We start from the raw sequence: 57,671 nt of genomic DNA, 5'->3' as shown, positions 1-57,671 counted from the left end.
CGTGTCTCGCCAATGTTCCAAAATTTGTCCAGCTCGTATACCAACATTTTCACGACAAAGTATTACAATTTTTTCAAATAAATCCAAGCCCGGCTCTTGTAAAACTTTTAGTGGCGATAAATCAGGGACAATTTTAGCTAAATTTGTGTTTTGTAATAAAAGTGCGATTAAAACTCGCATCGGTGTTCTTTTTACTGTTTTCGGAATTTTTTGTTTATATTCAACCTGTTGTTGATTGGATAGTAATCTATCTAACTTGTCCGGATTAAATATGCCTACTTTTTGACCGAACATATCACGTAAAGACAATCGTAACATTTCTCCCGGCACTTTCTGAATTAAAGGAATTGCAAGAGAAGCTAATTTGGCTTTTCCTTCTGTTGAGGAAAAATCAACTTTAGCACTTAAAGTATTAAATAAAAATTCACTTAATGATTGTGCTTGATGAATATAATCCTCAAATCCTTCTTTGCCATATTGTCGAATAAAACTATCAGGATCTTCTTTCTCCGGTAAAAAAATAAATTTTAATTGCCTACCATCTTCCAATAAAGGAAGTGCATTTTCTAAAGCACGCCAAGCCGCATCTCTTCCTGCTCTGTCACCGTCATAACAACAAATAATTTGTTCTGTTGAACGAAAGGCTAATTGTAATTGCTCAGTGGTGGTTGCTGTCCCTAAAGATGCCACAGCATAGTCAACGCCGAATTGTGCTAAAGCTACAACATCCATATAGCCTTCAACGATAACCAACATTTCAGGACTATCATTAATTTGTAACGCTTCAAATAAACCATAAAGTTCATAACCTTTATGATAAGTTACGCTCTCAGGAGAGTTTAAGTATTTCGGTCTGTTATCACTTTGGGTAATAATTCGCCCCCCAAAAGCAATAACTCTCCCTCTTCTATCTCGAATAGGAAAAGTAACTCGCTGACGAAAACGATCAAATAATTCACCGCTCTCTCGTTTATTTACCATTCCCACATCAAATAATTTCTGAATTTCTTCTCTATTTGTGGCAAATTTTTTTATAAAAAAACTAGATTGCTGTGGAGAAAAGCCGATTTGAAAACGTTGAATAATTTCTATTGATAAACCACGCTGTTGTAAATAATTCTGTGCGGGGATATTTTGCGTTAATTGCTCTTGATAGAATTTTGCAATTTCTTGCATTAGTTCGTACAGATTGCGTTTAGTTTTAAAACTAACTCGTGTTTTTTCATCAAGCGTATTCTCTCTCGGGACTTCTAAACCATGCAAAGAAGCCAGTTCTTCGATTGCCTCAACAAATTCTAACTTATCATATTCCATTAAAAATGAGATCGCATTTCCATGTGCGTGGCAACCAAAACAGTGATAAAACTGTTTTTTCGGACTCACCGTAAAAGAAGGTGTTTTTTCATGATGAAAAGGGCAACAGGCTTGATAATCTCGCCCTTGTTTTTTGAGTTTAACCCTAGAATCAATCAGATCTACAATATCTGTTCTAGCTAAAATATCATCAATAAATGAATGCGGTATTTTGCCTGACATAAAAAAGATGAATCCCTAAAATAGCATCAAATAGGAATAAACTAGCCTAATAATACTATAAAAGCAAATATGATAGAGAATTTATAAAAGAAACAAAACCGTGATTCCTATGAGGTTTCACGGTCTGTTTAACTCGAGTTTAATTAAAAAAATTTTTTAATTAGTACAAACGTGTATTACGTGCATTTTCACGAGCCACACGTTTCGCATGACGTTTAGCACGCGTTGCATTTTCACGTTTGCGAATAGTTGTCGGTTTTTCATAAAATTCACGACTGCGGACTTCTGCTAAGATGCCTGCTTTTTCACAAGAGCGTTTGAAACGACGTAATGCAACGTCGAATGATTCGTTTTCACGTACTTTAATTACTGGCATAAGCCATCACCTCAATGATTAATTAATATTTTGCAAAATTTAATATTGTTCAATAAACGAATTATTGACCCTAAAACAAGGGTTGCGATTTTAATCTAAATTTACACTAAAAGCAAAGGGAAGATTGCATTATTGTAATATGACATAAAATCTTTCTCTGTAATAGTACAAAAAGGTTAAAAAATTACTGTCTAATTTTAGCCATCTCAAATTCAATTAACATGATTAGAATATGAATAACTTTAATATGAATTTCTTGAATACGATCTGCAAAACGGAAATGAGGTACACGAATTTCCACATCCGCAAGTCCCGCCATTTTTCCACCATCTTTCCCCGTCAGGGCAATCACTTTCATACCTTTGGCTTTTGCCGCTTCAATAGCATTTAATACATTTTTTGAGTTACCTGAGGTTGATATGCCTAATAATACATCGCCCTTTTGCCCAACAGCCTCTACATAACGAGAAAATACATGTTCATAGCCAAAATCATTGCTTACACAGCTTAAATGGCTAACATCTGAGATTGCTATCGCCGGATACCCCGGACGATTTTCACGATAGCGTCCCGTTAGTTCCTCTGCAAAATGCATTGCATCACAATGTGAACCGCCATTACCACAAGATAATACCTTACCGTGTTGTTTAAAACTATCCGAAATCAGTAATGCGGCTTGTTGAATGAGCTTGATATTTTGTTCGTTACTGATAAATTTATTTAGTACATCTTGTGCTTCCAATAACTCAGTTTTCACTTGTTCCAAGTACATAATTTGTCTCCTTAATGTTTTATTTTATTCGTCTATATAACCTAAACTGCGTAATGCACGCTCATCATCAGCCCAGCCGGATTTAACTTTTACCCATAGTTCAAGATGAACTTTATTATCAAATAAACGTTCCATATCTTGACGAGCTTCAGTACCGATAGTTTTTAATTTTTGTCCTTTCGCCCCGATAACCATTTTTTTCTGCCCTTCACGTTCAACCAAAATTAAGCCATTAATTTCGTAAATACCACGCTCATTAAGTTTAAATTGCTCAATTTCCACCGTTACGGAGTAGGGTAATTCTTCCCCTGTAAAACGCATTAATTTCTCCCGAATAATTTCAGATGCCATAAAGCGTTGTGAGCGATCTGTCACATAATCTTCCGGAAAATGGTGTACTCCTTTACGTAAAGAAGTGCGGACTATTTTTTCTAAATTGTGAATATTATTACCTCGCTGAGCAGAAATTGGGATAATTTCTTTAAACTCCAACTTTTGACTAACGTCTGTAATAAAAGGTAAAAGTTCATCTTTATTTTTAATGTTATCCACTTTATTAATTGCTAACACGACAGGTGCTTTTGCACGACGTAATTTATTCAACACCATCTCATCATCGTCATTCCAGTGTGTGCCATCAACCACAAAAATTATCAGATCAACATCGCCAATTGCACTACTCGCTGCTCTATTCATCAAGCGATTAATCGCACGTTTTTCTTCAATATGTAACCCAGGTGTATCTACGTAAACCGCTTGATAAACACCTTCAGTGTGAATACCGACTATACGATGCCTTGTTGTTTGTGCTTTACGTGAAGTAATGGAAATTTTCTGTCCTAAGATTTTATTTAATAAAGTGGATTTACCCACATTTGGACGTCCAACAATAGCGATAAAACCACAATAAGTTTCTTGTTCTGTCATTTTTTCTCTCATATTATGCAAGGACAAAAAAATATTGTCCCGACGGGTATAGTTATTTAATTTTCAATTTTTCAATAGCTTGTTGAGCAGCATGTTGTTCCGCTTTACGGCGACTAGTCCCTTGTCCAAAAACGACGTCAGTAAGTGTTTCCACTTTACAGCTCACTCTAAAAGACTGATTGTGAGCATCTCCCTTAATTTCTATCACTTCATATTCAGGAAGTTTTAAGCGATGCCCTTGCAAAAACTCTTGCAAGCGTGTTTTGGGATCTTTTTGTGCCTCTCCCGGTTTTATTTGTTCAAGTAATTCCTGATACCACTGATAAACTCGAGCTAAAGCAACATCGATTCCTGCATCTAAATAAATCGCTGCAATTAACGCTTCAACACAATCAGATAGAATAGATTCTCGGCGAAATCCACCGCTCTTTAACTCTCCAGCACCTAGTTTTAAGTAATCACCCAATTCAACTTGGCGAGCCACAACAGCTAAAGTTTGTTCTTTAACCAACGTTGCACGCATCCGGCTTAATTCACCTTCATTAGACTTAGGAAATTTTTCGTAAAGTGCTTTGCCAATAGCAAAATTTAGAATGGAATCACCTAGAAATTCCAAACGTTCATTATTAAATGCAGCAGCACTTCGATGCGTTAATGCTTGTTTAAGATAATCAAGATTAGTAAATTGGTGACCTAATTTTTTTTGTAATTTTTCCAGTTGCATAATTTTTTTCAAGAATATCAATAAGAAACGTAAATTTGATGTTCCACATCAAAAATAATGGAACATAATACCCCTATTTAATCTATTTGAAAATAAAAGAAAGGCATATTATTTTTTTGCGACTAAACTACCGCACTTTTACCGGATTTTTCATAACACAGAAACGCCCTTTAATTTAAAGGGCGTTTTATTAAGTCAATAATTTGTCATTTAATTGAGGTAAACATTCTTGAAAAACGAATGCCTTTTGGAAATTCATCTTGTTTTTTATCAAGACTCAACCAAATAAATTCAGCTTTACCTACAATATTTTTTTCCGGAACGAAACCCCAAAAACGACCATCTGCACTCTGATCTCGGTTGTCACCCAACACAAAATATTGCCCCTCCGGTACAATCCATTCGGTTACGTAATCTTTTTGCTGACGGTAACCACTGTACATATAAGTGCGGTTAAAAATGCGTGGATCCCAATGAATTTGATGTTCCACATCGCCTTTCTCAGTTAAGACCAAAGGATTTTCATCGCCATAGATAGCTTTTCCTTGTGCATCCTTACCAACGATCATAGTAAATTCAGGATTACGCTGTGGCTCGCTGTAACTAAATTCCTTTATTTGACAATCATAAACACATTCTTTGCCGTCTTTATTATAAATAATTGTCACATGACGCGTTTTTTCATCATAAAAAACACGATCTCCGGATATTCCAACTATTCTCTTAATATAATCAATATTTGGTTCTAAAGGTGCTTTAAAGACAATTATATCACCACGTTGCGGCTTTCCCGTTTCAATAAGTGTGTTTTGAAAAATCGGATCTTTAATGCCATAGGCATATTTTTTGACCAATAAAAAATCCCCGACACGCAAGGTTGGCTCCATAGAAACAGATGGGATTTGAAACGGTTCAAAAAGAAAAGAACGTAAAATAAGTACGAAAGTCAATACAGGAAATAGGGAAGCTAACAATTCACTCCCCTCAGAAATCGGCTCAATTTTACTTTTTTCTTCATCCGTTAATATTTTACCGCTACGCTGTTCTGCACGAGCAATTTGTCTGCTCCGCTTGGGCAAGATAACAAAACGGTTATAGCACCATAAAACACCACAAAGTGCGGTCAATAAAATTAATAAAATATTGAATGTATTCGGTAGTGCCAAATGATCAAGCAATTTCCAAATGGCATATCCCGCTGCAATTAATATAACGAAAAATAAATTTGATTTAGACATTGGTGTTTCCTTACTTATCTTTACCAACATGTAAAATAGCTAAAAACGCCTCTTGCGGTACTTCTACATTACCTAAAGATTTCATCCGTTTTTTACCTTCTTTTTGTTTTTGTAACAATTTTTTCTTACGACTTACATCTCCCCCATAACATTTTGCCAATACGTTTTTACGCAATTGTTTTACAGTAGAACGAGCGATAATGTGGTTGCCGATCGCCGCCTGAATAGCAATATCAAATTGTTGACGAGGGATAAGTTCTCGCATTTTTTCCACCAATTCACGTCCACGATATTGTGCATTGTCTTTATGTACAATTAAAGCTAACGCATCAACTCGTTCACCGTTGATCATAATATCCACACGCACCATGTCGGCTGCTTGAAAACGTTTGAAACCATAATCCAACGAGGCGTAACCACGAGAAGTTGATTTAAGGCGATCAAAGAAATCCAACACGACCTCACCCATTGGAATTTCATAAGTCAGTGCCACTTGGTTACCGTGATATACCATGTTCGTTTGCACTCCACGTTTTTCTACACAAAGTGTTATAACATTACCTAAGTAAGATTGTGGCAAAAGCATATTACATTCTGCGATCGGCTCACGAATTTCAGCAATATTGTTTAGTGGGGGTAATTTTGCCGGACTATCTACATAAATCACTTCGCCATTGGTTTGTTCCACTTCATAAACCACAGTTGGTGCAGTGGTGATTAAATCAAGATCATATTCACGTTCTAAACGCTCTTGAATGATCTCCATGTGTAAAAGTCCTAAAAAACCGCAACGAAAACCGAAGCCAAGTGCGGTAGAATTTTCAGGCTCATAAAATAAAGACGCATCATTTAGACTTAGTTTACCTAAGGCATCACGAAATGATTCATAATCATCAGAGCTAATTGGGAAAAGCCCTGCATAAACTTGAGGTTTAACTTTTTTAAATCCCGGAAGCACAGAGGTTGCCGGATTATGATGTGAAGTTAATGTATCTCCCACCGGTGCACCTAAAATGTCTTTAATCGCACAAACAAGCCAACCTACCTCACCTGTTTTCAGCTCTGTTGTATCTACTTGTTTTGGTGTAAAAATACCAAGACGATCAACATTATAAGATTGACCCGTTGACATAACTTTAATTTTATCGCCTTTGCGTAAAATACCGTTTTTAACACGCACTAAAGATACAACACCCAAATAATTATCAAACCAAGAATCAATGATCAATGCCTGTAACGGGGCATTCGGATCACCTTCAGGGGCAGGGATCTTACGTACAATTTCTTCTAATACATCTTCAATACCCACACCGGTTTTCGCCGAGCAACGCACTGCATCAATGGCATCAATGCCAACAATATCTTCAATTTCTTCAGCGACTCGCTCAGGTTCTGCCGCCGGCAAATCAATTTTGTTTAAAATAGGTACAACTTCCAAATCCATTTCAATGGCTGTATAACAGTTTGCCAAGGTTTGTGCTTCTACGCCTTGCCCAGCATCAACTACTAATAAAGCCCCTTCACAAGCCGCTAAAGAACGAGATACCTCATAGGAAAAATCCACGTGTCCCGGTGTATCGATAAAGTTAAGTTGATAAGTTTCACCATCTTTAGCTCTGTAATTTAAAGTAACGCTCTGTGCTTTAATAGTAATTCCTCGCTCACGCTCCAAATCCATTGAATCCAGTACTTGAGCTTCCATTTCACGATCAGAAAGACCGCCACAACTCTGAATTAAGCGATCGGAAAGAGTCGATTTACCATGGTCAATGTGTGCAATAATAGAAAAGTTACGAATATTTTTCATAAAAATAAAATCTAAAAGTTTTTCATTAATATAAGATAAAATTTAATCGGCTGATTGTACCTGAAAGCAAAAAAAACTGCTAGAACTGTTAATAATTCAATAGACAGGAAATGCAGTAGTTTTAATTTTCATAAAAAACTGACCGCACTTTTTAATCGAAAATAAATTAAAAACTCAATACTACCCCAATAACCGCTGTACTAAACCAATATAAATATTTACCCCAGTCAGCAATTGATTTTCATCAAAATCGAAGTTTGCCTCATGATGCCCAGCTGTACGATCAGCACCAATAATAAAATAAATCGCTTTACCACCATGATCTTGCACACGACGCCCTAAAATCGTTGCATCTTCGCTGGCATTAAACGCATAATCAGCAGTAGAGTCATTGATTCCAGGTTGTTGAATGGCAATTTCCTCGATCAATTTAACTAACTCAAGATCATTATTCATATCCACTGCTTCACCCATAATTTCAGTTTCATAACTTACATCGAAACTAATCGCAATGCCTTTGGCAATTTGCATAACTTGATCCACCATATATTGATTAATCTCTTTATTTTCACCACGTACTTCAAGTTGAATTTCCGCACTGCTCGGAATCACATTACGCCCTTCACCTGCTTTTAATACACCTACATTAATTCGAGACATCCCCTCACCATGACGAGCAATGCTATGGAATTGTGTTACGGCATTAGCCGCTGCTAATAATGCATTTCGACCTAAATGTGGAGCAGCACCAGCATGTGCAGGTCGTCCTTTATAACGAATATCAATTTTGGTTGTGGAAAGGAAATTACGAGGATTTGCTAAGACAGTACCTGTGTTGGCACAAAAGCTAATATGGGAAGAGGCAAAATAATCCGCATCATCAATCACTCCACTTGCAGCAATAGCTGCTGCGCCTCTCACTCCCTCTTCAGCAGGCTGAAAGACAATTTTGACTTTACCGTTAAATTTATCCTTATTTTGTGAAAGCCATGACGCAATACCTAGACCAATTGTGATGTGTCCATCATGACCACAAGCATGCATAAACCCTAGATTTAATGAGGCAAATTTTAATTTATTGGGTAAATGATTAGGATCATTGGTTTCAGTCACATTAACACAATCTATATCAAAGCGTAATGCCAAGGTTTTTCCCTGTTTACCAGAATCAAATACAGCAACACAACCTGTATAGCCATTCATTCTCTCTAGCCATTTGGTTTTTGCACCATAAGAAATAGCACTTTCAATGCCTTTCTCAACTAATTTCGTATCACGACCACGCACAAAATCATGATGAATAATTTGATTGCCGAGTAAAATCTCAGCCCCCATTTCTTCTAAATAATCAGCGATGCGACTGGTTGTCCAAAACTCTGTCCAACCAGTTTCAGGAAAACGGTGAAATTCTCTTCGCCATTCAATTAACCTAGCTAAATTCGTCATATATCCCCCATTAAACTCTCCAAACTTTAACCGCACCTTATCAAATGAATTATCAAAGTGCGGTCAGTATTACTTATATTTATAACATAAATAACGTTAAAAATAAGGTTGCCAAAATCATACCCAGTGCAGTACGTTTCACTATTTCTACAGGACTTACCATTGCTAAACCGGCACAAACAATGGTTACTCCTGCAATTGGAGAAGCGGTACGTCCAATCGCTCCGGCAATAGCCGCCGCCATTCCTAAATTGACATGGGTATAACCCAATTCCACTGCATGTGGTGTTACAGCGGTATTAAATGCGATTGCCGCAGCATCACCTGAACCTGTTACCAAACCCATTAAGAATGGTCCGATAGTCGCTCCCCAACGGACAAATTCGTTAGAATGTTTCAAAAATTCAATAGCGGAATCTACCGCTCCTGTCGCTTTTAATCCTGCAACAAACACACTTGCGGCAATGATGATCCCTAATACATTGGCATAAGAATTACCCATTCCATTAAAAAATTCTTCGGTAATTTTAACCGGAGAAATTCGGGTAACTAAAATGGCATAAATCGCACCAATTAACATTGCTTGTGGCACGCCCATTTTTGTCCACGCTAATCCTGGGTTTTCAGCTAAAGAGGTTCCGCCGAGAACCAATATAATCAACGGAACGAGAGGTGCTAAAGCATAGAATATATTCACCTTACTGAAAGTACTTTCCGTTTGTTGATTTTCTTGTAAATAGGCTTTCCGATGTTCCTCACCGTAATCTTTAAATACAATCGCTAACAAAGTTAAAACTACTGTGCCGATTGCACCTGCAATCATAGTGTAAGGTGCATGAGACAAATTCACTTCGGTAATGGTCAATTTCGACATTTCGCTAATCATTGCACTATGAGAAGATCCGGGACTCATCATTGAACCAAAAGTCCCTGCCAAAATCGCCGCACCTGCCGTTGCCGGACGTACACCCGCACTTTTCAATACTGGAATTAAAGTGGCACCAACAGCCGCTGCACAACCTGCTGCTGACGGAATAGCAATATTAATAAAGAACGTAATAACTGTTGCAATCGGAATTAAAAAGAATTTTAAACCACTTAACGGACGAGTCATTAAATGTACCAAATGTGTATCGCATTGAGTGTATTTCATCACATAAGCAAACCCCATACTGGAGCAAATAGCCATGATTAAACCGCTACTGGTCATGGATTTAGCAAAAGCATCAAACGCCTCCATTGGTTTGAAAGTCAACATTGCCATCAACAAACCAACACTGATTAATACTGTACGAGTTTCATATTTTTTAATGAGAAGATAAACCGTGGCGATAATGCCAAGAATAGCCACAATAGAATTAAACTGTATCATAGTTATATCCTTAATAATTAAATGTCGAATGAGGTGCTAAGGTACTCAGTTGCATATTTTCGCTAAAACGTAACACCTTTTGTTCACCAAGAACTGTTGCTTTTTCTCCTTGAACATGCAACGCAGTACCTTCAGGCAACGCATATACAAGTGCGGTCGGATTGATGATTAAAAATTCTTTTAATCGATCCTCACGACTTTCTCCATTATGCCCTTGAATTTTGCTTGAAATAAAATGAGGATTGATTTGATGTGGAAATAGATTTAACGCAGTAAAAGATGGTGGATAAATAATCGGCATATCATTAGTTGTCATAATTGAACTACCTGCTACGTTTGCCCCTGCACTCCAACCAAAATAAGGTGTCCCGTTATTTACTTTCTCCCGAATAATATTCATGACATTATATTCATACATCCGTTGTAATAAGCAAAACGTATTACCCCCACCAATACCGATCACATCGGCTTGCTCAATAATATCCGCATGTTTTTTGCCGTGATGAACGGAGATAATTTCCATGCCTAAACAAGATAAAGCTTGTTGCACCGCTATTTCGTATTCATCAAAAGAACGAGTAACGCCGGCATAAGGGATAAAGGCGAGCTTTTTACCTTTATATGCCATCAAAAATTGATCCAACCAAGGTAGTGTATGAATTAAGTAACCGGTATCTTTGTATTTAGAACTGCTCATCAGTAACATATTTTTCATTATTTTTTCCTTCCATCTATGAGATTTTTACTATTATGCAATGAAAACAAAGAAATTAAAATTTTCAGTATAAATGTATTTTTATTTCTTTGTTAGAGTTAGACAAAAAAGATTTATTTTTTATACAACCAGACGGTTTGAAGAATGACGCAAGAAATTCATAATCTATGATGACAGCACAGCACGATTGTATTCGTTTTTAACTAACGAATACACCTCTTTTTTATCCATTTCTTCGATAAGGCTTAGTTCTTGGCATATGAGAACTAGGTCTTATTTTTTATCTTTCACACAAGGAATCCCACTATGAATACCATCTTTAAAATCAAATGGAACGTTGCTACTCGACCGGTAAAATGCAATTAAATAGCACCGAAGCACCTAATGCATCGACTATTTTATTAGTCGCTTCCGATTCTAAATTAGATGCCTCGGCAGACACTGCCAGTGCGGACATAAGTCGGGAAACAGTGCCGTTGTGTTTGGCGTTACAGATTTGGTGTATAAAAATGCAATGGCACAGTAGGCTTTACATATTCTTGGGAATAAAATAATAATAGAAATTATTATCATTAATTGACATGCGCGGGATATTTTTATATAATTGCCCTACTTTTTTTACCAATCTTTTTAACCATACATAAGTAGGAAAATTATGTCTAATAAATTTAAACTCACTGCGGTAGCGTTTTCCGTATTAAGCACTTGTGTTTATGCGGAAGAAATGCTCGATCAAATTAATGTAGAATATAAACTGCCACCTAAACAGGAAGTCTTTAAAAAAGCGGGGGCAACCAGTGTAAGAGAAAATATTTCCACGTCAACGCAATCTATTGATGACATCATCAGAACGGTACCGGGTGCGTTTACCAACCTTGATAAAAGTTCGGGGACAGTGTCGGTGAACGTTCGTGGTCAAACGGGATTTGGACGGGTGAATACAATGGTGGACGGTATTTCCCAAACCTTTTTTGCCACATCGGGAGATAACAGCGAAAAATCCGGTGGAACCTCTCAATTCGGTGCAACCATTGACCCTGCGTTTATTACCAGTGTAGATATTCAACGAGGTGGTATTAGTGGAAAAGGTGGTGTAAATGGGTTAATTGGTTCTGCTAACTTTAGAACAATTGGTGTTGATGATGTGATAAGTGAAGGTAATAGAGCGGGTATTTTATTGAATGCGGGGGGGGTACAAACGCTATAGGGCCTAATTATATGGGTGCGGTTGCTTTTCGCTATCCTTTTTCCGATACAAGAACATTAGGTTTTATGTATGCGTATAGTTGGCGTAAAAGCTCGCAAAATTTTAAAGTAGGTGGTGGAACGAATATTGTAGATGTAGATAGAGAAGATAATTTACCGAGACTGGCACGAGAAAGTTGTAAAGGGGGATTTTGGATAGATAGTTGTACTCTAGAAGCAATAGAAAAGTACAATCGTCAACCCTATGATCCGAATAAATTACTCCATTATCCCAAAAGCCATTTAGCCAAAATTGAATATAATGATAAATATAATAAAGCCATTCTTTCATACCGCACTTTATCGACCGCACTTTCCGGCAGAAATTTAGAGAATAAAAACTACCAGTTAAACTACCAATTAAACCCGAAAGAGAATTTACAATTTGAATTAATCTTGGCAGATAATACCTCTACGCAAACCTATCACAAGGGAAGCGTATTTAATGGCAAAAAGCTGAAAGATATGTTGGAAAGCAAAAATAGTGCAAAAACCATGGATATAAATATGCATTTTTCTATTCCGATAACAGAAAAATTCTCTTATGAAGCAACATTAGGTGCCAATATCCTCAAAAATAAATACAGTAAAAATCGCCATCCAAGTGAACTAGCCTATAATTTTGAGGATGGTGAGCCAACTTTTGCTCCGAATTTATATTATTGCCCTAATAGAGGTGAACCGGGTTATCTTCCTTGTTTTTATCACAGCACAAAATCCAATACTTTCCAACCCGATGGCGAACAACGTTTTAAAACCCTCTATTTTGACCAAACCTTTAAATACGATATTTATACCTTAAAATTAAATGCCAATCGCCAAATTTATAAATACAATGGGCAGGTTTTTCGGCGGAGTAGTGTTGGTAGAAACGAAAGGTATGTTCCAACAAATTTGAAATATCAAGATCTTCCTGTATGGCTGTTTAATGCTTCAAAAGATTTTGTTAAACAATATGGTGTAGATGAAGCACTAAGACGAGGATGTAGTAAATATGTAGCTAGTGGAGAATATGTTGATATTTCCTGCTATCTTAACGAATATACCCTAGAAAAAGGCGGTTCAAGATCACATGATAATTATTCAGCTTCATTCTCTGCGGATTTTCACCCGCTCTTTTCGCCATTTGTCAGTTATGCCAAAACCCATCGTGTACCGAATATTAAAGAAATGTATTTCTCTGAAATCGGCGATTTAGCGGTGAGAACCGATTTAAAATCGGAAAAAGCCAAAACGATTCAATTCGGGATTAACGGTTATAAAAATGGCGTATTTTCGGATTTCGACGTACTGGGCTTTAAAATCTTGGCGTATCAAACGAAAATCAGAGATTATATTTTAAATGTCAAACAGGAATGTAGCTCGAATAGCTATAGAGGAAAAGATAAACCTGTATCCGTTGATGACTGCGTTGCACATATTACCCATATTAACTACGAAGGGGGTAAAACAATCTATAAAAAAGCGGAAAATAAACTTAGTTCTACAGCACAGTCACAAACTGGCGGTATTTTTAAGCCACAAGAGTTTACCGGCGGTACGGAAGCGGAGATCATTCCTGTTGCTTCATCGCCTATTGTTAAAATGCAAGGAATAGAATTTGAATTAAATTATGATATCGGTTGGTTCTATGCCAATTTATCCTATGCCAGACAAAAAACCAATCAGCCAAGTTCATATTCCGATTCCAGTAGTGCTGTAAATGACGGTAGTAGCAGTGGAAAATATTTACAAGGGTTCGGATTAAGTAAAATATCGTCTCTACCGAAAGATTACGGTTCCCTTGACTTAGGAACACGTTTATTTGACGGAAAATTAACATTAGGCGGCATTGCCAAATACTACGGTAAAAGTAAACGAGCTAAAGTTGATAAAGTAGATGGCGATGTTATCTTACCGGGGACGTTCAAATCTAAAGATGGCAAAGTATACCTTACTTATGTGCGGATTGCCGGTACAGAAGAAATCAAAGCACAACCGGTGATTTTTGATCTTTATGCCATCTATCAACCGACAGAAAATTTAACCATTAAAGGCGAAATTCAAAATGTCTTTGATAAAAGATATATTAGCCCATTAGATGCGAATAATGATTCTGCAAGCCAAATGACCTTTATTTTTGGTGTGGGCGATGGGTACCAGAAAACCTTAAATAACTATTCAAGAGGACGCACATTTGTTTTAAATGTAAATTATAAATTCTAATTTCTGTCAAGTAAGGCTCAAAACCGATATACATGTTAATCTGCACCTCAAAAGTTGAACTAGATAATCAACTGATTAAGGTGCAGATTTTTATGACACAAAACAGTGTCTTTTCAAATGGTTATTCTTCAGAAAATTCACGCATAAATTCTTCGGCTTTTCTGACCATTTCTCTTGAGCCGACAAAGAGCGGTACTCTTTCGTGTAATTCTTTCGGTTGAATATCTAAAATCCGATCTTTGCCATCGCTTGCGATCCCACCTGCCTGTTCAGCAAGAAAAGCCATCGGATTACCTTCATATAATAAGCGTAATTTTCCTTTAGGATAAGTCGTTGCACTCGGGTAAATATAAATTCCGCCTTTAAGCATATTGCGGTGAAAGTCAGAAACAAGCGAGCCGATATAACGTGAAGTGTAAGGGCGGTCAGTAGACTTATCTTTTTCTTGACAATATTTAATATATTTTTTAACCCCCATTGGGAACTTCAAATACTGTCCTTCATTAATGGAGTAGATTTTACCGTTTGGCGGTATTTGGATATTTTCATGAGATAAACAAAATACGCCTAAAGAGGGGTCATAAGTAAAGCCGTTTACACCGTTGCCTGTAGTATAAACCAACATTGTCGATGAACCATATACAATATAACCGGCGGCAACTTGTTTATGTCCTGGCTGTAAAAAATCTTCTAAGGTAACAGGTGTACCAATGGGAGAAACACGGCGATAAATTGAAAAAATTGTACCGACAGCCACATTGACATCAATATTTGAGGAACCATCCAAAGGATCGGTAAGAATGACATATTTTGCATTGCGACCACGTTCAGTATCAAAGGCAACAAAATTTTCTTCTTCTTCGGAGGCAAATCCTGCCACTTCCTCACGAGTAATCAAGGCCTGCTTCATTGTATTATGTGCAAACAAATCTAACTTCATTTGCGTTTCCCCTTGTACATTTTCAACGCCGGAATTACCAATAATATTGTTGGTTAGTCCTGCCTTATTTATATCACGATGAATGATTTTGGCAACTAAACGCAAGGAAGATAGAATCCCTGACAGCTCTCCTTTAGCGTTGGGATATTCTGCTTGTTTTTCTACAATAAATTGTCCTAATGTTTTCATAATTTAATCCTTCCATAATTTAAATTTACTCTCAGTTGGAGTTGCTTTATTATAACAACCTTCACTTTTTAACGAATGAATTGATTTCTCACAATGTGATCTATAACACATTTTTTATACATTTTGGGGAATAGAAATAAATGAACAATAAGCATATTCATATTTTGGGTATCTGTGGCACTTTCATGGGGGGAGTAGCTATTATTGCCAAACAAATGGGCTATAAAATCACAGGGTCAGACACGAATATTTACCCTCCGATGAGTACTTTTTTACAACAAAATGGTATTGAAATCATACCGCACTTTGACGTTTCGCAGTTGCAACCAGCACCTGATTTAGTCGTCATTGGCAATGCAATGAAACGTGGTAATCCTTGCATAGAGTATGTGTTGGAAAATAGCTTACCTTATCGTTCAGGTCCACAATGGTTACACGAGCATTTATTACGTGATCGCTGGGTGCTTGCCGTATCGGGAACACACGGCAAAACAACAACAACCGGTATGTTAAGTTGGATTTTAGAACAAAATGGCTTGCAGCCGGGATTCTTAATAGGTGGAATAGCCGGCAATTTCGGTGTTTCAGCACGCTTAGGCAAGAGTCCATTTTTTGTTATAGAAGCTGACGAATACGATACGGCATTTTTTGATAAACGTTCCAAATTTGTACATTACAATCCAAAAACGCTTATTATCAATAACTTAGGGTTTGATCATGCGGATATTTTTGACAACCTACAAGCGATTCAACGCCAGTTTCACCATATGATTAGAACAATGCCTAAGAGCGGTCGTATTCTTGCCTTTGCTCATGAACAATCTGTAAAAGAAACTCTAGACATGGGTTGCTGGTCTGAAATGCATTTTTTGGGACAAGATCAGGAATGGCATACGGAAAGAATAGCTCATGACAGTTCGCATTTTGCTGTTTATCATCAGGGAAAAAAAGCCGGTGAAGTGCAATGGAATATCGTCGGTCAACATAATATGAATAATGCACTTATGGCGATTGCGGCAGCTTACCATGTGGGCGTGCAAGTCAAGGATGCTTGTCAAGCACTATATTCTTTTGTTAATGCGAAACGTCGTTTGGAAGTAAAAGGTGAAGTAAATGGAGTTACTGTTTATGACGACTTTGCCCATCATCCGGCAGAAATTCTTGCAACATTAACCGCACTTCGAGACAAGGTCGGTGGCGGAGCACGTATTTTGGCAGTGCTTGAACCTCGCTCAAATACGATGAAAATGGGAATTCATAAAGATGAAATAGCACCGGCATTGGCAAGAGCGGATTATGTTTTTTTATTGCAACCGGAAAATATTCCTTGGAATGTAGTTGAAATTACTAATGATTGTGTGCAACCGGCAAAATGGTCTGGAAATCTGGACAACTTAGTTGATTTAATTGTTACTGAGGCACAACCTGAAGATCATATTTTGGTCATGTCAAATGGTAGTTTTGGGGGAATTCATCAGAAATTACTGGAAAAATTACAGCTAAAAAATTCATTATAGACATCTTATACTACCTGTTTACCTGTTTTTTAAGATGCGTTTTTAGCTGTAAAATCAATGCTTACCTTTGTGTTGTGTACCAATTTATTTAAATGATCAAAATGGACTTTCGATTTGTAATTGACGGTAAATATCTGCAATGGTCAATATTAAACAAGAACGAATAATTTTTTCCCGTCGCAGAGATTTCATCTGGTAAGTAAGGCTGTTTTTGTCTTCGATTAATGGCTCAAAATCAAGTGCTGATTTATCCATCAACAGCGTTAATTTTTGCAAAAAAGTGAGTACAATTTCATCATCGAAAGTGTATTCCTTTTCGTCCTTATTTAATGTTTCCTTAAATTGAATAAAGGCATTTACGTCGGAAAATAGATTGTGTTGGATCACGCCAAGTCCGAGTAACACTTTGAGACGTACACTGAGATCACCAAGAGGACCATCGTTGGTAAAAAGAGAGTCAATCACCGACTGTACCACAAAATCTGTTTTTCGAAATACTCGATTGATCAGACTATCTACCGCCTCTTCAAAAATTGCCACAGTAGCAATCATAAAACCTCGCACGGAAACGGTACCGTTTAATTTTTCATAAATAGGATCTTCAGATAACAACTTGTTTTTCCTATGCTTGAAAGAGAAAGAGCGGTCATTTTTTAGGAAGTTTTGCAAACTGACCGCTCTTTTGTCTAAGATTTATTTTACTTCATTATAGGCTTGAGCTATTTGCTCAATAATAACGACATCTTGCAATTCCGTGTATTTTTTCAACGTTTCTGTTACACCGATTTCTGCCAAAGATTGTGCTAATTCTACTGCTTGCGGATCATCTTCACAACGGAAAGTCAGTGCGTAAGCTATTGCACGAATTAGATGCTGATTAGCTAAATTGTATTCAATAGTACCACGCAATGGTTTGATTAAGCGATCATTGTAGCTTAATTTGCGTAAGGGCTGGCGACCCACACGTTCCACATTATCTACTAAATATGGATTAGCAAAACGCTTGAGAATTTTTTCAATATAAGCGGCATGTGCTTGCGGTTCAAAACCGTAACGCTGAATTAACACTGCACCGCTTTCTTGCATGACAGCCGCTACAAACTCTTTGATGTCGGGATCTTCAATGCTTTCTTTCACGAATTGATAGCCTTTGCGTTTGCCGAAATAGGCGGTCACAGCGTGTCCTGTATTCAAGGTGAATAATTTACGCTCTACAAATGCCATCAAATTATCAGTTAATTCCATTCCTTGAATGTTTGGAATATCACCTTTGAATTGGGTGCTATCTACGATCCATTCACAAAATTCCTCTACTGTTACCAACAAAGGATCCGATATATCTTCTTGCACAGGTGGCACAATGCGATCTACCGCACTATCAACGAAACCTACATATTTTTCAGCGTCTGCTTGCAATTCCTCTGTAAGATGTGTGAAAACCTGCTCTTTTAAAAAGGTCGTTCCACGAACCATATTTTCACAAGCGATAATGTTTAACGGCTTAAAATTGCCTGCGGTTAAACGAGCTTCAATACCTTTGGCGATAGTGCTAGAAATAATTTTTAACACGGTAGGACCAACAGCAGTGGTAACTAAATCAACCGTTTTAAACAGCTCAATCAAAGCATTTGTGTCTTTTGAATCCACCCCCGTAACATGACGTACGCTTTCCATCGCATTAATGCTGTCGCCAACGATTTTCACGTTATAAGACTGATGTCTTTTCAATAGATCAATTACCTGTTCATTCACATCGGCAAAGGTTACTTGAACTCCGCTATCAGCTAATACTTTGCCGATAAAACCACGACCGATATTACCTGCTCCGAAATGTAATGCGTTCATTTTGCTCTCCCAATCAATAAAATTATAAACAAAGATGGCGTAGTCAAAACTACGCCATTTTTTACCGCACTTTTAAGCTTTCAATAAGGTCAGCACTTTTTCTATATCATCAGTTGATGTTAGTGTTGTAATGGCTTCTTCGCTATCCAATGCGTTAGTAATTGCGGTTAGTACTTGAATATGCTCATTGCCTTTCGCCGCAATCCCGATTACTAATTTCGCTACGCCGTCTTCTTCGTCGGTAAAACGAACGCCTTGTGGATATTGGCACACTACAATACCGGTTTTCAACACCGCATCTTTTGCTTCTGCTGTTCCGTGTGGCACGGCTAAACCTTCACCTAAATAAGTAGAAACTAATTCTTCACGAGCAAACATTGCATCAATATAGCTTGGTTGCACGAAACCAAATTTCACCAATTGCTCACCGGCGAAACGAATTGCATCCGCTTTGCTGTCTGCATTCAAGCCCAAGAAAATTTGCTCTGCGTTAAGAGTAAATGTTGTACCCTTGACGTCAATCGCATTTTCTTCCGCTATCGGTACTACAGTATCTTTTGTTGCAGCTTGCAAATCAAGCACTAAACTGTCGTAGAATTTGTTATCTAAGAAGTTTTGTAATGACAAATGTATTGCATTCGGAACTTGTTTTTTCGCACGCAAGGTTAAATCTTGATGAGTAATAACTAAACGGGCATCTTCCGGTAAATCATTAATCGCACAGTTAGTTACATCAATTGTCAAGCCAGCATCTTTTACTTTTTTACGTAACATTCCGGCACCCATTGCACTAGACCCCATACCGGCATCGCAAGAAACAAAGATTTTTTTCACCTCGTTCAAATCTATCACCGCACTTTTCGTTGCTGTATTACCACCTTTCATTGCTTTAGAAGCTGCTTGCATTTCTTCTAGGGTATTTTTGCTTTCTTCTTTTGAAATTTTCAAGAAGAAAGAAGAAATGACGAAAGATACGGTACAAGAGGCGATAACAGATAAAATCACACCGATGAAAGAGGTTTTCGGTGTCATAGCTAACACGGCAATAATTGCCCCCGGAGATGCTGGTGCTTGTAAGCCTGCATTAAATAATACCAATGTAAATACGCCTGTTGCACCACCTGCAATCACTGCAATTAATAAACGTGGGTTCATTAACACATAAGGAAAATAAATTTCGTGAATACCTCCAAAGAAGTGAATTACAGCAGCACCGCCGGAAGTTTGTTTGGCAGACCCTTTACCGAATAACATATAAGCTAACAACACGCCCAAGCCAGGACCGGGGTTCGCTTCAATTAGGAAGAAAACAGATTGACCTAATTCTTGTGATTGTTGGATACCTAACGGTGAAAAAATACCATGGTTAATTGCATTGTTTAAAAACAAGATTTTTGCAGGTTCGACAAAAATTGAGGTGAGTGGCAATAAGCCTGCTTGAACAAGTACATCTACACCGCTAGCCAACCAACCGGAAACTACTTTTACAGCCGGTCCGATGATCCAGAAGAATAGAATGGCTAAAATCATTCCAATAATACCGGAAGAGAAGTTATTGACTAACATCTCAAAACCGCTTTTGATTTTGCCATCAGCCCATTTGTCAAAACGTTTAATTGCCCAGCCGCCGGTTGGACCTGCGATCATTGCACCAAGGAACATTGGAATATCTGTACCGACGATCACACCGGCAGTAGTAATCGCCCCGACTACTGCACCACGCTCTCCACCAACTAATTTACCGCCAGTATAACCGATTAATAATGGCAGTAAGTACATTATCATTGGTCCGACTAACTTCGCCAAGATTTCATTTGGCAACCACCCTGTCGGAATAAAAAGTGCGGTGATAAAACCCCACGCAATAAATGCCCCAATGTTAGGCATCACCATATTTGATAAGAAACGTCCAACACTTTGGATTTTGACTTTTGCATTTGCTGATAGCATAACTTAACCTCAATAAATAGAACACGTAAAGAGAAATAATTGGCTATTTTTCAGGCAGAAAAAAATAACATATTTATAATAAAAGCAAAAATTTTTTCTTTAAGATTTGTGATGTAGGACACATTTTTTATTATTTAATCAGTGATAAAAACGTGATATTTATCACAATTTATAAATTCAAACCATAAAATTGTGATGAAGATCACAAAAATAAAACAAGATTTTCTAAATTCTTTGTGAGTCTGATTAAGCATATTTACGATGTATAACATAAAATTTAGTCAATAACTGTATTTATGCTTAAACTCAGTGCGGTTAAAATAGAAAAACTTTCAACCGCACTTTAATTACAGGAATTTGCTACAGTCTTCTTTATCATAAAGATTTCAAACGAACCAATAATTCTTCTTGTTTGAAAGGCTTATTTAACACCTCAAACTCACTGAACTGAGCGATGTATTCCGTATGGTTCCCTGTCATTAGCAGTATTTTGATTAAGGGAAAACGGTATTTTATATAATTTGCTAAATCAATACCGCTCATTTTGCCGTTCAAAACCACATCGGATAACAGATATTCATATTCTATGCGTTCGTTTTTCGATAAATGCGACATTGCTTGTTCCGCATTTTCAAATACGAGAGTTTGATAGCCCATTGCGATAAGTTGTTCATTTAAGGTTTCCCGAAGATCTTTTTGATCTTCGATAAGTATTAATGTCGCTCGTTCAGATAAATCCATACTCGCTGGAAGTGCGGTGGAAATTGTTGAATTTCTGCGGGAAATAGGTAGCTGTAAATGGATCTTAGTGCCTTTACCCAGTTCGGATTGTACTTTAACCCTTCCTTTAGATTGGCGAATAAATCCATATACCATCGACAATCCCAAACCGCTACCTTTACCGTTTTGTTTGGTGGTAAAAAAAGGTTCAAAAATATGGCGACGAGTTTCTTCACTCATTCCGCAACCGTTATCAATAATTGACAGTTGCACCATTTGTTCGGTTTTATGGGTTCGTTGGACTAATAATTGACGGGTTTTCAGCACAATTTCGCCTTTACTCTCTAAGGCATCTTTGGCATTCACCAATAAATTCACCAAGGCTGTTTCCAATTGATTTTTATCCATATAAATCAGCGGTAAATTCTCCGCTAAATCTAACCGCACTGTAATCGTTGCTGGCAGGCTATGTTTCATAAAATCGGAAAATTCAAATAATAGCTGGTTTAAATCTAATGAGGTCGGATGGAGAGGTTGCTTGCGGGCATAAGCCAGCAAACGCTGTGTTAATGTTGCACTATTTTCTGCCGCTTTTAATGCACGTTGCAAACGTTTTGCCTGTTTGTCGTGTAAAGTTTCAGGATCTATCAAATCTAAATTACCAATAATCACCGCCAATAAATTATTGAAATCGTGAGCAATTCCACCGGTTAAATGACCGATACTTCGCATTTTTTGACTGTGTGCTAAATCCGTTTCCAATTTTTTACGTTGAGTACGATCAATTAAAAACGCCACCAAACCACCGTCTTGTAAGGCACTTACCCTCCATTCCAAAATTTGCCGGCAATAGTCGATTTCCAATGGTTCTTGCTCACTACGCATTTCACTTAATAATTTTTCATTAATTTGCTCCGAGCTACCATAAATTTTTGCTGAACCTTGCTGTAAAAAGAACGCTAGACTTGAAAAATTAGCCTCTCGTGCTTGCTCTTCATGCCAATGTAATAATTGTATAAATTGGCTATTGCAAGACATTAAACAACCGGAGGGATTAAAAATCGCCAAACCGTCCCGCATTGCCAAAAAAGTTCGCTCCAACAATTCACTTTTTTCTTTCAATAAGGCATCGGTACGTGCTAGTTTCACCACATTTTGCTGAAAAATATAAAAAGCTCGAGCTAATTCGCCGATTTCATCTTGTCGTTGTTGTTGCGGTACTTGAGCATATTTATCCCCTTGTGATAAGCGAGTCATCGCCTGAGTAATAGAATACAAACGCTTACCGAATAAGCGATAAATATAAATACCCAAAATGATAATCAAGCCGACTGTGAATAAAGAAGCTCCCCAAATATACAAAATATGCTTGGAAAGTGCGGTTTGAATTTTTGCAGATTCACTATTCACAATAGCGATTTTTTCTTGTGCCAAACGGCTGTAATCTCGGTCAATTTGAGCTACAAGCGAATCAATTTGATAAGTTAAGAATTGAATACGTTGATTAATCGCTACCAATTGGTAGGCTGATTTAGTGATAAGTTCAAATTCATTTTCTATTTTTATCCATTCTTGCTGAATATCTGGCTGTTTTTTCTCGGGTAAAAATGAAAATACTGAGCGAATGGCAATAAAGGTTTCAGGTGAAAATAAACCTTTAGTCGCAGTTTCAATCAAGTTTTCAATTTGTTGAAAGTCAGAAACAAACAGTTTGCCGTCTGCTAAAAGTGCGGTGCGTTTTTCTAACCTTTTAATGTGTTCTAAATAAAGTAAGGATTGGTTTAATTTGCTGATGATGCTGGTATTCAAAACATGGCGTTGATAGGCTTGTTGTAACAGCTCTTGCACACTTTTTTCCAATAAGTCAATAGATTGAATAATCCCTGAAAATTGATGTTGCTCTAACGGACTGGCGTATTTTTTGCCTTGATCCAAATAATGATGTACTTGCTCAATATGCTGTGCCAGTTGCTTGGACGCTTCCTGATATTCTAATGCACGAAAGGTCTGCCTGAGTTTATTGGCATAAGTGGAAATCTGAGTGGTTTTGATACCTAAACTCATGGAGAAAAACATTTGGTTCATGGAGCGATCACGTAAATTTGACAGGGCGTTATGACTGGAATTCAATCCAAATACAGACATCACACTAATTGAAAAAATCAGAAAAACTGCCACCAGTACGAATACGATCAATCGTAATCTAACACCGTAGGAATGAGTAGAAAAAAGTTTTTTTAACATATAACTACCGACTGAATAAAACTTTTGTAATTTTTACCGCACTTTTGACCGAGTGTGACATTATAAATAGTTTCTATTATGGAATTATGACAAATATGAATGAGTTTTTAACATGTTCTGTTCATAAACTTATGCTTTACTGTAAATCAAAATAAAGATTGAGGGCAATTAAAATGGAGCAGGCTGTCAATATTTCCGTAACACCGTTGTTGGAAATGCGTCATATCGCCAAACGTTTCGGCGATTTTTATGCATTGCAACATGTTGATTTAGATGTATATCGTGGTGAAATTCATGCGTTAATGGGTGAAAATGGTGCCGGTAAAAGTACATTAATGAAAATTTTGGCAGGTGCGTATATTGCTACTTCCGGTGAAATCAACATTGACGGCAAACTCTTTCCGATTTCTTCGCCGAAAGATGCCATTCTTGCGGGAATTACTTTAATTTATCAAGAAATTCATCTTTCACCGAATTTGACAGTTGCAGAAAATATTTTTTTAGGTCGTGAAATCGGTACGGTATTTGGCTTGAATCGCAAGAAAATGGAAGAAGAAGCACAGGAAGTATTAGACCGTTTAGGTGCTCAATTTTTCGCCTATCAAAAAGTGTCCTCTCTCACCATTGCTGAGCAACAGCAAGTAGAAATTGCCCGCGCGTTACATCGTAAAAGTCGAATTTTAGTGATGGATGAGCCGACTGCTGCATTATCCTCCCGTGAAACAGAAAAATTGTTTGAGTTGATCAAAAAATTACGGTCGGAAGGATTGGCAATTATCTATATTAGTCACCGAATGGCGGAAATTTACGAATTGGCGGATCGTGTGAGTGTATTACGTGACGGAAAGTATGTTGGATCTTTACTACGTGAGAATTTGCATGCCAACACTTTAGTACAAATGATGGTAGGACGACCACTAACAGATTTGTTTAATAAAGAAAAAGTACCAATAGGCGAGGAAGTCATTCGCATTGAAAATCTTTCTGACGGTAATAAAATAAAAAATGCTTCTTTGGTTGTAAGAGCAGGTGAAATTATTGGCTTATCCGGTTTGGTTGGTGCAGGTCGTTCTGAATTAGCTCATTTATTATTTGGTGTTAGTCGACCTACACAAGGCAAAATGTATTTAAACGGTGCCGAAATTAGTTTCAGCTCACCTCGAGAAGCCATTATTCATCACGTAGCATTATTACCGGAAAATCGTAAAGAAGAAGGATTATTCCTTGATATGAACGTATTTAAAAACATAACTATTGCGACCATTGAACGTGATGCCACCATGATGGTGATTAATCAGACAAAAGGAAAAGCGGATACTGATCAGGCAATTAAAAGTTTAAAAATCCGAGTGCCGAATGCTAATGTCGATGTGAGTGGACTATCCGGCGGTAATCAACAAAAAGTATTGTTGTCCCGTTGGATGGGAATTCATCCGAAGTTATTCATTTTAGATGAACCGACACGAGGTGTGGATGTTGGTGCAAAAAGTGAGATTTATAAAATGATGATTGAAATGGCAAAACAAGGTGTAGCGATTTTAATGATTTCCAGTGAATTACCTGAAATTGTCGGTATGAGCGATCGTGTTTATGTAATGCGGGAAGGCTATGTTGTCGGTGAAGTTCTAGGTGAACAAATTAATCAAGAAAGCATTATGGCATTGGCCTGTGGTGCAGCGTAAATTTAGATGTAAGGAGCTTAATATGGAAAATGTAGCAAAATCAGGAGCTAAAAAACAGGCATTATCGGATATGTTCCAAGCAATGGGTATTTTACCTATCTTGCTACTGATTATTATCGTCTTTTCCTTTATTGCCCCCAATTTTATGAGTGAAGCCAATATGATGAATATTGCCCGTCAGGCATCAATTAATATCGTCTTGGCAGCAGGAATGACTTTCATCATTTTAACCGGTGGAATTGATTTATCCGTAGGGTCAATTTTAGGAGTAACTGCCGTCATGGCATTGGTGTGTTCGTTAAATCCTGCACTTGCCGATTTTGCAGTACCGATTGCTCTAGTTGCAGGTTTAGGTATGGGTGTTTTTAATGGTTTATTGGTTGCTTATGCAGGATTGCCACCATTTATTGTAACGCTTGGAACTTATACCGCACTTCGTGGTGCTGCTTACTTAGTGGCTGACGGCACAACAGTGATTAACTCAAAAATTTCTTTTGACTGGATCGGTAACGGTTATCTAGGCTCTATTCCTTGGTTAGTCATTATTGCCTTTGCAGTAATTGCGGTATGTTGGTTTATTTTACGTCGCACAACGTTAGGTACACATATTTATGCGGTTGGTGGGAATTTACAGGCTGCCCATTTAACTGGTATCAAAGTATCTCTAGTGTTGATTTTTGTGTATGCTACCAGCGGTTTATTATCCGGTTTGGGTGGTGTGATGAGTGCTTCTCGTTTATATAGTGCTAACGGTAACTTAGGGGTTGGCTATGAATTAGATGCTATTGCTGCGGTTATTTTAGGCGGAACCAGTTTCGTTGGCGGTATCGGTACAATTACAGGCACATTAATCGGTGCATTGATCATTGCAACTCTCAATAACGGTATGACATTAATGGGGGTATCTTATTTCTGGCAACTTGTCATTAAAGGTGGCGTAATTATCGTAGCAGTACTCATCGATAAGTATCGTACCAGTAAAGCAAACTAATTTGGGTAAATTACTCAAACTTTTCCTTAACCATAATCTCATAGGAGATATTTTATGAAATTAAAAACATTAGCAGTAAGTGTTATGTTGGCCATGGCTCCTTTGGCTCAAGCCAAAGAACTTAAATCTATCGGTGTAACAGTCGGTGATTTGGCCAATCCTTTTTTCGTGCAAATTGCCAAAGGTGCTGAGTTAAAAGCAAAAGAACTGGCTGGCGATAAAGTGAATGTGACATCCGTGTCCAGTGGCTACGATTTAGGTCAACAAGTAGCACAAATTGACAACTTCATTGCAGCGAAAACCGATATGATCATTTTAAATGCTGCAGATTCTAAAGGTATAGGACCTGCAGTAGAGCGTGCGAAAAAAGCCGGAATCGTTGTTGTGGCAGTAGATGTAGCGGCAGATGGTGCAAATGCAACCGTCACTTCCAATAACTACCAAGCGGGTGAAATTGCATGTCAAACCATTACCGATAAATTAAATGGTAAAGGTAATGTGGTTATCATCAACGGTCCACCAGTTTCTGCGGTACAAGACCGTGTTCAAGGTTGTATGGATGTATTGGCTAAGCATAAAGGGATCAAATTATTGTCTCACAATCAAAATGCAAAAGGCAGTCGTGAAGGTGGTTTAGAAGTAATGACTTCCTTATTAATCGCTCACCCGAAAATTGATGCAGTATTTGCAATTAATGATCCGACAGCAATCGGTGCCGACTTAGCGGCGAAACAGGCACAACGTAAAGAATTTTTTATCATGGGTGTAGATGGTTCTCCAGACGGTGAAGATGCATTAAAACAAAGCAATAGCTTGTTTAACGGCACACCGGCACAAGATCCGCAAGTTATGGCAGCGAAAGCGGTAGAAATCGGTTACGATATTTTACAAGGTAAAGCCGCACCAGAAAAACCGGTCTTGATTCCTGTAACCTTAATTAATCGCGATAACATCAAAGATTACAAAGGTTGGACTGTAAAATAATTATAGAAAAACCAAGCCGTTCCCTTTGTGCAACGGCTTTAACATATTATCAACAGCTAAAAAGTGCGGTAGATTTTTTCATTGTTTTGATGACAGGAAATAAAATATGAAGCGTTCGGAAATTAATCAAGCGATCAGAGAAGCACAGCAAATGATGGCAAAATACCACTTTGTACTGCCGAAATTTGCGGATTTTTCACTAGCGGATTGGCATACACTTTCTTTGGAACGCTATGCTGAAATACTAGAAGCAAATTTGGGCTGGGATGTGACGGATTTTAATTTAGGTAATTTCAAACAGGCGGGATTGACCCTATTTACCTTGCGTAATCAGTCGGATAGAAACAATAAACCTTATGCCGAAAAAATTATGTTGGTGAAGCAAAACCAAATTACGCCAATGCACTACCATTGGAAAAAAATGGAAGATATTATAAATCGTGGCGGTGGCATTTTAGTCATTCAGTTATACAGGCGTGATGAAATAACGGAGCTGCTAGATAAGGTTTCGTCCATTGATATTCAAATAGACGGGGAACAATATCAAGTTGCCGCAGGTAGCAAAATTCGTCTTAGCCCAGGCCAAAGTATTTGCTTACCACCAATGCTCTACCACAGCTTTTGGGCGGAAGATAGCGATGTTTTAGTTGGTGAGGTATCAATGACAAATGATGATCTCACCGATAACCGTTTTTTAGAATCTCTTGGACGTTTTTCAACCATTCAGGAAAATGAACAACCTATCCGTTTACTTTGTAGTGATTATAAGGAATTTTTATGTCGTTAATTAATTTAAAAGAAATGCTGACCGTTGCGGTACAACATAAATTTGCCGTGGGAGCATTTAATGCAATTGATTCCAATTTTATTGATGCAGTATTTGCTGCGGCTAAACAGCAGCAATCACCGGTGATTATTAATGTCGCGGAAGTACATTTGCAATATATCGATTTACCTGCGACCGCCAAATACATTAAAAAGAAAGCTCAATTAGCAAGTATCCCAGTTTGTTTAAACCTCGATCATGGTTTAACTTTACCAACCGTCAAACAAGCCATTGAATGTGGCTTCTCCTCTATTATGTTTGATGGTTCTTCTTTATCTTATGAAGAAAATATTCGTCAAACTAGAGAAATAGTGGAATTATGTCGCCCTTATAATATTTCTGTGGAAGGTGAATTAGGTGCCGTGGGTGGCGATGAAGGCGGTGCGTTAGAAAGTATAGCAGATGTAGCACTTTATACCAAAGTGGAACAAGCCAAGGAATTTGTAGAAAAAACCGGTATTGATACTCTAGCAGTTGCGATTGGTAATACGCACGGGAAATATAAAGGCGAACCTAAGCTTGATTTTGAACGCCTTGCACAAATCAATCAAGCTGTTGATGTTCCTTTGGTATTACATGGTGGTTCAGGAATTAGTGCAGAAGATTTCCGTAAAACTATTGAATTGGGTATTTGCAAAATCAATTTCTTTACCGGCATGTCTCAAACGGCATTAGATACCTTAGCGGTGGATATGAGATCCATAGAATTAAGTGGCAAATATAATCAATACTTGATGATAATGAATAATATGCAACATGCGATTAGTCAAACCGTTGCCGAACAATTGAAAATTTTTAACAGCATCGATAAAGCTAGATATTATGCAAAAACGTAAGGGTATTTTGGCGTTGGGAAACTTATTGGTAGATCGAACTTTAGTGATCTCCGATTATCCCAAAGAAACGATGTTGGCAACTATTTCGGAAATGGGATTACACTGTGGGGGTGGCTGTACTAATGTGTTATTCAATTTATCTAAATTGGATCCCGAGCTCTCTTTATTTTTAAGTGGTGCTATTGGAAAAGATAGTGAAGGACAATTTATTTTACGGCAAGCTAAGAAACACAATGTGGTATTAACCGCAATGTTAGAAAGCGATCTCCCCACTTCCTTTACTGATGTAATGATTAACAGTCAAAACGGAGAGCGGACTTTTTTTCATTACATAGGAGCAATGCAGCAATATGATCATCAAACTGTTACCTCGATAGATTGTAATGCTAAAATTGCCCATATCGCTTATTTGCCCTTACTGCCGGCGTTGCTGGATGTCTCAAAACTGGTAAAAACATTGACAGTGCTAAAAGAAAAGGGTTTTCTTATTTCGATTGATTTGGTTTCCTGTGAAAATAAACAGATTTTTAAAAATGTTATTCGCCCGATCTTATCCTATGTGGACTTTGTGATTATTAATGATGTGGAAGCCAAAATTTTAACGGAACAAGTAAATATAGCTTCTACAGAAAAAGAGTTGGTTACGACGGCAAAAGCGATTATGCAACTGGGTGTAAAGAAAGCCGTTATTGTACATTCACCTAAATATGCGGTTGCTTGTGATTTGCTGGGAAATATTGTTACGGTTCCTTCCTACTGGGTCGAAAAAGATAAAATTCTGAGTACATTGGGGGCTGGAGATGCTTTCTGTAGTGGTATTTTATACGGATTACATCAGAATTTACCGTTACAAAAAACCTTACAATTAGGACACGGTTTGGCGTATTTCAATTTATTTTCACTCTCTGCTACTGAAGGTGCAGTCAGCTATGTGAAATTAAAGGATTTTATTCGTACCAAAGAAACAATGCAGAATACTTAAAAAGTGAGGATTTGAGTTGCATAATAGCGTACTTAATTTTCTCCCAGTTTTTCAACTGAAGCCTCAAAGCAATACCCTAGGCCTCGAACAGTCTGAATAAAACTCGGAGCCTTAACATTCGGTTCAATTTTTTTACGTAGTCGCATAATTAATACATCAATAGTGCGGTCAAAAATTTCCAAATTTTCTGCATGGGTTAATTCTAATAATTTTTGACGGCTCAACACTTTTTGAGCGTGAGAAACTAAGGCATACAATAATAAATATTCGCCGTGAGTCAGTTCAATTTCCTGTTTTTGGGGCGAATAAAGTTTATGTGTTTCGGTATCTAAATACCATTGATGAAACAAAAAACCGCTATGCGTATAAACGGTGGTTGTGGCTTGTGGTTGAGTGCGACGAATAGCAGCTTTAGCTCTCGCCACTACAATTCGAGGATAAAAAGGCTTGGTAATATAATCATCAGCCCCCATTTCCAAACCAACAACTACATCGGATTCGCTATTTAAGCCACTCAACATAATGATGGGCTTATTCAACAGATTTTTTAATTGTTGAAGCAAAACCAGTCCGTTAATATCGGGGAGAATAAGGTCTAATAAAATCAAATCAAAGCGAGAATTGGTTTGTAATAAGGTTAATGCTTCCTGACCGGAAGAGACTGCAACAACCCTATACCCATATTCTTCAAAAGTATCGGTGAGTAGCTCGCAAATTTGAATATCGTCATCAATGACTAAAATTGATATGCTGGTGGACATTAATACCTGATAATAATTTTAAAGGAGGAAAGTATATAAAATATCAAAATAAAATAATGTTACAAGGATCACAATATTCATATTTCATTTATAGGAGTTTTTTATGCGTATAGGTATTGATTTAGGTGGAACCAAGATTGAAGTTATTGCGTTAAGTAACAGCGGTGAAGAGTTGTTTCGCAAACGTATTCCTACCCCGAGAGGGTCGTATCCGGACACGTTGACAGCAATTAAAAGTTTGGTAGATGATGCGGAACATGCAACGGGGCAACGAGGCACAGTAGGGATCGGAATTCCCGGCACTATTTCCCCTTTTACCGGCAAAGTCAAAAATGCTAATTCTGTTTGGCTTAACGGACAAAATTTAGACGAAGACTTGACCGCACTTTTAGGACGAGAAGTAAGAATTGCCAATGATGCCAACTGCATGACCGTCTCTGAAGCCACAGATGGTGCAGGAGCAGGAAAAAAGGTCGTATTGGCACTTATTCTCGGAACAGGTTGCGGTTCCGGTATCGTGATTGACGGAAAACCCTGGAATGGGGCTAACGGTATCGGCGGTGAATGGGGACACAACGAATTACCTTGGCAAGATGAAGAAGAACGTTCGCATAACGTACAATGTTATTGTGGCAAACATCGTTGTATCGAACAATTTGTTTCCGGTACCGGTCTATGTGATGATTACGAACGTCGGAGTGGGATAAGATTAAAAGGCAACGAAATTGCCGCACTTGCCGAGCAAGGCGATCCTACTGCCGAACAATCTTTACAAGCTTATGAACGCCGTTTGGCAAAAGCTCTAGCAGCTTATGTAAATATTTTAGATCCTGATGTGATTGTACTGGCGGGCGGTGTTTGTAACATTGATCGTCTGTACACAACCTTACCGACACGGATGAACGATTATATTTTCGGTAGAGAATTTTTTACTGAAATCAAAAAAGCCGTACACGGCGATTCCAGTGGTGTGCGTGGGGCGGCTTGGCTTTGGGGAATTGATGAAGCCTAAAAGTGCGGTGAGTTTTAAATGATTTTGAGGGCTTGGACTGCAAAATCAAGCCCTGACGTTGCAATACTCAAAGTAGTCTAAATTAACACCGCACTTTTATTTGACAATTCAAGCGTAAAAACATTTTGCATCAGTGTAAATAACAAAACAACCAATGATAAAATGAAGCGAATTGTAAATTTTTTATCTTCATTGAATGATAAAAGACTGTATATTCTACAGTTTTTTTGCTAATTTAAGACGTCTCTAATTATGCGGTTTTTCGGTAACATATGGTATTTTTTATCAAAACAGTAGTTAAACAAAGTATTTTATTTTCGGTCGCTATTTTGGTTGCATGTTCTTCCGAACACTCTAAAACAGCTAGCCAAAATGATGCGAAACAATTCGGGGCAAAATATGCTGGGCGTAGTTATCAGCAAGCGTCATTAGTGCCGGTTTCCTCTGTTGACAACAAAAGTGCGGTCATCAATCAAGGTGATTTTTTAACGCAACTTACTAATATTCGTCAAGCATCAACTGGCTTAGCTAATCAATTTGCGAACATTTATGACAAAGTAACTCATTGGGTATTGGCTGGTGCGAATACTAAACAATTAGCAGACTATGGTATTCAAGCTCAAATTATGAAAGGAACCGACGGATACCAAAATGTATTAATGACAGGATATTATTCGCCGGTTATTCATGCTCGTCATACGCAACAGGGCAAATATAATCAACCTATTTATGCTTTGCCTGCTAATAAACGTTTTTCTCGAGCTCAAATTTATGCCGGTGCCTTGCGAGGTAAGGGACTTGAGCTGGCTTACACTGATTCAATGATTGATAATTTTCTACTTGGCGTACAAGGTAGCGGTTATGTTGATTTTGGTCACGGAGATTTAACCTATTTTGCCTATGCAGGACAAAATGGTTTTGATTATGTAGCAATAGGACGATTGCTGGTAGAGGATGGCGAAATTTCCAAAGAAAAAATGTCTATTCAAGCCATTAAAAATTGGGCAATGGAAAATCCATCACGCTTACAAGCCTTGTTAGAACGTAATCCTTCTTATGTTTTTTTCAAAAAAGATCCTAACGGAAAAGTGCTTGGTTCTGCCGGTGTGCCTTTAGTACCTATGGCTGCTATTGCTAGCGATAAAAATGTGATCCCAAGCGGCTCTGTAGTTTTAGTGGAAGTACCGAAAATTGATGATGAAGGCAATTGGACCGGTGAACATATTTTACATTTAATGGTGGCATTAGATGTTGGGGGAGCAGTAAAAGGGCAACATTTTGATTTATATCGTGGAATTGGCGATAATGCCGGACATGTTGCGGGTTTATCGAAGCACTATGGTAGAGTGTGGTTATTACAATAATGACAGAACGTATTGATAATTATGAACAACGCTTTGGTGGAATTGGACGACTATATGGAATAGACGTTTTGGAACGCTTAAAGCAAACACATATTTGTGTGATCGGCATTGGTGGGGTAGGTTCATGGGGTGTCGAAGCAATTGCACGTTGCGGTATTGGGCAAATTACCATGATTGATATGGACGATATTTGTGTAACCAATATTAACCGCCAATTACCTGCATTAACAGGTAATATTGGTAAGTTAAAAACAGAAGTAATGAAAGAGCGTGTGCAATTAATTAATCCGGATTGCCACGTGAATATTATTGATGATTTTTTACTTGCTGAAAATTTAGCTGAATATATTCATACAGGCTACGATTATGTGATTGATGCTATTGACAATGTCAGAGTAAAAGCAGCACTAATTGCTCACTGTAAACGCAATAAAATTCCGATTATCACAATTGGTGGTGCAGGAGGGCAAACCGATCCAAGTCAAATTCGAGTGACAGATCTTAGTCGCTCTATTCAAGATCCTCTATTAGCAAAAGTGCGGTCAGTTTTACGTAAAGAATATCATTTTCCACAAAATCCTAAACGTAAGTTTGCAGTCGATTGTGTTTTTTCCACTCAGCCTTTAATTTTTCCAAAAATGGCTGATAATTGTACTACTTCAGCTACCATGAATTGTGCCAATGGCTTTGGTGCTGCAACAATGATTACCGCAACTTTTGGTTTTTTTGCGGTGGCAAAAGTTGTAGATAAATTGACAAAAGGCTAAAAAATTTTTGTAAAAATTCTAGCAATTTGATGAAAAAGTGATAACCTAGTCCGTCTTTTAAAATCGTTATTAATCATGAAAAGGAGTATTCCAATGTCTAATTTTACCTTTAAAAAAGCATTAATTAGTACAGCACTTTTTTCTTTATCTGCTGTGGCAAATGCTAGCATAGTAACATCAATTAAACCTTTAGGTTTTATCGCTTCATCTATTGCTGATGGTGTAACTGATACCCAAGTTATTGTTCCACCGGGTGCATCGCCACACGACTATAGTTTCCGCCCTTCCGATATTCAAAAACTAAAAAAAGCAGATTTAGTTGTTTGGATTGGCGAAGATGTGGATGCGTTTTTAGATCATGCAACTTTACGTGGTATAGATCCGAAAAAAGTAGTTACCATTGCTGAAATTTCAGAAATTAATACTAAAGGACTTTTAATGACAGGCCATCATCATGATCACGACCATGACCATGACCACGACCATGACCATGACCACGACCACGACCACGACCATGACCACGACCACGACCATGACCACGATCATGATCACGACCACAAACATGACCATGAACACAAGCATGGACACAATCATGAACATGATGAATTGGGCATTAATTGGCATGTTTGGTACTCACCGGAAATTAGCAAAATTGTTGCACAAAAAGTAGCAGAGAAATTGTCAATACAATATCCGGCCAAAAAAGCATTGATTGAAAAAAATCTTGCTGAATTTAACCGCACTTTAGCAGCAAAAAATAACGAAATTAAAAAGCAATTAGCTTCAGTAAAAGAAAAAGGATTTTATGTTTTCCATGATGCTTACAGCTATTTCAATAACGCTTATGGATTAAATCAAGTAGGCTATTTCACTATTAATCCATTAGTTGCACCGGGGGCAAAAACATTAGCTAAAATTAAGGAAGAAATTACTGAGCATAAAGTAAATTGCTTATTCGCAGAACCGCAATTTACACCAAAAGTAATTGAAAGTTTAGGTAAAGCAACAGGTGTAAACGTTGGACGCTTGGATCCGATGGGTGACAAAGTTAAATTAGGTAAAAATTCCTATGCCAATTTCTTACAATATACCGCAGATAGCTATTTTAGTTGCTTGAAATAAACCTTTTTATCAGACAGTGCCGTAAAACCACGTCCTTTAGAGCGTGGATATAAGGCACAAAATGATATACTTCTTACTGCTAACAGAGGTCGCTTTAGACTCTCAATGACGGCATAATCAGGGCAGGACGTGCCCGTAGCGTCTGTGAAGTGAATCGCATTGGCGGTCAGCAGCAGAAACCCACCGAGAGTAGCCCATTGCTTTCAATGGGAGCTGGTAGGAATCTCCTTGCTTTAGCTAGGGGAGGATGTCAATAAATTTAACCCACTTTAAAGTGGGTTAATTTCAAGTATTACGTAGCAGTTGCATATCTCAGTATCTGCTACGTTTTTTGTCTGTTTTAACGGTAAAACAAAAATAATGAAGCATGTTGAACGGTACCTTTTAGCGTTAACCACTTTTATATACTAACGTTGTGTAAAATTAGAAATAGAATGTAGTAATGCTCTTGTAAATTGAAAAAATATCATCCTATACAGCATAGTCAGCGTAAAAATTAAAGATCCAATTTTATGGCGAGTTATGCTATGTCGTTTAAAAAAGAGTAACTATTTCAATGCAGAAAATTATATTTTTGATGAAATATTAAAAGTGTTTAACTTGTTATAATTGGAAAATATTTTCAGCCAAAAATAATAAGATACAATCAAAACATCTACTTGACGTTATTTTAAATGTTTGGCACATTCAACCCAATCTCAATATTCAACAAGGATTTATGATGACACATCATTCATTAAAACATATATCTGATCGGATTAAACAGGCTTTAAATCAAATTGAAAACAGAAAATTAGCTCAGGATCTGTGGTATATCTTAGGCGAACGGAATTTTCAGGGCTTTCTACCCGCATTCACAGTAAACCATTTTTGCGAAAAATATCATATGACGGACAAAGAATTGGCTTTAATATTATTACCCGTCAGTGCGTGTTATGCTAATCCCACAATCTCCCATTTCAGTGTGGGGGCAATTGCTAAAGGAGAGTCAGGCAGCTTTTATTTTGGTGCTAATCAAGAATTTTGTACCACAAACATTCAGCAAACCGTTCATGCGGAGCAAAGTGCAATTTCTCATGCTTGGATGCGTCGTGAAAGTAAAATAACAGAGATTACCGTCAATTACACACCTTGTGGACATTGTCGCCAATTTATGAATGAACTTAACAGTGCGGAAACATTACGCATTCATTTGCCACATAGTCAGGATAATTTATTACATCACTATTTGCCGGATGCTTTTGGACCCCATAATTTACAGATAGATAATCGTCTATTTGATAAAAAAGCACATAATTTGTTTTTGATAACGGAAGATCCGTTAATTCAAGCCGCACTTGATGCTGCTAATCAATCTCATGCTCCTTATTCCAAAACCTATTCAGGTATTGCATTGCAATTGCAAGATCAACAGATTTTTCAAGGCAGTTATGCTGAAAATGCCGCATTTAATCCCTCTTTACCGCCACTACAAACAGCATTGAATTATTTAATTTTAGATGGAAATGAGGTGGAAAATATTGCTCGAGCGGTATTGGTTGAACAACCTTTCAGGTTGTCATATCGTGGTATGACAGAAGAACTATTGGCGTATTTAGGTGATATACCGCTCGACTATATTCAAGTATCATAAAATGGGTTTCAGCTTATACAGATAAAATAATATGAAAATAGCATTAGGTATTGAATATAACGGTACACATTATTTCGGTTGGCAACGTCAAGCGAATGTCACAAGTGTACAGGAAAAACTGGAAAGTGCGGTCAGTTTTGTTGCAAATGAATTTTGTCAAATATATTGTGCGGGTAGAACGGATTCGGGTGTTCATGCTACCGGTCAAGTGGTACATTTTGACACGAAAGCGATTCGCTCTGAAAAAGCATGGACATTCGGTCTTAATGCCAATTTACCTGCTGATATTGCGGTACGTTGGGCAAAGGTCGTCAGTGAGGATTTTCATGCTCGTTTCAGTGCCACAGCAAGGCGTTATCGTTATTTAATTTATAATCATCCGCTACGTTCCGCTCTTTTTCCCACTGGAGTTACTCATCATCACGTTGCATTGGATCATCGTTTAATGCACCAAGCAGGACAGTATTTATTGGGGGAACATGATTTTTCTTCATTTCGTGCCGCACAATGCCAGTCCAATACACCATGGCGAAATATTCATCATCTCCATGTTTTTCGCCAAGCCAATTACATTATTGTGGATATTCAAGCTAACGCTTTTGTGCATCATATGGTACGCAATATTGTCGGCAGTCTTTTAGAAATTGGAAGCGGAAAACAGCCGGTTGAATGGATGGATTGGCTTTTAACTCAAAAAGACCGCACTTTAGCCGCACCAACTGCTAAACCTGATGGTTTATATTTGGTAGAGGTGAAGTATCCTAATCACTTCAATTTGCCTAAAAATCCACTCGGTCCGTTATTCTTGGGAGAACCTAAGATAGATTTTCACCACGATTAACATCGATCTCCCGACCGCCATTTGACGGCGGGAGATCAAATATCGACCTAAATACTTACAACATCTCAATCGCCTGATATTGCTGTTGAAGTTTTTCTATATTATCCAAATACCCCTGCATTTTTTCCCGCTCTTTAGCGATAACTTGCTCCGGTGCTTTGGTAATAAAGGCTTCATTGCTGAGTTTGTTTTCAATTCGAACAATTTCACCTTTCAATTTTTCAATTTCTTTAGTCAATCTTGTGAGTTCTTGCTCTTTATTAATAAAACCTGCCATTGGAATAAAAATTTCATTATTTTCAACCAGTTTCGTGACCGAAAGTGGCGGTTCTTCATTGACGTCCAGTAAAGTAATCGTAGACAATTTTGCCATAGATTGTAATAAAGTGCGGTTATTTTCAAGGCAAATTTTTGTTTCCTCTGAAATGTTTCTCAGCAACAGTTCCAACGCATGACTCGGTGAAATATTGCATTCCGCACGAATATTACGCACCGCTACAATCACTTCTTTTAACCAATTCATTTGGCTTTCCGCCTCTAGATCAAGCCGATTTTCCTCTATGCGTGGAAATGGTTGTAACATAATGGTATCGCCTGATAACTTCATTACACCCTTCAATTTCTGCCAAATTTCTTCCGTGATAAATGGAATAATTGGATGTGCTAAACGCAATAATTTCTCTAATATATTGAGAAGCATGCGACTTGTACCACGTTTTTGAGCATCCGTACCATGAGCAAATACAGGCTTGGTTAGCTCTAAATACCAATCGCAGAACTGATTCCAAGTAAAATCGTAAATCGTATTTGCCACTAAATCGAAACGGTATTGCTTAAGTGCGGTGCGAAATGCGTCTATAGTGCGGTTGAATTGACTCTCAATCCAACGATCCGCCAACGAATATTCCGCTTCGCCCTCACTTAGATCCAATTTTTCGTGGGTTAATACATAACGACTAGCATTCCATAATTTATTACAGAAATTGCGGTAGCCCTCCAAACGTTTCATATCCCAATTGATATCACGTCCATTGCTCGCTAACGCCGCAAGGGTAAAGCGTAACGCATCCGTTCCATGTGCAGAAATGCCATGTTCAAATTCTTTACGAGTTGCTTTAGCAATTTTTTCCGCCAATTGTGGTTGCATCATATTGCCGGTGCGTTTTTCAAGCAAATCCTCAAGACTGATACCATCAATCATATCAATCGGGTCTAACACGTTCCCTTTGGATTTGGACATTTTTTGCCCTTGTTCATCACGAATTAAACCTGTTACATAAACGGTTTTAAACGGTACTTGCGGTTTGCCGTTTTCATCTTTGATGAAGTGCATCGTGAACATAATCATTCTTGCTACCCAAAAGAAGATGATGTCAAAACCGGTGATTAATACATCGGTCGGGTGAAATATTTTCAGTTCTTTGGTTTGCTCAGGCCAGCCAAGTGTTGAGAATGTCCATAATCCGGACGAGAACCAAGTGTCTAATACGTCTTCATCCTGTTTTAACGCTACGTCTGAAGTTAAGCCGTATTTTGACCGCACTTCCGCTTCATCTCGAGCAACATAGACATTGCCTTGTTCATCATACCAAGCCGGAATACGATGTCCCCACCAAAGTTGACGAGAAATACACCAATCTTGAATATCACGCATCCAAGAGAAGTAAAGATTTTCATACTGTTTAGGTACGAATTGGATTTCGCCGTTTTCCACCGCTTTGGTGGCGACTTCGGCAAGCGGTTTCACGCTCACATACCATTGATCGGTCAGCATCGGCTCAATCGGCACGCCACCACGGTCACCGTAAGGGACTTTTAAGTCGTGCGGTTTGATTTGGTCTAATAAGCCGAGAGCCTCAAAATCAGCCACGATTTTCTTACGAGCCACAAAACGCTCTAAGCCTTGATAGTCCTGTGGAATAAGTGCGGTGTAATTTTCGAGAGTTTTTCCGTCTGTGCCGATAATTTCTGCTTCCGCACGAATATCGGCATTGAGCGTCATCACATTTACCATCGGCAAGGCGTGGCGTTTGCCCACTTCGTAGTCGTTAAAGTCATGTGCAGGGGTAATTTTTACCACGCCGGTACCGAACTCACGATCCACATATTCATCGGCAATAATCGGAATTTCACGGTTGGCAAGCGGTAGCACGACCGTTTTGCCAATCAGCGATTGATAACGCTCATCTTCGGGGTGAACCGCAACCGCTGTATCGCCCAACATTGTTTCAGGACGAGTGGTCGCCACCACTAAATAATCTAAGCCCTCAGCGGTTTTCGCACCGTTAGCAAGCGGATAGCGGAAGTGCCAAAGCGAGCCTTTGCTCTCTTTGTTTTCAACTTCAAGATCGGAAATGGCAGTGTGCAGTTTCGGATCCCAGTTTACTAGGCGTTTGCCACGGTAAATCAAGCCTTCTTCGTGTAAGCGAACAAACACTTCTTTCACCGCATTAGACAAGCCTTCGTCCATCGTAAAACGCTCACGATCCCAGTCGATTGAGTTACCAAGTCGTCTCATTTGCTGGCTGATGGTACCGCCCGAATAGGCTTTCCAATCCCAGATTTTGTTGATAAAGGCTTCACGCCCATAATCGTGGCGGGTTTTGCCCTCTTCGGCTGCGATTTTACGCTCCACCACCATTTGGGTCGCAATCCCCGCGTGGTCAGTCCCCGCCTGCCAAAGGGTGTTGTTACCTTCCATACGGTTGAAACGGATTAAGGTATCCATCAATGTCTGCTGGAAAGCGTGTCCCATATGCAAACTCCCCGTTACATTCGGTGGCGGAATAGCGATGCAGTAACTTGGAACATTCGGGTTTTCATTCGGCTTAAAATAGCCTTGTGATTCCCAGTGTTGGTAGAGTGCTTGCTCTACGGCGGAAGGGTTGAAACGATCTTCCATTGTGAAGTTTTGGATCATTGGTTTTTTCTCTAATATATATCAAATCAGTTTTATTGATGAATTTAATCTGTCAAGACTGGCATTATAGTATTTCTCATCAATTTCTATTCCAATATATCTTCTATTAAGCTCTAATGCGGCTACTCCCGTAGAAGCAACCCCATTAAAGCAATCTAAAACAATATCATTTGGATTCGAAGCAATTTCAATAATTCTTTTTAGAATTTTTACTGGTTTTTGCGTTGGGTGTAATCTTTTACCTGCCTTATCTTTTATTCTTTCCTTTCCCATGCAAATAGGGCTTTCAATAAAATTATGCATTTCATTTTGTTTGGAAAAATTCCAAGTATGCCCTTTATTCCAGCAACATACTATTAGTTCGCAGCTATTTAAAAATGAAGACTTCCTAATGTTTGGGATAGGATTAGTTTTATGCCATACCATAAACTGAAATGTGTCAAATTCAGGATCGAATACTTTATGATACTCCCCTAATAAGTTATAGCTACAAAATATAAATATATTTCCATTTGGTTTGAGAACTCGCTTAAACTCAGATAATAGTCGATTAGGATTTAATGGCTCCTCATCCCATACAGCAACATCATTATTGACTTCACTTCTCCAATCAAATTTCATATTTCCTGTACTATATTGAGCTAAATTATATGGCGGATCAGTAAGAATAAGATCTATACTATTATCAGGAAGATCTTTTAATTTCTCAAAACAATCTCCTTGCAACAAGCTAAATTTACTTATTTTATCAACTTCAATCATAATCAAAAATACAGTTTTTTAATTTTATCTAATGATTCTTTTATTTTCAGAGCAGATTTTTGATATTGTTCAAATACAATATCAAATCCATCTTTATCATTACATACAAAGTTCCAATAATCAGTTCCGATCAATAATTCATCTTCTGCAAAAAACTGCTTGACTCTCTCTTGTTTCCATTCTTTACCTTCTCCAAATTTATTATAGGCTGTTGCAAAATATATTCTAATAGTAGCACTATTATCATTAAGAAGAAGATTTTTAAGTAGAAAATATTCATCTAAAAGAGCATTCTTTTCTGCTTTTGATTTTTTATTATCAAGATCACCTGATGCTTTCAATTCTATTAAGAAATGTTCATTTGTTTCTTCATTGACGAAATAATGATCTGTAACGTGAGTTGTTTTGAAGCTAGTAATGTCTTTTGGATATAAACAGCTAAAACTCTCATAATGTTCTCTTGCAGGCTTATATTCGTGCTTAAAATATCCATCAAGAATAGATGAAGTTCTCTGTATCTGCTCAGGAAGAATAAAGGAATTTATGTTTCCTTTTACTGTATAAGATAAGGTTGCAATATTATTTCCAAGTTTTTCTAAAACATTACCAAAAGAAGAATCAAAGCTTCTAACAAATGCAGAGTAGAACATAAATTCTTCGCCTAATTCTGCCATAAAACAATTATTCTTTTTAGCGTTAATAACTCCTTCTGGATCATTTACTTCATTAGAGTATCTGCTTAATAATCCAGTAGCAAAGCTTTGAATAGCAGAGTCCACCATACCTTGAATAGCTTTTCTTTTTAGATCTTCCATAAAAATTTACTCACTTCATTTGTTAGATTCTTTAATAATTTCTTCACGTCCGTCCGGATAATGCTGAATCAAATCCCCATTTTCACGACGATAAGTCAGCACTTCGTGCTTTTTCTTTTCTTCAAACCAAGCGGTAAAAAGAATATCTAGCTCACGCTGTTTTTTGAGTAATTCTTCACGGCTTGTCATTTTATGTCCTCTGTTCCAAAATCGCCAAATATCTTTCCAGTTCCGTTAATTCATATCGACTAATCAATTCAACCAAACGACTTATATCCTGCTGATTTTTATGGAAATCATCAAAACATTGGTAATAGTTTGCTCGATGAGTAAATTTAATATCAACAGGTAAATAGCCGTGTTTCAATAATTCAAAATTAATCAGTAATCGCCCTGTGCGTCCGTTGCCGTCAATAAACGGGTGAATACTTTCAAAGGCTAAATGCAACCAACTAATTGCTTCTATGGGGTGAAGTGCGGTCAGTTTTTGTTGATATTTTTCAATCAATGACTGCATTTCTTCAGCAATTAAATAAGGAGCTGTCGGTTCGTTTTCCGCCCCTAAAATACGCACCGGAATTTTACGATAAACGCCTCGGCTTTCGGCATTATTCATTAAAACAAGCGAATGAATATCTTTAATGGTTCGCTCGCTTAACGGTTCATTATGGGCTACCAATTCATAAATATAGTTAAAAGCATCTTTAAAACCGATAATATCCAAATGTTCTCGTAATGACTTTTCCGCAATCGTCATTCCCTCTTTTAAAATCAGCACTGTTTCACGCAGGGTAATGGTATTGCCTTCAATCGCATTGGAATTATATGAGCTTTCAATAATAAATTCTTCTCGCAGACGCTTTACTTCGGATTCAGAAAGCGGACGATATTGTGTAAGCTGATTTTTTAGCTGATCGATTTGGATTAATTTACGATTCATTTTTGCAAAATTTCCCGAAAATCTAACCGCTCTTTCCCCATTAGAAACCGTGTGAAGCTGGGCATAAATTAGCCATTCTACGGCTTGTTATTTTTCTAACTTACCGCCTAGAGAGAAGAGATTATCTAGCGTAGATGTCTTAAATCTAACGACTACTCATCTTTCTATTTACGCAATTGAGATTTTAGTCGTTCAATTTCACTTTTTAAGCGTTGTGCTTCTTCTACACAAAATTCGCTTTTATTTCCATCGGTGCAATGAAGGCTTTGGTATTGTTTTTCTAAAATCGCAATAACTTTTTTGGTTTCATTTTTTTCCGCTACTTTTTTAGCTTCAACCTGTTTAACTTTATTTTCAGCTAATTTTTCTTGGTTTATTGCTGAATCAGTGCTAGCTTCTTCGGTTGTTGATTTCATTCCTTCTGACATCTTATCAGTTTGAACATGTTGCACAGGTGTTTCAGTGCTGTTTTCCACCGCACTTTCCAGTTGTTTTTGTTCAACTTGCTCCGTCTGCTTGTTATCCATTTTTTCGGTTGATACACTTTCTTGTGATTTTTCACAAGCAACCAATCCGAATAGCAATCCAACGAGTGTGGTAGCCAAAATTTTAGATTTCATAAAAAAACTCCTTATAAAAATTTACATATTTTCTGTTTGTAATTGCCAACCTTGCGAACGAAGCGATTTATAGCGTTCTCTCGCAAGAATTTTTAACTGCTCATCAACTGGCACAAAATCAATTAGCTGATTAAAACTCATAATAAAATCAGGTAATTGAGATTGCAGATTAATCAGTATATCCCGTCGTTGCGTATTACGTTTCCCTTGCCAAGAAATCTCTATCGGCGTTACGTATGAAGTCATTTCACCGGATAAATTGTGCGGTACAAATTCATCAGGATCTCTTTGCCATAAAGCTTCATCAAGTTTTAATGCCTGCTCTTCCGTTTCACAAGTGATTAATACTTTTTTCCCCAACCGCCAAGCGGAGGCGGCAAGATCGCAAGCAAGACTTTCTTCCGCAAAAAGTCCGTTTTTTCCTTGTTGTTGAGAAAGAATATAAAATTGAGCTTGCTTGATCATTATTGTTGTAATAACTAAAAATGGACGAATGCCGAATTCTAACGAAAATCATGTAAAGAGAAAACATTAATTTTTACTTTATACGCTATTTCCATAAAAGTGCGGTCATTTTGAGAAAAAAATAAAGGCATCACCTTTTGGTCATGCCTTCAACAATATTTTTCTCTGCTTAGAATTTCCAACCTAAACCGATGAAAAATACCATTGGGTCAAGGGTTACATCGACTTTATGATGTTGTTCAGAGGAAACCGCTCCTGGAACTCCAACTCCTGGAACTCCAACTCCTGGAACTCCAACTCCTGGAACTCCAACTCCTGGAACGCCCCCCCCATTCGCCTTATTAAAACTTGCTTTTGTTTTAATTTTCGCATACCAAACAGCGGTATTTAAATAAAGATTATCGGACAATTGAATATCTACCCCTGCGTTAAATACTGCTCCCCAAGAATCTTTTAATTTAAGATTGGAAACATTTGCCATTATCGCTTTTTCACCAAAGAATTTAGTATAGTTCACACCGGCACCAATATAAGGACGTGCTTTAGAATCTTTGTTTAAGAAATAATATTGTAAATATAGGCTTGGCGGTAAATGTTTTGTTTTACCTACTAAGGTACTACCTAATGTAATTTTATGATGAAACGGTGTTGCAGCTAATAACTCAACCCCGAAGTTATCTGTCATCATATAGGTTCCGGTTAACCCCAATTGGGCATTTTTGTTTACATCAAACTTAAACGTATCATGGTTTGTTGATGTTTTCGGCACAACTAAAATAGGACCACCCCGAACAATAAAACTGCCTGCTTCATGTGCTGTTGCACTTCCTGCCACCAATGCAGCCGCCACGCTAAGTACTAATGCTGTTTTTTTCATAGAAAATTCCTCATCTATTTAGAATATTTGCTCACAATAAAAATTGCCGATTTATGCAATCGGCGGGTACAATACCACTTAAGAGGTATTATTTCCGTGAACTAGATCAAATTTATAAAATTTTGTTAAAAATTTTTTTAAAATCGCTACAATCAGCTTACTAAAAGTTTAAATCTCCTCTTTAGTATGATTAAGGTCTGTAATAAGGATTTTTATACTTTCGGCTGTAAACACAGTATAATGCGTAACGTTTGCTTTTATTTATGGATTTTTGAATGATTAATTTTACTCATATATTTCAAGATTGTTGGAACTTTGTACGCAATCAACAAAAAATCACGCTACAATTTACCGCTCTTTTATTTATTGTTTCTGTATTTGCTTTATTTTTTAAACAGTCAATACAAACAGACACGCTTGAGCTATCAGAAACAATATCAAATACGGAAACTTTGCAACTCAGTCATTACCTGTTCATATCGGGTTTATTGAGAATGTTTATTTCTGCTTGGGGAATATTAACCATTCACCAACTCAGTCAACATATCGAACCGCAACTGTCTCAAAGCGTTATATCGACAACTAAACGTTTCGGAGGGCTTTTGTTACTCAATATATTAATAGCTATTCCTTTGGGTATCGGTACAAGTGAAATTCTAGTTTCAGCTATCATGCACAAATCACCTTCTATCTTTTCTTTATTTGCACTCGCATTAGGTATATTTGTGTTTGTGCGTCTTAATTTACTCAATGTCCATTACCTCATACATAATCACTCCATTAGTCAAAGTTTAAAAACAATGTGGAAAAGCGGAGTAAAACGCACACACCTGTTATTCTTATATACTTTAATCAATTGCCTATTGCCTTTTTTATTAAGACAGCTTTCGCTATTTCTCAGTCATAATCTGTTTATGGAAATCTTAATCACTGCAATAATTTCCCTTGCAGAGGTATTTCTATTAATTTTCACTTACCGTTTTTACACTCTCTTTATGCAACAAAGGGGACAATAATGAAACAACTATTAGAATTTATCCCATTGATCTTATTCTTTGCTGTTTACAAATTACAAGGTATTCAAGCCGCTGCCATTACGCTGATTATTGCAACGTTAATTCAACTCATGATTTTAAAACTTAAATATGGAAAAATTGAGAAACAGCAACTTATTATGGGAAGTGCGGTAGTTTTTTTCGGTTCTCTAAGTGCCTATTTTAATGAATTGGAATTTTTAAAATGGAAAGTTACCGTTGTTTATGCCCTTTTTTCCTTGATTTTGCTTGTCAGCCAATATGGTTTTAAAAAACCTTTAATCCAACAATTATTAGGCAAAGAAATTCAGCTTCCCACTTATGTTTGGCATAACCTCAATTTAGGTTGGGCAGTCTTTTTCTTACTTTGTATGCTGATTAATCTTTACATAAGCCAGTATCTTTCTGATGACATCTGGGTTGATTTTAAAACCTTCGGCATTCTCGGCATGACACTGATTGCAACATTAGTAACCGGTGTTTATATTTATCGTTATTTACCTAAATCAGAACAAGAATAAGGAAAATCTATGTCAGTATTTATTGAAACTAATACAGGTCGTCAATCGAAGGGAGTTCTCTTATTACGTACCTTAGCTATGCCTTCAAATACGAATGCGAATGGCGATATTTTCGGCGGTTGGATTATGTCAAAAATGGATATAGGCGGTGCCATTTTAGCTAAAGAAATTGCTCATGGACGTGTTGTAACAGTAGCTGTAAACAGTATGACATTTATCAAACCTATTGCTGTCGGCGATGTGGTTTGCTGTTATGGGGAATGTGTAAAAATTGGCCGCTCTTCCGTTCAAATCAAAATTGAAGTATGGGTCAAAAAGGTTGCCAGCGAACCTATTGGTGAACGCTATTGTGTAACGGAAGCTGTTTTCACTTTTGTTGCCGTAGATGCACAAGGTAAACCTCGAGCCATACCAAGAGACAATAATCCGGAAGTAGAAAAAGCATTGGCACAAATTTCAGCAAATAACTCATAATAAATAGGAGAAATAAACCATGATGTACTATGTTATTTTTGCTCAAGATAAACCTGATACATTAGCATTACGCTTATCCGTCAGAGAACAACACCTTGAACGTTTAAAACAATTACAAGCTGAAGATAGGTTATTAACTGCGGGACCTAATCCTGCTATAGATGATGAAAATCCTGGAGAAGCAGGTTTTACCGGTTCAACTGTTATTGCAAAATTCAATAGCTTAGAAGAAGCGGAGCAATGGGCAAATACAGATCCTTATATTGCAGCCGGTGTATATGATAAAGTCATCATTAAACCATTTAAAAAAGTCTTTTAAACATTTTGTGTTCTACTTTAAAAAAGGCGGTTATTTTTTAATAATCGTCTTTTTTCTATTGTTCATCTATAAATTCCGTATTATGATGAATTCGGTCTATTTGTATTACAATTTTTTAACAAAAATGACCGCACTTTCTCTTTTCTCTACTCAACAATCTTAATGGAGTGAATAATGTGCGATTTTCTACAAACTTACCAAAAACATGTCGATGAACGAGCTAAACAAGGCGTCGTCCCTAAACCTTTAGATGCAGAGCAAACAGCTCAATTAATTGAATTATTGAAAAATCCCCCGATAGGAAAAGAAGATTTCCTACTTGATTTATTTGAGAATCGTATTCCTGCTGGTGTTGATGAAGCTGCTTATGTTAAAGCCGGTTTTTTAGCCGCACTGGCACAAAGTGCGGTAACTTGTAAATTAATTTCACCCAGCAAAGCAGTAGAAATTTTGGGAACTATGCAAGGTGGTTACAATATTGAGCCATTATTGACCGCACTTGATAATCCTGAATTAGCACCTATAGCAGTGAAAGCGTTGTCTTCTACTTTGCTGATGTTTGATAATTTTCATGATGTCGCACAACGAGCAGAAAACGGTAACATTTTTGCACAACAGATTTTGCAATCTTGGGCTAATGCTGAATGGTTTTTATCTCGCCCTCAACTTGCAGAAAAATTAACCTTAACCGTATTTAAGGTGAGCGGTGAAACTAATACTGATGATCTTTCGCCAGCACAAGATGCTTGGTCTCGTCCTGATATTCCATTACATGCTCTTGCTATGTTAAAAAATGCCCGAGAAGGCATTAAACCGGATGATAATGGTAATATTGGTCCAATCAAACAATTAGAAACACTGAAACAAAAAGGCTTTCCGTTGGTTTATGTAGGCGATGTTGTGGGAACTGGGTCTTCACGTAAATCTGCGACTAACTCAGTTTTATGGTTTATGGGGGAAGATATTCCTTATATTCCGAATAAACGTGCCGGCGGTGTGGTGTTAGGGGGAAAAATTGCACCTATTTTCTTTAATACGCTAGAAGATGCCGGATCATTGCCAATTGAAGTAGATGTCAGCCGTTTAAATATGGGCGATGTCATCGATGTTTATCCTTATGAAGGCAAAATTTGTCGTCATGACAGTAATGATATTTTAGCTGAATTTAGCTTAAAAACTAATGTGTTATTAGACGAAGTTCGTGCCGGTGGACGTATTCCATTGATTATCGGGCGAGGCTTAACTCACAAAGCAAGAGTTGCATTAGGATTGCCTGAAAGCGATGTTTTTGCCAAACCACAAAGTGCGGTGCAAAATCAAAAAGGTTTCACTTTGGCACAAAAAATGGTGGGGCGAGCTTGCGGTGTAGAGGGTATTCGTCCCGGACAATATTGTGAACCTCGAATGACTTCCGTTGGCTCACAGGATACTACAGGACCTATGACCCGAGATGAGCTTAAAGATTTGGCTTGTTTAGGTTTTTCGGCTGATTTAGTGATGCAATCTTTCTGTCATACTGCCGCCTATCCAAAACCTGTTGATGTGGTTACTCATCATACCTTACCCGATTTTATTATGAATCGAGGAGGCGTATCTTTACGTCCTGGCGATGGCGTTATCCATTCATGGTTAAATCGTATGTTATTACCTGACACAGTAGGAACCGGCGGAGATTCTCATACCCGTTTTCCAATAGGTATCTCTTTCCCGGCAGGTTCCGGACTGGTCGCTTTTGCGGCGGCAACCGGAGTAATGCCTTTGGATATGCCTGAAAGCGTTTTAGTGCGTTTTAAAGGTGAAATGCAAGCAGGGATTACATTACGAGACTTGGTTCATGCCATTCCTTATTATGCGATTAAACAAGGATTGCTTACCGTAGAAAAGAAAGGTAAAAAGAACATTTTTTCAGGTCGTATTTTAGAAATCGAAGGCTTGGAGCAATTAAAGGTAGAGCAAGCATTTGAACTGTCCGATGCCTCCGCTGAACGCTCCGCAGCTGCTTGTACGATTAAACTTGCTAAAGAACCTATTATCGAATATTTACAATCTAATATTGTTCTACTTAAATATATGATTGCCGAAGGCTATGGTGACGTCCGTACCCTTGAACGCCGTATTCGAGCAATGGAAAATTGGTTAATGAATCCTCAACTATTAGAGGCGGATAAAGATGCCGAATATGCGGCTGTTATTGAAATTGATCTCAATGAAATCAAGGAGCCTATTTTATGTGCCCCGAATGATCCTGATGATGCTCGTTTACTTTCTGAAGTTCAGGGCGACAAAATTGATGAAGTATTCATCGGTTCTTGCATGACGAATATTGGTCATTTCCGTGCAGCAGGTAAATTATTAGCTCGCTTTAACGGTACAATTCCAACAAGGCTATGGCTTGCTCCCCCTACTAAAATGGATGCTAAGTTGCTTAGTGACGAAGGTTATTACAGCATTTATGGTAAAAGTGGGGTAAGAATTGAAGTACCGGGTTGTTCTCTTTGTATGGGAAACCAAGCTCGTGTTGCCGATGGTGCGACGGTAGTTTCAACATCAACTAGAAACTTCCCAAATCGTTTAGGACAAGGAGCAAATGTGTATCTCGCCTCGGCAGAATTATCAGCCGTTTCTGCATTGTTAGGTAAATTACCTACCCCATCTGAATATTTAGATTTTGTTCAAAATTTGCAACAAGATAAAGACGATACCTATCGCTATATGAATTTTGATCAAATGAATAGTTATATTCAGAAAGCGGATAATGTCATCTTTAAAACATTTGTTTAAATATCAGATGCAAATATAAAGTGGCTAATTAGCCACTTTATATTCATCAAGTTTCCCTATAGCTGACAGGGGCTTTTAGATAGTAGTTAACTCTTTAATCAAATTGAGATTTCCGTTATTTCGTGACCTAGTTCACAAACATAGATTTTACTTTACATATGTTCTTGACTGTTTGCTCTAAACGATTATGATTAATCCAATTCATTTTAATTTATATTGTGATTAATTTACTTCATTTTAGGGAATGATATTCTGTGTAAGTGTAAGGAACGTTGTATTAATCTCAATAAGTGTGTGCAAAATAGACTTTTAAGGAGCATGTATGACAAATTACATTGAAAATGAATCTCGCCGTAATTTCATGAAAGTATTGGCTGGTGTCGGTGCAGGAATTGCCTTTAGCGGTACATTAGGTAGTTTTGTTTCTAAGGCGAAGGCCACTTCAACAACAGGTAGTAGCATTGAAGCAGGAATAGCTTATCCCCTATCAACCGGTTTTGATCCGTCCACTTCCAGTGGAGCCTCTTCCTTTGCCGCCAACATGCACTTTTTTGAAGGATTAGTGGATTTACACCCTGCCACCCGTGAACCTTATCTCGCCTTAGCTGCAAAAGAACCTGAACAAGTTGATGATATAACATGGCGTGTTACATTACGTGACGGTGCGACTTTCCACGATGGTACACCTGTTACCACAGAGGATATAGTATATTCTTATCAGCGTATTTTAGATCCAAAAAATGCTTCACTATTTATACAATTCATTCCGTTTATTGATTCAGTCAACGCTTTAGATGATACAGTGGTAGAATTTAAGTTGAAGTACCCGTTTTCTCTTTTTAAATTGCGATTAGGTATTGTAAAAATTGTACCTAAACATGTGATTGAGGCTGTAGGACAAACGGTATTTGATGCAAATCCGGTAGGATCCGGACCATATAAATTTGTTTCAGCCGTAAAAGACGATCGCATTGTATTTGCAGCACACAATGCTTATAACGGTCCATATCCTGCTCGTGTAGAAAAAATGACATGGTTTTTACTATCCGATGATGCCGCTCGCACAGCGGCACAAGAGTCCGGACGTACTCAAGCAATGGAAAGTGTTCCTTATTTAGACGCATCTCGCTTAAAACGTAAAAGTGCGGTTGAATCCGTGCAATCTTTCGGATTGTTATTCTTAATGTTTAATTGTAAGAAAGCCCCATTTAACAATCCCAAAGTACGTCAAGCTTTACACTATGCACTGGATACACAAAAATTAATTGATATTGTATTCTTAGGTAATGCAAAAGCTGCCACTTCTTACACTCAAGATACGCATCCTGATTATGTCAAGGCTTCAACCCAGTATGATTATAATCCTGAAAAAGCCACCGCACTTTTAAAAGAAGCAGGTCTGAATAAATTAGAGTTTCAATTGCTTTCTACAGATCATTCTTGGATAAAAGAATGTGCCCCTTTAGTTTTAGAATCTTGGAATAAAATTCCGGGTGTGAAAGTAACTTTACAGCATCTACAATCTGGAGCATTGTATGGTGGTTACGTAGACAAAGGAAATTATGAAGTCGTAATGGCACCGGGGGATCCATCAGTATTTAGCAACGATTTGGATCTCTTATTGAGCTGGTGGTATCGTGGTGATGTTTGGCCGAAAAAACGCTTCGGTTGGTCAGATACCCCTGAATATGCGAAATTGCAATTATTACTTGATGATGCAATTAAAGCAAAACAGCCATCAGATGCAAAAGCGGCTTGGACTCAGGCTATTAATCTTATTGCTGAACAAGTACCGCTTTATCCAATTTTGCACCGTAAATTACCAACCGCTTGGAATAACAAATCACTGGATGGTTTCCAACCAATTCCAACTACCGGACTTTCATTTATTGGTGTAGGTCGCAAATAATTAACTTTTCTCACTTTCTGCTTGTTTTTAATGAGCAGAAAGTGCGGTCATTTATATGTGGTTATGATTAACAGCCCTATCTTTATTGACAGCAGATTCATTCTACTGACTTGGTTTGTATAGTTGGAGAAAAATAATGGAAATTGTCTTTCGCTTATTACTTCGTCGTTTAGCGGCATTACCCATAATGATATTAGGTGTGAGTGCTTTGGTTTTTATTATCTTGCAATTTACACCGGGTGATCCTGCCACTGTTGCATTAGGGGAAGGTGCAAGTGAGGCGGCAAAGCAACTTTATCGAGAACAGCACGGTTTAAATGATCCCGTAATTGTGCAATATTTTCGTTTTATCGGAAATTTAATTCACTTAGATTTCGGTATGACAACACCGCCCGAACAACCTATTACTTCTTTGATTGCGAAAGCCTTTCCATTAACTTTACAGCTGACTTTTATCGGTGTATTCCTCGCTGCAATAGTTTCCTTTACTTTAGGGGTTATTGCCGCACTTTACCGTGATACGTGGATTGATCAAATTATTCGTTTATTATCGGTAGCCGCAGTAGCAACACCTTCTTTTTGGCTTGGGATTTTGTTAATTCAATATTTTGCACTGGAACTGGATTGGTTACCTTCCGGCGGATTTACTTCTTTTAGTGAAGATCCGAGCGGTTATTTTTATTCGATGATTTTGCCTTCACTCGCTTTAGCTGTACCTGTGTGTGCATCTCTAATTCGGGTTGTACGAACTACGATGGTGGAAGAAATGGATAAAGATTATGTGCGAACAGCCATTGGTAATGGCGTTCCTTATGCAACCGTTATTCGTCATAATGTATTACGAAATGCGTTGATTACCCCCGTTACTGTATTGGGGTTAAGAATTGGTTATTTGCTGGGAGGTGCGGTAGTTATTGAGCAAATTTTTGACCTGCCAGGTATGGGAAAATTAATTTTTAACGGTATCGTCAATCATGATTTGCATTTAGTACAAGGTGTTGTACTAACAATCGCCTTTAGTTTTGTATTGGTCAATATTATCGTTGATGTATTGTACCTTGTGATCAATCCAAAAATTCGGAGTTTATGATGTTTCGTCAAGGATTAGCCGAAAGACTTGCTCAAGGCGGAGCAAGATTCAAAGCGTTATCAATGGCCTCTAAAATTGCTTTAATGTTTATCATGTTGATTGCATTAATTGCTATTTTTGCACCTTGGGTTTCTCCTTATGATCCATTACAAACCTTACGACCGGTGCAAGCACCAAATAGTGACTATTGGTTTGGCACAGATCGTCTAGGACGAGATATTTTCTCTCGTTTAGTGTTTGGTGCAAGAACATCATTGTTTATTGGCTTAGGTGCGGTAGGTTTTGCAATAATTTTTGGTAGCATACTAGGTGCAACCGCTGCTACAGCGAGTAAATTTGGTAATGAAGTCATCATGCGTCTAATGGATATTTTAATGGCATTTCCGGGAATTGCATTAGCTGCGGTATTATTGGCTACTTTTGGTAACTCTGTTCCGATTATTATTTTAACTATCGCAGTAGTTTATACGCCACAGTTAGCAAGGGTTGTACGAGCTAATGTAGTTTCTCAGTGGGAAGAAGATTATATTAGAGCGGAGCGAGTAATTGGTGGCAGTAGAAGCTATATTTTATTAAAGCATGTAGTTCGCAATACTGCCGCCCCTGTTTTGGTTTTTGCTACAGTGATGGTAGCAGATGCAATTGTATTGGAAGCTTCTCTTTCCTTCTTAGGAGCCGGAGTACAACCCCCTTATCCATCTTGGGGAAATGTTTTATCCGAAGGTCGAAATTTAGTATTAAGTGGCTTTTGGTGGGCCACTACCTTTGCTGGATTAATGATTTTGTTGACCGTTTTATCACTTAATATTTTGTCAGAAGGACTAACTGATGCTCTCGTGAATCCAAAACTTAAACGTAATCCAAATAACAAAGGTGATGTATCAAAGCCTCTTGCTACCGATGTACAAGAAGCTATGGCGGAAAGTTTAGCACTTAAACGTTATTTATTAAAATTAAATCAAAAAGAATCGGAACGTACTGATAGAATGCAACTTAATTCAGCAATGAAGCCAATTTTGCAAGTAAAGAATTTATCTATTCGTTTTCCAAATCGTTATGGTGATATTCCACTAGTGGATAATATTAGTTTTACTGTTCATGAAGGTGAAACTATGGGGCTGGTAGGCGAGTCAGGCTGTGGTAAATCAATTTCTGCATTTTCCATTATGGGATTATTGCCTAAAACAGCCAAGATTACAGGAGAAATACTTTTTACAGATCGTGCAGGAAATCAACATGATTTATTGAAAACAGATAAATTAAATGATTTACGTGGTCACGAAATTTCTATGATTTATCAAGATGCTTTAAGTGCGTTAAACCCATCAATGCGAATTAAAGATCAAATGGCACAACTGATTCAGCGTGGCGGAAAAAAAAGTGCGGAAACACTTTTACGATGGGTTAAATTAGAGCCTGAAAAAACGTTAAATCGCTATCCCCACGAATTATCGGGCGGACAACGTCAACGAGTATTAATTGCAATGGCATTGGCTAGAGAACCGAAATTATTGATTGCTGATGAACCTACTACCGCACTTGATGTAACAGTGCAGGCAGAAGTAATTAAATTACTTAATGAATTACGAGAAAAATTGGGCTTTGCTATGGTTTTTGTTAGCCATGATTTAGCCTTAGTAGCACAAATCGCTCATCATATTACAGTAATGTATGCAGGGCAGGTAGTAGAAGTCGCTCCAACAAGTTCATTATTAATGAATCCAATGCATGAATACACTAGAGGGTTGCTGGGTTCAGTACTTTCTACTGAGTGTAGAGCGGAACGCTTGTATCAAATTCCTGGCAGTGTACCATCGCCTTTTGATTTTGCTGAAGGAGATCGATTTGCCAGTCGTTCTCTTCGTCCTAATGCAAATCCAAATCAACATTTGAAATTAGTACAAGCAGAAGATAATCCGAAACATTTATGGGCATCGCATTTGGAGAATTAAAACATGAGTATGAAAGTGTTAAAAAAACAACCAATCATTGAATTACAAGATATTGTGGTGCAATTTCCTTCCCGTGATGGTTCAATATTTAATCCGAAAAAATTTACTGCTATAGATGGTATTAGCCTAAATATTCAGGCAGGAGAAACTTTGGGTTTAGTGGGACAATCAGGTTGCGGTAAATCAACGCTCGCCAATGTTATGATTGGTTTACAAAAACCCTCTTCTGGCACAGTAAAATTTAACGGTTTAAAGATGAAATACGGAAGTGCAGAGGCTCGCAAACAATTCGGACGACAAGTTTCAGTGATTTTTCAAGATCCTGCCACCGCACTTAATCCAAGAATGCGAGTAATAGATATATTAAAAGATCCAATGAATATCCATAATGTACTGCACCCCCATGAACGTGAAAAACGGGTGTATGAACTTCTTTTCCGAGTGGGATTACCTCGCTCTGCAGCATTGGTTGAACCTACACGACTGTCGGGTGGACAAAAACAACGAGTTGCTATTGCTCGTGCATTGGCATTAAACCCAAAGTTAATCGTAGCGGATGAACCTACTTCTGCCCTTGATGTGTCTGTACGGGCTCAAGTGTTAAATTTACTTGCCGATCTTAAAAAAGAGTTAAATCTCGCAATGGTGTTTATCTCTCATGATTTACAAACTGTTCGTCAAGTATCTGATCGTATTGTGGTGATGAATGGAGGCTTGATTGTAGAACAAGGTGATGCAATGGACGTTTTTGATAATCCACAACAGGAATATACCAAAATTTTGCTCAATGCAGCACCATCATTATTGTAGTAGTTAATTAAGCAGAAGATATTGCTGATATTTTTGTGATGTGGGCATTGAATTTATCTTTAATAAAAGATTTATAGATTATGACAAATATTAAATTTCACCACCAAATTGAAACGGAATTATTGATTGTTGGAGCTGGTATTGCAGGGTTAGCATGCTGTGTTGAGGCAAAAGCAAAAGGACTTAATCCGATTTTAATTAGCAAATCAATCATAGGTGGAGGTGCAAGTTTTTTTCCGCTAAAAGCGACACTTGGTATTCAAATAACAGGGGATTCCGATGACAAAATTCTCTTTCAACAAGAAATTGAGAGAGTCGCTTGTGGAGTAAATAATCCTAAGATTGTTAGGGCTTATGTGGAAGAATCACCACAAGCTATTGAGCTATTGAGTAAAATTGGATTTACTCCTTGGCTACGACAAGATAACCGCCCTGCTTGCTTTGCATACTATACTCGCCCGATCTATTTAATTAATAACTGGAAACAAAGTGCTAAACGGGCTAAACAAATTTTAATTCAGCACCAAATAGAATTTTATGAAAACTCTGTTTTATTACATATTGTTACTGAACAAAATCAAATTAAAGGTGCTATTTTTGCTCAACAAAAGAGCGGTGAGATTCGCTATATTTTTTGCTACACGAATAATATCATATTAGCCACAGGCGGTATTTCGGGGTTGTATCAAGACAATCTCTATCCCGCAGATATAATAGGTTCGACCCACTATGTAGCTTATCAAGCAGGTGCAAAATTAACCAATCTTGAATTTATTCAATTCATTCCTGCTTTTGTTAAACCTAAGTATAAAGTATTGTTCGGTGAGCATACTTTAAAATATCTGATAAAGGTTACTGATAGCAAAGGTAAGAATTTATTTTCTCATTTATCACCGCAACAATTTCAAAAAATGATACAACAACGTAGTAGCTATGCACCTTTTAGTGTGGATTTTCAAAGTGTTGAATTTGATCTCGTAATAATGAAACATTTGATTGAAAATCCTACTGAGAAAGGAGTGTATCTACATTATTCTCCCGAACTTTACCATGATAAAACGGAATTTTATCAAGTCTATTTAACTTGGCTGGAAAAAGAAATGGATATTCATTTATTACGAGATCAGGTAATAATTCGACCTTTTGCTCATAGTTGCAACGGTGGAATTGAAATCAATGAATACGCCCAAACAGCAGTACAGGGGTTATTTGCGGTAGGGGAAGTTTCTGCATGTATTGAAGGAGCAAATCGTCTAGGAGGGAACTCTGTAGGCGGTAGCCTCGTGTTTGCCAAAAGAGCGATACAAAAAGTTGTGGAAAATGTACCGCACTTTTCTACACAAAATAAAGAACATTATGTGTTAAAGGGAATACGCTATTTACAACATTTAGCCAATCAAGAGAAAAAATCCGCTCACTCATCAAGTGAAATATTGCGACAAGTAAGATCATTAATGAATCAATTTGCCAATGTGTATAGAACTAAAAAAAATTTGCAATGTTTAATTACACAACTACAACATTTGGAAAAAAATTGTCCTATTGATCTCAAAAAGATTCACAGTATTGAAATTTATCATGCTATTAAAACTGCACAATTAGTAGTTCATGCAATGATTAATCGTAAACAATCTTTGGGTTCACATCAAATTAGTTTGAAAGAATAATTTACCGTTATTTTTGACATCCTCCCCCCCTAAAGGCAGGGGATTCCTACCAGCTCCCACAGCAAGCTGTGGGCTACTCTCGGCGGGTTTCTACTGCTGATCTCTATTGAGATTCACTTCATAGACGCTTCGGGTATGTCCTACCC

General features: G+C 37.7%; 49 protein-coding genes (1 of these 49 running past the window's edge). 25 read left to right on the top strand and 24 right to left on the bottom strand.

What is annotated here, in order from left to right; translation table 11 throughout:
• From dnaG to pepE, 10 genes are all read right to left on the bottom strand, one after another.
• Positions 1–1,536 carry the 5' portion of a DNA primase gene (gene dnaG / locus HNR69_RS08515; RefSeq protein WP_075294006.1) on the bottom strand. The gene continues 219 nt to the left of window position 1, outside the view, so only the first 1,536 of its 1,755 coding nucleotides appear in the window; the start codon lies at positions 1,534–1,536; its stop codon lies off the left edge, out of view.
• A gap of 160 nt (positions 1,537–1,696) precedes the next feature.
• Positions 1,697–1,912: a 30S ribosomal protein S21 gene (rpsU, locus tag HNR69_RS08510; RefSeq protein WP_005717672.1), complete on the bottom strand. Its 216-nt coding sequence runs from the start codon at positions 1,910–1,912 to the stop codon at positions 1,697–1,699.
• Positions 1,913–2,096: 184 nt separating this feature from the next.
• A complete protein-coding gene (gene lpcA / locus HNR69_RS08505) occupies positions 2,097–2,684 on the bottom strand; it encodes a D-sedoheptulose 7-phosphate isomerase (protein WP_075294005.1) in 588 nt (195 codons plus the stop codon).
• A 24-nt stretch (positions 2,685–2,708) separates the two neighbouring features.
• Positions 2,709–3,611: a GTPase Era gene (gene era, locus HNR69_RS08500; protein WP_075294004.1), complete on the bottom strand. Its 903-nt coding sequence runs from the start codon at positions 3,609–3,611 to the stop codon at positions 2,709–2,711.
• A gap of 52 nt (positions 3,612–3,663) precedes the next feature.
• Entirely contained in the window at positions 3,664–4,335 is a 672-nt protein-coding gene (gene rnc / locus HNR69_RS08495) for a ribonuclease III (RefSeq protein WP_012341647.1), read from the bottom strand.
• Positions 4,336–4,541: 206 nt separating this feature from the next.
• Positions 4,542–5,573, bottom strand: a complete 1,032-nt coding sequence (gene lepB / locus HNR69_RS08490; protein ID WP_011609395.1) for a signal peptidase I — start codon at positions 5,571–5,573, stop codon at positions 4,542–4,544.
• A gap of 10 nt (positions 5,574–5,583) precedes the next feature.
• Positions 5,584–7,380 (bottom strand): translation elongation factor 4, encoded by a 1,797-nt coding sequence (gene lepA, locus HNR69_RS08485; RefSeq protein ID WP_011609396.1) that lies wholly within the window; start codon positions 7,378–7,380, stop codon positions 5,584–5,586.
• Positions 7,381–7,560: 180 nt separating this feature from the next.
• A complete protein-coding gene (locus HNR69_RS08480) occupies positions 7,561–8,826 on the bottom strand; it encodes a M20 family metallo-hydrolase (protein ID WP_075294003.1) in 1,266 nt (421 codons plus the stop codon).
• A gap of 79 nt (positions 8,827–8,905) precedes the next feature.
• Positions 8,906–10,198 (bottom strand): C4-dicarboxylate transporter DcuC, encoded by a 1,293-nt coding sequence (gene dcuC / locus HNR69_RS08475; protein WP_075294002.1) that lies wholly within the window; start codon positions 10,196–10,198, stop codon positions 8,906–8,908.
• 10 nt (positions 10,199–10,208) lie between these two features.
• Positions 10,209–10,913, bottom strand: coding sequence for a dipeptidase PepE (gene pepE, locus HNR69_RS08470; RefSeq protein ID WP_011609399.1), 705 nt, complete (start codon positions 10,911–10,913; stop codon positions 10,209–10,211).
• Between the two features lie 655 nt (positions 10,914–11,568).
• Here pepE and HNR69_RS09625 point away from each other — a divergent pair.
• Both HNR69_RS09625 and HNR69_RS08465 read left to right on the top strand, forming a co-directional pair.
• Positions 11,569–12,120 (top strand): TonB-dependent receptor plug domain-containing protein, encoded by a 552-nt coding sequence (locus HNR69_RS09625; RefSeq protein WP_232453538.1) that lies wholly within the window; start codon positions 11,569–11,571, stop codon positions 12,118–12,120.
• Between the two features lie 11 nt (positions 12,121–12,131).
• Positions 12,132–14,363, top strand: a complete 2,232-nt coding sequence (locus HNR69_RS08465) for a TonB-dependent receptor domain-containing protein (RefSeq protein WP_232453537.1) — start codon at positions 12,132–12,134, stop codon at positions 14,361–14,363.
• A gap of 121 nt (positions 14,364–14,484) precedes the next feature.
• Here HNR69_RS08465 and fbp read toward each other — a convergent pair whose 3' ends face one another.
• Positions 14,485–15,492 (bottom strand): class 1 fructose-bisphosphatase, encoded by a 1,008-nt coding sequence (gene fbp, locus HNR69_RS08460; RefSeq protein WP_011609402.1) that lies wholly within the window; start codon positions 15,490–15,492, stop codon positions 14,485–14,487.
• 140 nt (positions 15,493–15,632) lie between these two features.
• Between fbp and mpl the strand changes: the two genes are divergently transcribed.
• On the top strand, positions 15,633–17,009 hold the full coding sequence (mpl, locus tag HNR69_RS08455; RefSeq protein ID WP_075294177.1) for a UDP-N-acetylmuramate:L-alanyl-gamma-D-glutamyl-meso-diaminopimelate ligase: 1,377 nt from the start codon (positions 15,633–15,635) through the stop codon (positions 17,007–17,009).
• A 96-nt stretch (positions 17,010–17,105) separates the two neighbouring features.
• On the opposite strand, the gene HNR69_RS08450 is transcribed toward mpl, so the two are convergent.
• The 4 genes from HNR69_RS08450 to HNR69_RS08435 form a co-directional block, all read right to left on the bottom strand.
• Positions 17,106–17,621 (bottom strand): MltR family transcriptional regulator, encoded by a 516-nt coding sequence (locus HNR69_RS08450; RefSeq protein ID WP_075294176.1) that lies wholly within the window; start codon positions 17,619–17,621, stop codon positions 17,106–17,108.
• 81 nt (positions 17,622–17,702) lie between these two features.
• The gene (locus HNR69_RS08445; RefSeq protein WP_075294175.1) at positions 17,703–18,854 is read right to left on the bottom strand and encodes a mannitol-1-phosphate 5-dehydrogenase; all 1,152 of its coding nucleotides are present in this window, start codon (positions 18,852–18,854) and stop codon (positions 17,703–17,705) included.
• A gap of 72 nt (positions 18,855–18,926) precedes the next feature.
• Positions 18,927–20,804 carry a PTS mannitol transporter subunit IICBA gene (locus HNR69_RS08440; RefSeq protein WP_075294174.1) on the bottom strand — a complete coding sequence of 626 codons (1,878 nt, stop codon included), beginning with the start codon at positions 20,802–20,804 and terminating at the stop codon, positions 18,927–18,929.
• 375 nt (positions 20,805–21,179) lie between these two features.
• Positions 21,180–23,768 (bottom strand): ATP-binding protein, encoded by a 2,589-nt coding sequence (locus HNR69_RS08435; RefSeq protein ID WP_075294173.1) that lies wholly within the window; start codon positions 23,766–23,768, stop codon positions 21,180–21,182.
• 173 nt (positions 23,769–23,941) lie between these two features.
• Between HNR69_RS08435 and HNR69_RS08430 the strand changes: the two genes are divergently transcribed.
• From HNR69_RS08430 to HNR69_RS08405, 6 genes are all read left to right on the top strand, one after another.
• Positions 23,942–25,450 (top strand): sugar ABC transporter ATP-binding protein, encoded by a 1,509-nt coding sequence (locus HNR69_RS08430; RefSeq protein WP_075294172.1) that lies wholly within the window; start codon positions 23,942–23,944, stop codon positions 25,448–25,450.
• 22 nt (positions 25,451–25,472) lie between these two features.
• Positions 25,473–26,441 carry an ABC transporter permease subunit gene (locus HNR69_RS08425; protein WP_012341638.1) on the top strand — a complete coding sequence of 323 codons (969 nt, stop codon included), beginning with the start codon at positions 25,473–25,475 and terminating at the stop codon, positions 26,439–26,441.
• Between the two features lie 54 nt (positions 26,442–26,495).
• Entirely contained in the window at positions 26,496–27,425 is a 930-nt protein-coding gene (locus HNR69_RS08420) for an ABC transporter substrate-binding protein (protein WP_012341637.1), read from the top strand.
• A 106-nt stretch (positions 27,426–27,531) separates the two neighbouring features.
• Positions 27,532–28,212, top strand: coding sequence for a D-lyxose/D-mannose family sugar isomerase (locus HNR69_RS08415; protein WP_012341636.1), 681 nt, complete (start codon positions 27,532–27,534; stop codon positions 28,210–28,212).
• Complete coding sequence (locus HNR69_RS08410; RefSeq protein WP_012341634.1) at positions 28,203–29,087, top strand: ketose 1,6-bisphosphate aldolase; 885 nt, start codon at positions 28,203–28,205, stop codon at positions 29,085–29,087. Before HNR69_RS08415 ends, HNR69_RS08410 begins: the two co-directional genes overlap by 10 nt.
• The gene (locus HNR69_RS08405; RefSeq protein WP_012341633.1) at positions 29,074–30,069 is read left to right on the top strand and encodes an adenosine kinase; all 996 of its coding nucleotides are present in this window, start codon (positions 29,074–29,076) and stop codon (positions 30,067–30,069) included. The genes HNR69_RS08410 and HNR69_RS08405 overlap by 14 nt, the downstream gene beginning before the upstream one ends.
• 32 nt (positions 30,070–30,101) lie before the next feature.
• Here the strand turns inward: HNR69_RS08405 and HNR69_RS08400 are convergent, their stop codons facing one another.
• Complete coding sequence (locus HNR69_RS08400; RefSeq protein ID WP_012341632.1) at positions 30,102–30,830, bottom strand: response regulator; 729 nt, start codon at positions 30,828–30,830, stop codon at positions 30,102–30,104.
• Positions 30,831–30,933: 103 nt separating this feature from the next.
• On the opposite strand from HNR69_RS08400, the gene mak reads away from it, so the two are divergent.
• The 6 genes from mak (at position 30,934) to truA (ending at position 37,569) form a co-directional block, all read left to right on the top strand.
• Entirely contained in the window at positions 30,934–31,842 is a 909-nt protein-coding gene (mak, locus tag HNR69_RS08395; protein ID WP_011609407.1) for a fructokinase, read from the top strand.
• A gap of 272 nt (positions 31,843–32,114) precedes the next feature.
• Positions 32,115–33,206: a murein transglycosylase A gene (mltA, locus tag HNR69_RS08390; RefSeq protein ID WP_075294171.1), complete on the top strand. Its 1,092-nt coding sequence runs from the start codon at positions 32,115–32,117 to the stop codon at positions 33,204–33,206.
• On the top strand, positions 33,206–33,973 hold the full coding sequence (tcdA, locus tag HNR69_RS08385; protein WP_075294170.1) for a tRNA cyclic N6-threonylcarbamoyladenosine(37) synthase TcdA: 768 nt from the start codon (positions 33,206–33,208) through the stop codon (positions 33,971–33,973). The genes mltA and tcdA overlap by 1 nt, the downstream gene beginning before the upstream one ends.
• Positions 33,974–34,066: 93 nt before the next feature.
• On the top strand, positions 34,067–35,095 hold the full coding sequence (gene znuA / locus HNR69_RS08380; protein WP_136122271.1) for a zinc ABC transporter substrate-binding protein ZnuA: 1,029 nt from the start codon (positions 34,067–34,069) through the stop codon (positions 35,093–35,095).
• A 721-nt stretch (positions 35,096–35,816) separates the two neighbouring features.
• On the top strand, positions 35,817–36,728 hold the full coding sequence (gene cdd / locus HNR69_RS08375; protein WP_075294168.1) for a cytidine deaminase: 912 nt from the start codon (positions 35,817–35,819) through the stop codon (positions 36,726–36,728).
• A 31-nt stretch (positions 36,729–36,759) separates the two neighbouring features.
• A complete protein-coding gene (gene truA, locus HNR69_RS08370; RefSeq protein WP_075294167.1) occupies positions 36,760–37,569 on the top strand; it encodes a tRNA pseudouridine(38-40) synthase TruA in 810 nt (269 codons plus the stop codon).
• A 55-nt stretch (positions 37,570–37,624) separates the two neighbouring features.
• Here truA and HNR69_RS08365 read toward each other — a convergent pair whose 3' ends face one another.
• From HNR69_RS08365 to HNR69_RS08330, 8 genes are all read right to left on the bottom strand, one after another.
• The gene (locus HNR69_RS08365; RefSeq protein ID WP_075294166.1) at positions 37,625–40,489 is read right to left on the bottom strand and encodes a valine--tRNA ligase; all 2,865 of its coding nucleotides are present in this window, start codon (positions 40,487–40,489) and stop codon (positions 37,625–37,627) included.
• 21 nt (positions 40,490–40,510) lie between these two features.
• Positions 40,511–41,251: a DNA-methyltransferase gene (locus HNR69_RS08360; protein ID WP_075294165.1), complete on the bottom strand. Its 741-nt coding sequence runs from the start codon at positions 41,249–41,251 to the stop codon at positions 40,511–40,513.
• A 2-nt stretch (positions 41,252–41,253) separates the two neighbouring features.
• Positions 41,254–42,066: a TdeIII family type II restriction endonuclease gene (locus HNR69_RS08355; RefSeq protein WP_075294164.1), complete on the bottom strand. Its 813-nt coding sequence runs from the start codon at positions 42,064–42,066 to the stop codon at positions 41,254–41,256.
• A 15-nt stretch (positions 42,067–42,081) separates the two neighbouring features.
• On the bottom strand, positions 42,082–42,255 hold the full coding sequence (locus HNR69_RS08350; RefSeq protein ID WP_167591116.1) for a hypothetical protein: 174 nt from the start codon (positions 42,253–42,255) through the stop codon (positions 42,082–42,084).
• 1 nt (position 42,256) lies between these two features.
• Positions 42,257–43,006 carry a Fic family protein gene (locus HNR69_RS08345; protein WP_075294163.1) on the bottom strand — a complete coding sequence of 250 codons (750 nt, stop codon included), beginning with the start codon at positions 43,004–43,006 and terminating at the stop codon, positions 42,257–42,259.
• 164 nt (positions 43,007–43,170) lie between these two features.
• Positions 43,171–43,626: a hypothetical protein gene (locus tag HNR69_RS08340; RefSeq protein ID WP_012341610.1), complete on the bottom strand. Its 456-nt coding sequence runs from the start codon at positions 43,624–43,626 to the stop codon at positions 43,171–43,173.
• 21 nt (positions 43,627–43,647) lie between these two features.
• Positions 43,648–44,091, bottom strand: a complete 444-nt coding sequence (locus HNR69_RS08335; RefSeq protein ID WP_011609418.1) for a DNA polymerase III subunit chi — start codon at positions 44,089–44,091, stop codon at positions 43,648–43,650.
• A gap of 169 nt (positions 44,092–44,260) precedes the next feature.
• Positions 44,261–44,968 (bottom strand): OmpW family outer membrane protein, encoded by a 708-nt coding sequence (locus tag HNR69_RS08330; protein ID WP_136122159.1) that lies wholly within the window; start codon positions 44,966–44,968, stop codon positions 44,261–44,263.
• Between the two features lie 275 nt (positions 44,969–45,243).
• Between HNR69_RS08330 and HNR69_RS08325 the strand changes: the two genes are divergently transcribed.
• From HNR69_RS08325 to HNR69_RS08280, 10 genes are all read left to right on the top strand, one after another.
• Complete coding sequence (locus HNR69_RS08325) at positions 45,244–45,984, top strand: hypothetical protein (RefSeq protein ID WP_011609420.1); 741 nt, start codon at positions 45,244–45,246, stop codon at positions 45,982–45,984.
• Positions 45,984–46,523: a septation protein A gene (locus HNR69_RS08320; protein WP_011609421.1), complete on the top strand. Its 540-nt coding sequence runs from the start codon at positions 45,984–45,986 to the stop codon at positions 46,521–46,523. Before HNR69_RS08325 ends, HNR69_RS08320 begins: the two co-directional genes overlap by 1 nt.
• Positions 46,524–46,532: 9 nt before the next feature.
• Entirely contained in the window at positions 46,533–46,997 is a 465-nt protein-coding gene (yciA, locus tag HNR69_RS08315) for an acyl-CoA thioester hydrolase YciA (protein ID WP_011609422.1), read from the top strand.
• A gap of 22 nt (positions 46,998–47,019) precedes the next feature.
• Positions 47,020–47,316, top strand: coding sequence for a YciI family protein (locus HNR69_RS08310; RefSeq protein ID WP_075294179.1), 297 nt, complete (start codon positions 47,020–47,022; stop codon positions 47,314–47,316).
• Between the two features lie 174 nt (positions 47,317–47,490).
• Entirely contained in the window at positions 47,491–50,097 is a 2,607-nt protein-coding gene (gene acnB, locus HNR69_RS08305) for a bifunctional aconitate hydratase 2/2-methylisocitrate dehydratase (protein ID WP_075294162.1), read from the top strand.
• 361 nt (positions 50,098–50,458) lie between these two features.
• Positions 50,459–52,006, top strand: coding sequence for an ABC transporter substrate-binding protein (locus tag HNR69_RS08300; protein ID WP_370505891.1), 1,548 nt, complete (start codon positions 50,459–50,461; stop codon positions 52,004–52,006).
• Positions 52,007–52,142: 136 nt separating this feature from the next.
• Entirely contained in the window at positions 52,143–53,096 is a 954-nt protein-coding gene (locus HNR69_RS08295; protein ID WP_075294160.1) for an ABC transporter permease, read from the top strand.
• On the top strand, positions 53,096–55,048 hold the full coding sequence (locus HNR69_RS08290; protein WP_075294159.1) for a dipeptide/oligopeptide/nickel ABC transporter permease/ATP-binding protein: 1,953 nt from the start codon (positions 53,096–53,098) through the stop codon (positions 55,046–55,048). Before HNR69_RS08295 ends, HNR69_RS08290 begins: the two co-directional genes overlap by 1 nt.
• Before the next feature lie 3 nt (positions 55,049–55,051).
• Positions 55,052–55,858 carry an ABC transporter ATP-binding protein gene (locus tag HNR69_RS08285; protein ID WP_012341601.1) on the top strand — a complete coding sequence of 269 codons (807 nt, stop codon included), beginning with the start codon at positions 55,052–55,054 and terminating at the stop codon, positions 55,856–55,858.
• A gap of 80 nt (positions 55,859–55,938) precedes the next feature.
• Positions 55,939–57,525 (top strand): FAD-binding protein, encoded by a 1,587-nt coding sequence (locus HNR69_RS08280; protein WP_075294158.1) that lies wholly within the window; start codon positions 55,939–55,941, stop codon positions 57,523–57,525.
• Positions 57,526–57,671 lie beyond the last annotated feature (146 nt).

It is taken from the genome of Histophilus somni (genome assembly GCF_014202395.1).
Classification (GTDB): domain Bacteria; phylum Pseudomonadota; class Gammaproteobacteria; order Enterobacterales; family Pasteurellaceae; genus Histophilus; species Histophilus somni.
The sequence above is the reverse complement of the archived record's forward strand: the minus strand, read 5'-3'. Positions and strand labels throughout refer to the sequence as shown.

Excerpts from the sequence above, each read along its gene's own strand:
- rpsU (WP_005717672.1), bottom strand. The coding sequence starts at position 1,912 with ATGCCAGTAATTAAAGTACGTGAAAACGAATCATTCGACGTTGCATTA.
- lpcA (WP_075294005.1), bottom strand. The coding sequence starts at position 2,684 with ATGTACTTGGAACAAGTGAAAACTGAGTTATTGGAAGCACAAGATGTA.
- era (WP_075294004.1), bottom strand. The coding sequence starts at position 3,611 with ATGACAGAACAAGAAACTTATTGTGGTTTTATCGCTATTGTTGGACGT.
- rnc (WP_012341647.1), bottom strand. The coding sequence starts at position 4,335 with ATGCAACTGGAAAAATTACAAAAAAAATTAGGTCACCAATTTACTAAT.
- lepB (WP_011609395.1), bottom strand. The coding sequence starts at position 5,573 with ATGTCTAAATCAAATTTATTTTTCGTTATATTAATTGCAGCGGGATAT.
- lepA (WP_011609396.1), bottom strand. The coding sequence starts at position 7,380 with ATGAAAAATATTCGTAACTTTTCTATTATTGCACACATTGACCATGGT.
- HNR69_RS08480 (WP_075294003.1), bottom strand. The coding sequence starts at position 8,826 with ATGACGAATTTAGCTAGGTTAATTGAATGGCGAAGAGAATTTCACCGT.
- dcuC (WP_075294002.1), bottom strand. The coding sequence starts at position 10,198 with ATGATACAGTTTAATTCTATTGTGGCTATTCTTGGCATTATCGCCACG.
- pepE (WP_011609399.1), bottom strand. The coding sequence starts at position 10,913 with ATGAAAAATATGTTACTGATGAGCAGTTCTAAATACAAAGATACCGGT.
- HNR69_RS09625 (WP_232453538.1), top strand. The coding sequence starts at position 11,569 with ATGTCTAATAAATTTAAACTCACTGCGGTAGCGTTTTCCGTATTAAGC.
- HNR69_RS08465 (WP_232453537.1), top strand. The coding sequence starts at position 12,132 with ATGGGTGCGGTTGCTTTTCGCTATCCTTTTTCCGATACAAGAACATTA.
- fbp (WP_011609402.1), bottom strand. The coding sequence starts at position 15,492 with ATGAAAACATTAGGACAATTTATTGTAGAAAAACAAGCAGAATATCCC.
- mpl (WP_075294177.1), top strand. The coding sequence starts at position 15,633 with ATGAACAATAAGCATATTCATATTTTGGGTATCTGTGGCACTTTCATG.
- HNR69_RS08445 (WP_075294175.1), bottom strand. The coding sequence starts at position 18,854 with ATGAACGCATTACATTTCGGAGCAGGTAATATCGGTCGTGGTTTTATC.
- HNR69_RS08440 (WP_075294174.1), bottom strand. The coding sequence starts at position 20,804 with ATGCTATCAGCAAATGCAAAAGTCAAAATCCAAAGTGTTGGACGTTTC.
- HNR69_RS08435 (WP_075294173.1), bottom strand. The coding sequence starts at position 23,768 with ATGTTAAAAAAACTTTTTTCTACTCATTCCTACGGTGTTAGATTACGA.
- HNR69_RS08430 (WP_075294172.1), top strand. The coding sequence starts at position 23,942 with ATGGAGCAGGCTGTCAATATTTCCGTAACACCGTTGTTGGAAATGCGT.
- HNR69_RS08425 (WP_012341638.1), top strand. The coding sequence starts at position 25,473 with ATGGAAAATGTAGCAAAATCAGGAGCTAAAAAACAGGCATTATCGGAT.
- HNR69_RS08420 (WP_012341637.1), top strand. The coding sequence starts at position 26,496 with ATGAAATTAAAAACATTAGCAGTAAGTGTTATGTTGGCCATGGCTCCT.
- HNR69_RS08415 (WP_012341636.1), top strand. The coding sequence starts at position 27,532 with ATGAAGCGTTCGGAAATTAATCAAGCGATCAGAGAAGCACAGCAAATG.
- HNR69_RS08410 (WP_012341634.1), top strand. The coding sequence starts at position 28,203 with ATGTCGTTAATTAATTTAAAAGAAATGCTGACCGTTGCGGTACAACAT.
- HNR69_RS08405 (WP_012341633.1), top strand. The coding sequence starts at position 29,074 with ATGCAAAAACGTAAGGGTATTTTGGCGTTGGGAAACTTATTGGTAGAT.
- HNR69_RS08400 (WP_012341632.1), bottom strand. The coding sequence starts at position 30,830 with ATGTCCACCAGCATATCAATTTTAGTCATTGATGACGATATTCAAATT.
- mak (WP_011609407.1), top strand. The coding sequence starts at position 30,934 with ATGCGTATAGGTATTGATTTAGGTGGAACCAAGATTGAAGTTATTGCG.
- mltA (WP_075294171.1), top strand. The coding sequence starts at position 32,115 with ATGGTATTTTTTATCAAAACAGTAGTTAAACAAAGTATTTTATTTTCG.
- tcdA (WP_075294170.1), top strand. The coding sequence starts at position 33,206 with ATGACAGAACGTATTGATAATTATGAACAACGCTTTGGTGGAATTGGA.
- znuA (WP_136122271.1), top strand. The coding sequence starts at position 34,067 with ATGTCTAATTTTACCTTTAAAAAAGCATTAATTAGTACAGCACTTTTT.
- cdd (WP_075294168.1), top strand. The coding sequence starts at position 35,817 with ATGACACATCATTCATTAAAACATATATCTGATCGGATTAAACAGGCT.
- truA (WP_075294167.1), top strand. The coding sequence starts at position 36,760 with ATGAAAATAGCATTAGGTATTGAATATAACGGTACACATTATTTCGGT.
- HNR69_RS08365 (WP_075294166.1), bottom strand. The coding sequence starts at position 40,489 with ATGATCCAAAACTTCACAATGGAAGATCGTTTCAACCCTTCCGCCGTA.
- HNR69_RS08360 (WP_075294165.1), bottom strand. The coding sequence starts at position 41,251 with ATGATTGAAGTTGATAAAATAAGTAAATTTAGCTTGTTGCAAGGAGAT.
- HNR69_RS08355 (WP_075294164.1), bottom strand. The coding sequence starts at position 42,066 with ATGGAAGATCTAAAAAGAAAAGCTATTCAAGGTATGGTGGACTCTGCT.
- HNR69_RS08350 (WP_167591116.1), bottom strand. The coding sequence starts at position 42,255 with ATGACAAGCCGTGAAGAATTACTCAAAAAACAGCGTGAGCTAGATATT.
- HNR69_RS08345 (WP_075294163.1), bottom strand. The coding sequence starts at position 43,006 with ATGAATCGTAAATTAATCCAAATCGATCAGCTAAAAAATCAGCTTACA.
- HNR69_RS08340 (WP_012341610.1), bottom strand. The coding sequence starts at position 43,626 with ATGAAATCTAAAATTTTGGCTACCACACTCGTTGGATTGCTATTCGGA.
- HNR69_RS08335 (WP_011609418.1), bottom strand. The coding sequence starts at position 44,091 with ATGATCAAGCAAGCTCAATTTTATATTCTTTCTCAACAACAAGGAAAA.
- HNR69_RS08330 (WP_136122159.1), bottom strand. The coding sequence starts at position 44,968 with ATGAAAAAAACAGCATTAGTACTTAGCGTGGCGGCTGCATTGGTGGCA.
- HNR69_RS08325 (WP_011609420.1), top strand. The coding sequence starts at position 45,244 with ATGATTAATTTTACTCATATATTTCAAGATTGTTGGAACTTTGTACGC.
- HNR69_RS08320 (WP_011609421.1), top strand. The coding sequence starts at position 45,984 with ATGAAACAACTATTAGAATTTATCCCATTGATCTTATTCTTTGCTGTT.
- yciA (WP_011609422.1), top strand. The coding sequence starts at position 46,533 with ATGTCAGTATTTATTGAAACTAATACAGGTCGTCAATCGAAGGGAGTT.
- HNR69_RS08310 (WP_075294179.1), top strand. The coding sequence starts at position 47,020 with ATGTACTATGTTATTTTTGCTCAAGATAAACCTGATACATTAGCATTA.
- acnB (WP_075294162.1), top strand. The coding sequence starts at position 47,491 with ATGTGCGATTTTCTACAAACTTACCAAAAACATGTCGATGAACGAGCT.
- HNR69_RS08300 (WP_370505891.1), top strand. The coding sequence starts at position 50,459 with ATGAAAGTATTGGCTGGTGTCGGTGCAGGAATTGCCTTTAGCGGTACA.
- HNR69_RS08295 (WP_075294160.1), top strand. The coding sequence starts at position 52,143 with ATGGAAATTGTCTTTCGCTTATTACTTCGTCGTTTAGCGGCATTACCC.
- HNR69_RS08290 (WP_075294159.1), top strand. The coding sequence starts at position 53,096 with ATGTTTCGTCAAGGATTAGCCGAAAGACTTGCTCAAGGCGGAGCAAGA.
- HNR69_RS08285 (WP_012341601.1), top strand. The coding sequence starts at position 55,052 with ATGAGTATGAAAGTGTTAAAAAAACAACCAATCATTGAATTACAAGAT.
- HNR69_RS08280 (WP_075294158.1), top strand. The coding sequence starts at position 55,939 with ATGACAAATATTAAATTTCACCACCAAATTGAAACGGAATTATTGATT.